Genomic DNA, 56595 nt, shown 5'->3' with positions numbered 1-56595 from the left:
AAAGTGCGCCGTGCGCATGAAAGAAATCGAATAAAACGTCTGGCTCGTGAAAGTTTTCGCTTGAATCAACAACATATTGATATGCTAGATATTGTAGTCATGCCTAAAGTGGGAATAGAGACTATTTCCAATGCTGAGTTACATCAGCAGTTACAAATGGCATGGTTGAAATTACAGCGTCTTGCTAAAAAGCACCATAATATAGCTACTTCTTTACCCAACAATTAGGGTTGACCAATGGTTCGCATTTTGCATTGGCTCATTCGCTTTTATCAAATCGTGATTAGTCCACAATTAGGACCACGTTGTCGTTATATCCCGACCTGTTCTCAATATTCATTAGAAGCAATCCAGATCCATGGGGCTGCTAAGGGAAGTTGGCTCGCTGCTAAGCGCCTATGTCGTTGTCATCCTTGGGGGGGATCTGGTTATGATCCAGTGCCTCAAAAAGCAATTCGTTTTATTTCATTTAAGCAAATAGATTCTCAAACGCTTCATGTTACTGTACCCTTGCGTGAACGTTTTTCGAACCAAAATCACTCTAACCATTTGGGGTAATGAACATGCAACAATGGGCCAGGTTTGCGATCCTCGGGGCCATGCTAGTCACCGCATATTTGCTCATATTGGCTTGGCAAAAAGATTATGGTCATGATAGTAACAAGAAAGTTGAAACGCCAGCTGCTGTTGTTGCTCATGATGTATCTGCCGATCTGCCAAACGCGCAATCAACTGCTGCGAATAGCGATATCCCTCAAGCAAATATAGCTGCGCAACCAAACACAGCTGCACCTGCTGCAGTCACTCAACAGCTCATCTCGGTAGAGACTGACCTTTATCACCTTTGGATCAATCCTAAAGGTGGTGATATTGTACGCATTGAATTATTAACGCATGACAAAAATAAAGACAGTGAACTGCCTTTTGTAATGCTTGAAAGTGATCCACAACGTACTTACGTCGCACAATCTGGCTTAATTGGTTTAAATGGACCAGATGGTAGTCGTGCTGGTCGTCCGAATTTTGAGGTTGAAAAAACCAACTTTAGTCTTGCTGATGTAAAAGTTCAAAAAGATAAAGATGGTAAAGACATTAAAGTTTTAACAGTACCAATGGTCTACAAGACTGCTGATGGTGTTGAAATTATTAAAAGCTACAAGTTCACTCCAGGTACTTACCCTATTAATGTAAGTTATCAGGTTGTTAACCGTAGTACTCAACCTTGGCAGGGTCAAATGTTTGGTCAAATCAAACGTGACAACTCTGAAGACCCAGGTAAGTCGGATCAAGGTATCTTTACGCTAGGCACTTTCTTGGGCGGCGCGTGGGGAACACCTGATGAGCATTACAATAAATTGAAGTTTGATAACTTCAATGAAGAAAAGCTCAATGTAGAAACGCAAAAGGGTTGGGTTGCTGTAGTTCAACACTATTTTGTAAGTGCTTGGATTCCTGGTGATTTTGGTAATAAACCAGTCAAATTGGAATCACGTAAGTCTGCAGATGGCATGAATATTATTGGTTTCACTTCACCAACAATCAATGTGCCGTCGGGTAAAGCGATTACTGTTGATGCGACATTCTATTCAGGTCCTAAAGTTCAATCAGAATTAAAAGATCTAGCTGATGGTTTAAACCAAACTGTTGACTATGGTTGGTTATGGCCAATTGCGAAGCTTTTGTTTATGGGCTTGCAATTCTTCCATAACATCGTGGGCAACTGGGGCTGGTCAATTATTTTATTGACGATCTTGGTTAAATTGATCTTGTGGCCGTTGTCATCGAAAAGCTATCGCTCTATGGCGAAAATGCGCGTGATTGCACCAGAGATGCAACGTATGAAAGAAGAGTTCGGTGAAGACCGTATGCGCTTCTCTCAAGAAATGATGGCACTTTACAAGCGTGAACAAGTTAATCCACTTTCTGGTTGCTTGCCATTATTGCTACAAATGCCGATTTTCTTAGCATTGTATTGGGTATTGATGGAAAGTGTGGAATTACGCCATGCACCATGGATGCTATGGATTCAAGACTTGTCGGCGATGGATCCTTGGTTTATCTTGCCATTACTCATGGGTGTGACGATGTTTGTTCAACAGATGTTGAACCCACAACCTGCTGATCCAATGCAAGCTAAAGTATTCAAAATCATGCCAATTATGTTTACAGTATTTATGCTGTTCTTCCCTGCTGGCTTGGTTTTATACTGGATCGTCAACAACTCGATCACGATTTTACAACAAGGCTTTATTAACAAAAGCGTTGAGCGTGACCGTTTGAAAAAAGAGACAACATCAGCCAATTAGTCCAGACTGAATAGCTGAATAAATCCGCTTAAGATGGTAATCTTAGGCGGATTTTTTTTATTTAAACTTTGAGATGATCATGAGCACTTTTGCGCCCCAAACCACTATCGCTGCGATTGCGACTCCTCCTGGCCGTGGTGGGGTGGGTGTAATTCGTCTGTCTGGAAGTAAAGCGTATGCAATCGCAGAAGCGTTGAGTGAGAAAGCTTTACCCAAAGCACGCATGGCTGGGTTTCGACAGTTCTATGATGCTGAACATCAGGTGATGGATGAAGGCTTATTAATTTGTTTTCCAAATCCCAACTCCTTTACAGGTGAAGATGTTGTCGAAATCCAAGGCCATGGTGGCCCTGTGATTCAAAATGCAATTTTAGCTCGTCTGCTGGAACTCGGTGCTACGGCTGCAAAAGCCGGTGAGTTTTCGATGCGTGCTTTTGAGAATGGAAAAATGGATTTGGTGCAGGCAGAAGCGATTGCCGACTTAATCGATGCCAGCTCACAAGCTGCTGCACGATCTGCAGTACGCTCCCTTCAAGGTGCTTTTTCTCATAAGGTCAATCAGGTCTTGGAAAGGCTGATTCATTTGCGTTTACATGTAGAAGCTGCGATTGATTTTCCAGAAGAAGAAATCGATTTTCTTGCAGATGGTAAAATTTTAGCTTTACTTGAAGAAGTACAGCAATCAGTCACACAAGTACAAACTTCAGCACGACAAGGCCAGCTATTGCGTGAGGGTTTACAGGTCGTGATCGCAGGTAAACCCAATGCAGGTAAATCAAGTTTATTAAATGCCTTGGCAGGTGTGGAACGTGCCATTGTGACAGATATTGCAGGAACGACACGTGATGTCCTCCATGAAAAAATCAGTTTAAATGGTATGCCGATGACTCTGACCGATACGGCAGGCCTACGTGAAACTGGCGATGTGGTTGAACGAGAAGGTATTCGCCGCGCAATTAAAGAAATTGAACAAGCTGATCTGCTGCTCTTGGTCTACGACTTGAGTCAAGGTGAAGATCCTTTGACTTTGGCACAGCGTTATTTTGCTGAGCATATTGATGCTAAACGGTTAATTTTAATTGGTAATAAATGTGATTTAAGTGGGCATGCAGCTGGGCTTAGGGACTATCAGGGCTTTAGGCACAGTCAAGTTTCGGCTCGTCAGCAACAGGGTATTGAAACGCTCATAGAGGCGATTACAGCGCATGCAGGCTTCCAGCCTGAGGAAGACACCTTTATCGCGCGAACACGCCATCTGGATGCAATGAAGCGCACTCAGCATTACTTGGCTGAGGCACACGAGCAGCTCACTGTGTTTCATGCAGGTGAGTTGGTGGCTGAGTCATTGCGTTTGGCACAAAATGCCTTAGGTGAGATCACAGGTGATTTTAGTGCAGATGATTTGCTGGGTAAGATCTTTGGTTCGTTCTGTATTGGAAAGTGATGTAACTCATCCAATCAATTCACCCCTCCTCTTCATCTACTGAAGAAAGCTTAATATTGATGAGAGCTTTAGTTTTTCACTAAAGCTCTTTGTACACTAAGCTCAAACCGTGTATTGGGCTTGCCAAGTGGCTTGATCGATACAACTGAGGTGCTCGATACGGTGTTCATCGACGAGTTCGATGTACTGTAATTCAGTACTGTGGTCATAGCGGAAACCGCATTTTTCTTGAGCGACTTTTGATTGTGAATTGCCATCAAAATAGCCACACCAGAGCATGGTCATTTTTGCGTTTTCAAATGCGTAACGCATAACTTCACGAATTGCCTCAGGGATAAGTCCTTTACCCCAGTGCGGTACTCCAATCCAGTAAGCAAGCTCACCTTCATGTTCTGGTAGGTCAAAATTACTTTTTTCACCGATCAATAAGCCAATACAACCAACGACTTGTCCGGTTTCTTTAAGTTCAACAGCAAAGACGTGGTCTTGTTGAAATACATTTTTGATGATTTCAGCACTTTCTTCTACGCTTTGATGTACTGGCCAACCTGCGATAGGGCCAACTCGTGGGTCTTTGGCATATAAATATAAATCTTCAGCGTCTGTGAGTTGCCAAGGGCGTAAAACAAGACGTTCTGTGGTTAATGTCTGTGACATAAGTTTTGCTCTCATTAAAATGATGATGAAGATCCACTCAAATATGGATCACGACATTGTTGTGGGGAATGTGTGTATTTTAGGGTCACCTTTTGTACTGGAGTGAGAGCAAAAACTCGGTATAATCGGTAATTATTAAAAGAAATTAATATTTATTTTGACCTAAATAGGGAATAATCCGTCAATATGGAAAGTAATATGCGGGCCACCTTGCAGCAGATGTCTCAAGACCATACTGCAATCGTCTTAGGGCAAAGTGATTTTCAGGAGAGTCTAGGTTATCCATTGCCTCTTAGTTATTTGGTGATTTTGATTTGTCATCAGGGGAGTGCCTTGATCAATATCAATATGCAAACATACACAGTGAAAGCACATGATGTGGTGGTGTTATCAGATGATTCATTTGCTTTGGTTTTAAAGAAGTCTAGACAGTTCAAAGTTACATATTGTCTTATTGATCGTAGTTTGGCGGCTGATATTGCTTTTCAGTTACCCCATCAATTGTTTGCGTTTTTACGAGATGTACCACGGTTACGTATCGATCAAGATCATTATGTGTGGTTGGATTTATGGTTACAGCAATGCAATCTTATTGATCAAGAAGCTCATGCATATCGTATGTTGATGTTAAAAAATCACTTACAGAATTTTTTTCTACAAATTACAGCGCATATGCCTACAGCCTTGCAACGTAAGGCCCAACAGTTTAGTCGCCAGGAACAGCTTTGTTGGCGTTTTTGGAAACTCTTACAACAACAGAGTAAACAGCAACGTAGTGTCAGTTATTATGCGGAGCAGTTGGCGATTACACCGTTTTATCTTTCACAAATCTGCAAAACCATCTTTAATGATTCGCCTAAGGATTTGATTTACCGTCAGGTGATTTTAGAAATCAAGGCGCTGCTCAGTACCACTGAACAAAGTATCGAGAGTATTGCTGATCAGATGAATTTTGTTGATCCATCTTATTTAAATCGTTTTTTTAAACGTCAGACAGGTTTGTCTTTAAGTCAATATCGTAAGCAATGCGGGTCCTGACTTTTAGGCAGTAAAGACCCCATAATAAAGTAAATAAAAACTAATAAATCCCAAGATCGCACTGGTCAGTAAATGCTTGGTCATGAGGTAAATAGCGCAGGTGGCCAGTGCTGCGTAGAGATAGGCATTAGTGAGGATTGGTCTAAACTGCTGTGCATCGTAAAAAATCACAGGGATACACATCGCGGTCAGTAAACAAGGGGCTGAGTAGTGCAACATGCGTTGCAGTATATGCGGTAGTTTTAAACGGATCCGAGGTTCAAGAAAGATATATCGGTTACAAAATACAATGATACTCATCGCTAGAATTAATGCCCAACTCATGTATTTTCTCCTTGATAGTGCTCTAGTCCTACAGCACTGAGCATGCCAACAGCTGCTGCAATCAGTAAGCTGGATTCAACGTGCAAGGCTTTGAGCACCAAACTTGCCACGATGGTGCTAAAGATCGCAACAAGGGTCACCAGACTGTTGGTAAGAGCTAAGATCATTGGAATGAAAATCGCCACGATCGAAAAATCCAAACGATAATGCTGAAAGTTCGGAATGATTTGAGCGAACAATACCCCGATTGCACTCGAAGTGATCCAAAAGAGATAAAAACAGAGCCCTGCACCAAAGAGATAGGCTATAGAGCGTTGTTGACTGGTAGCAGCCAATGCAAATTGTTCATCTGTAAGTAAAAATGCTTGAGCTAAACGGATATACCATACTTGATTTGCAATCGATTGACGCAAATTTAGGGCGTAAATGAGGTGCTGTGTAGTGGTCAGATAGACCGTGATGAGTATAGCTAAGGTACTGGCCCCTGCCATAATGAGTCCAAGACTGACCAGCTGTGCTGTTCCTGCAAAGACCAAGATCGACATTGCGAGCGCTTTATCCCAAGGCAGTCCAGCATGTATAGCCATAGAACCTGCTAAAACTCCCCAAGGGATCACGGTGATTGAAAGGGGCAACATTTGAACTGCGCCTTTCATAAATAATTGCTGCTGTTGCATGAGCGATGATATTTAATGAAGAGTCATGCAGTATGGTCAACATGAGAGTCCATTGACTTGTACGATTTTGCTTAAATACAGTTAAACAAATAGAGTGGTTGAATTTTAAAGATGTAGTCCATTGCGATACTGGCTTGGTGTAATACCCATTGCACGCTTAAAGTGACGGTTAAAGTGGCTTTGGTCGGAGAAACCGCAGTAATGTGCTATATGACTCAGTGGCTCGCCAAACTTCAGTTGGCTTCGGGCATGTTGTAAGCGCACTTGAATCAACCAGTTGTGCGGAGTAAGCCCTACATATTTTTTAAATTGGCGTAAAAAATGCCAAGGGCTTAAGCCCACTAATGTGGCTAAGTCTTGTAGTGAAAAATCCTGAGTGTAATGTGCAGCGATATAATCTTTGGCAAGTAGAATATTTTTTTCAGCATCGAGTAAGGGCTGTCTACTGCCAGGATGTCGTGCATGGCGTTGGATTAAATAAGCCAAGGTTGATAAATACAGTGTTTCTTTGAGTAAAAGATCATGATCTTGTTCTATTAAATTGAGCAGTAACGAAAACTGCTGGGCCAAACCTACATCGTGAACAACAGCATGTGGAAACCACGGTGCTGCACCACGTTCGCCGTGCATTCCTTGTGTCAGCTCTGCTAAAACTTCTGGTGTGGGGTAAATAGCACGATAACGCCACCCTGACTCAACAGCAGATGAGCCAGTATGGATTTCATCTGCATTGACTAAGATCAAATCTCCTTTGGGGGCAACGTGGGTTTGACCATTGCGGTTGAAGGCTTGTGCTCCTTCTTCAATAATGCCAATGCAATAGCCTTCATGCACATGTTTAGAGAACTGCATGTGTTGATAACGTGCTTTAAGGAGCTCTAGACCACCAAGCTCTTGCAAATGTTTATAGTCTGCAAATTCAGTTTTTATTGTACTGCCCTCCCATTCCAACTGGGTTTAGTTTAAAAGCAGTTTTACCCTCGTATAGAACAAAATTGCTATATTTAAGCTGAAGGAGTTACAAAATGACGTCTAAATTGTAAGAGTAGCGCCATACACAGTAGACCCATAAATCCGCAGAAGCTCAGCACACCTAAATTAAAACCACCAAGATCAGATAAAAATCCGACCATTGCAATCGGAAGGATACTTCCCCAATACGCGATAAATAAATAGGTGGCAACGACTGCAGCACGATTTTCAATGTCGGTCATGTGATGGATCAGGGAAAATGCGCCCATGAGGCATAGGCCATGTCCCATTCCTGCGGCAAGGACACTGACAAAGAACAATGAACTCCAGTGTAAGGTCAAGCAAAGGGTCAGTAATGCAAAGCTGAGCAATAACATGATGAGCCCATATTGCAAACTACGTTGCATATGCAAACCTTTAGCAAAAATTTGAACGGACACAGAAGCAAGTAAAATACCACTTACAGTCAAGCCACTGACCAAGGGGCCATGCCAAGCAATGATATCTTTGATAAATGATGGAGCGAGTGAAGCAAATAAGCTAAAAGTTGCAAAGGCCGAAAAAGCCGCAAAACTGGCAATATAAAATTTGGCTTTGTATTGAGCTGCGGGGCGCTCTACATGAGGTGCAATGGAAAATTTTTGTTTTTCGATGCTTGGAAGTTTGACGCTAAACAGACTGATAAAACTAAAACATGCAATGATAATAATTGGGATATAAGGAGTAACCAAAGGGTGTGCTGAAAACTGGGCAATCAGACCGCCTGTAATTGGACCAAGGCCGAAGCCCACACCTGTTAAAACGGCACTGAGCTGTGGTGCTTGAGCTTTAAATGAGTCTGGAATGGTATAAATTAAACCCAGCATGGCAGATGTTGTGATCAGACCAGAGGCAATACCAATAATAAATCGCCCAAAAGCTAAGATGTAAGCATTACTGGCCAGCACAGAAGCGATTAAACCGCAAATTGTAAAGAACAGCCCCACCTGTAATGTCCGAATAATTCCAATACTATTACTGGTACGCCCCAAAAATAATAAAGTACTGAGACAACCCAACATATATGCAATAAAAATATAGCTAATATGGCTTGGAAGCAGTTGCCAAAGCTGTTGATAGAGTGGGTATAGCGGACTGGGTAAGGCGGTACCAATTGTCCCCATACAAAGCGCTAGGCTGATCAGAGCAAATGAACGCCATGATTGATTTTTCATAGATGTGTGTGCTTTAAAGTGGGGAACACGCCAATCTGATAAATCTATGAGATCAGCATTGATATGATGCGATACAAATCAGATTAAAATTGAAACTGACGTGGGTCAAGTTAAAAGTGCTCGCCCAGCACACTTGGCGATGATTTAGTTGTAACGTTTAAAAAGTTTAAGAAACTCTTCTAGTTGTTGCTGATCAATCGCATTGGGGTCGGTAATGACGTGATGCTGTAGATGCATTTCAATGAGTTCATTCATGAGACCATTCAATGCGCCTTTAATCGCTGCAACTTGCTGTAGAACGTCAATACAGTGGTGATCTTCTTGCAGTAAAGACTCTTCAACAGCACGCATTTGTCCTTGTAAGCGTTTGACTCGATTTAAGATTTTCTTATCTTGATGTAAATGACCCATAAATGACCACCTCGAATGGAATACTCCCCCTTATAGTATATTTTTGAATTTGATAATATACTCTGGGGGAGTATATTGAGAGTTCTTCATCATGCAACTACAACCGGTCTCACGTCAACATTCACATCAATTTAATCAAGCTAACTTATTAGCACAAAAGAAAATTTTATATGCTGCTCTACTCACTGGCGGCATGATGTTTTTTGAGATCTGGGGCGGTTGGGTCTTTAATTCGATGGCCTTACTTGCCGATGGTTGGCATATGAGTTCACATATGCTTGCTCTTGGTTTGGCTTATGTTGCTTATCGCGCTGCACAGCATTATGCAGATGATCCACGTTTTAACTTTGGTACATGGAAAATAGAGATTCTTGCGGCATATAGCAGTGCAATTTTATTATTATTGGTGGCAGCATCGATGATCTTTCAATCGATAGAGCGATTAATTCATCCTGTGACTATTCATTATCAGGAAGCAATTCCGATCGCGATTGCAGGGCTTTTGGTGAATTTAATCTGTGCTTGGTTGCTAAAAGATCAACATGCTCACCATCACCATCACCATCACCATCACCATCACCATCACCATCACCATGAGCATGGATCAGGCCAACAACATGCTGATTTAAATCAAAAAGCTGCATTTTTACATGTGGTTGCAGACGCAGTAACTTCTGTTCTAGCCATACTGGCTTTATTCGCTGGAAAATATTTTGGTTGGACTTTTCTAGATGCGCTTTTGGGGATTGTTGGTGCAGTTTTGGTTGCAAAATGGTCTTGGGGACTCATTCGAGAAAGTGGTAAGACTTTAATTGATGCTGAAATGGATGAACCGATTGTTTTAGATATCAAGCAAGCAATAGAACTGTATCCATCAGCCTTGAAATTGACTGATTTGCATGTATGGAAAGTTGCACAAGATAAATTTGCTTGTATTTTGGTCGTTGAGTATACAAAACAACGCGTTCATGCTGATGATTTACGTGCTTATTTAGCTGGCTTTTCACGTGTGGTCCATTTATCTATTGAAATTAACCCACCAGCACAGTTCACAATGGTTTCACGTGGATCAAGTAAAGTCATGTTGCAACGTTAATCCCTTATACACCGATGGTTGATTGCGTTTAAAATACCGATCTGATCCAAATCTCTAAGTTGTGAAGATTATGCTGAAAAAAATGATGGCACTTGCACTGTTATTGGGTGTTAATGTATCTGCTTTTGCGAATGTGGAGCTTGTAAAAACACGTCTGGCTCAGCAGTATCCAAATATTAAACTGACCCATATTAAGCCAACAGAGATGTCAGGCTTATACAGTGCAGTTATGGATAATCAGGTGGTGTATATCAATGAGCAGGCACAATATTTGTTTGTAGGGTCGATGATTCGCCTAAAAGATCATCGAAACCTGACTAAGGATATGGTGTTAGAGAATAATCGTATTGATATGAAAAAACTTGCTTTGCAAGATGCAATTAAAACTGTGAAAGGCAATGGTCAACGTCAATTGGTGGTTTTCTCTGATCCGAATTGTCCATATTGCAAAACTTTGGATGCAAACCTCCAGCAACTCAATAATGTCACGATTTATACTTTTTTATATCCACTTAAAGCGCAGTCGATTATTCCATCTAAGCAAGTATGGTGCTCAGCAAACCCTGCTTTAGCTTGGTCAAATCTAATGCAAAAAGGTATACAGCCGAATGCTGCTGCAAACTGTAGTACCCCCATAGAGCGTAACTTGGCTTTGGGTGAGCAGTTGGCTTTGTTTGGAACACCTGCGATTATTTTTGAAAATGGTCATAAAGTTATGGGTGCCTACCCTGCTGCTGAAATTGAAAAACTGTGGCAAAAAATGGGCTTGTAATATATTGAAATTTAAACGAAATAATAAAAACCCAAGCGATTGATAGCTTGGGTTTTTTGACAACATTTGAAGAATTTGACTGGATTTTTTAAGTTAACTTCGTTTTGTGAAGAAGTGATAAAGCAGCAAGATCACAACAGCGCCAACGATAGAAGCAATAAAGCCAGCAGATGAATTTTCTGCATAGATCCCTAAAAAGCGTCCACCATAGGTCGCAATGACTGAGCCTGCAATCCCTAATAAAGTAGTGACAATGAAACCTGCATTATTATTCCCAGGATAAATAGCTCGTGCAATTAGTCCTGCGATAAAGCCCACAACAATAGCAACAATTAGAGTCCACATATGCTTTTTTCCTTTTGTTTATTTGATGACTTTTTTTAAGGCTAACATAGAAAAACAATTAAATATTGCTGTATTTTTCATCGTAAAGGTACTTTAGAGTAAAGATATCTTGTTATTTTTTGTCAATAAATAATATTTAGTCAGCGATAACCCATGCTGTTGCATGGATTATCGCAATGGATCAGGATTACAAACCAATTTCACCAATAAAAGGTAAATGACGATATTTTTGATCGTAATCAAGGCCATATCCAACGATAAAGCGGTCTTCAACTTCAAAACCTAAGAAGCGAACATCTAAGTCAATCTCACGACGTGATGGTTTGCTCACTAAGGTACAGAGTTCAATTGAATTCGGGCCACGCGTTTTTAAAACTTCCAATACCTTGCTGAGGGTATTGCCTGAATCGATGATATCTTCAACAACAAGTACATCTTTACCGCGAATTTCACCATCAAGATCTTTTAAGATTTTAACTTCACCACTAGAGACAGTAGATCTGCCGTAACTAGAAACAGTCATAAAATCAAGTTCATGTGGTTTAGCGATGCAACGGCACAAATCTGCCATAAAAATTACAGAGCCACGAAGTAGACCAATCAATACCAATTCTTTCTCGCTTTGAGCGTAGTGTGCATTGATCAGTTCACCGAGTTGTTTGACTTTTGCCTGAATTTCTTCAGTAGAAATCATTACACTCATTTCAACAGTCATGGAGGGTTACCTAAGATTTTATTTAAATTAATTTTCTGTTGCGAAAAAACAGAACGATGCCACCAATTTTAAAACATATATGACATGGGCGCAGCTTTTTTTGCCGATACAATCACATCATCATGGTTTTTTTGGCTGATCACCGCGCAAGATTAAACTTGCGGCGATGAGACCAACGATGACGAGTATGGTTTTAGTGTGCTTGGTTGCTGCTGCTTTGGGCGTTTTTTTGTTCATAGGCTTTTTGTCCATAAACATAGGTAGATTGAATATTACGATCATCTCCCATAATCATCAGCGCAAATAATGCATCTTCGATATTTTGGGCACGTTGTTGTCTTAGACGTTGTAAAGCCGTTGCTTGTAGATCGAGAACCACAAAGTCTGCTTCCTTACCTACGTTAAAATTACCAAGCTTATCGTCTAAATCGAGTGCTTGAGCTGCACCTAAAGTTGCATGATAGAGCGCTTCAAAGGCAGAAAGTGACTCACCTTGGAGTTGTTGCACTTTATATGCTTGGTCTAGAGTGTTCAACTGACAGAATGCTGTGCCAGCTCCGATATCCGTTCCTAGGCCAACTTTGACATGTTTTTCCCATGTTTTTTTCAATGGAAATAAACCACTGCCTAGAAATAGATTGGAACTCGGACAGTAGGCTATTGCAGAGTGAGTTTCGTGAAGGCATTGCCATTCTTTGTCTTCTAAATGCACACAATGTGCAAAGACTGAACGCTGGCCAGTTAGGCCATGTTGATGATAGACATCCAAGTAATTTTCATGATCTGGGAAGAGTGATTTAACCCAAGCGATTTCATTTTTATTTTCACTTAAATGAGTGTGTACATATACATCTGGGTATTCGGCTTTTAACTGCCCTGCTTTGGCAAGTTGTTCTGCTGTTGATGTGGGTGCAAAACGAGGTGTAATGGCATAGAGGTGACGGCCTTTACCATGCCATTTTTCAATCAAAGCTTTCGAGTCTGCATAAGCACTTTCAGCTGTATCACAAAGTTCATCTGGAGCATGACGATCCATTAAAACTTTACCTGCAATCAGGCGCATGTGATGACGTTCTGCTGCTTCAAATAAGGCATCTACAGATTGTGGGTGAACAGTACAAAATACGAGCGCCGTGGTTGTACCGTTTTTAAGTAGCTCATGAACAAAAAATGCAGCAATTTGATCGGCATAATCCTTATCTTTAAACTGCATTTCAGTTGGAAAAGTATAAGTATTTAGCCACTCTAGTAGCTGTTCACCATAAGCACCGACCATTTCTGTTTGTGGGAAATGGATATGGCAATCAATCAGTCCAGGGATAATCAGTTGCTCAGGATAATGTTCCACGTGAAGTGCAGCAGGAAGATGCTGTTGGCCTTGTTCCCAAGGACCAAACCATTTGATTTTTCCTTGTTCAGTAATCAATAGCCCATCCTCAATAAAGCGGACTTGGCCATGTATATCGGTACTTTTTTCAACTAAAGACTGAATATCAAGAAAACGGCCACGAACGGCACTCGGAGCAATCACTGCTGACATCAATAGACCCACTAAATTATTTTTTCAGCTGATTGTACCTGATTTGTGTGACACTATGCTGGATTTCCTATGCGAGCAGCGGCATCAATATGCATTCAGACTTTTGTGAATTGTTAGCAGGACATTCGGATTTGATGCAGCGTTTGCAGTACGTGCGACATTTAAAGCCTCAGGCCTATTTGGCTGCAGGCGTGATACGTAACTTGGTTTGGAGTGCGTTACATCAACAACCTTATGAGATCTTTGGAACTGAGATTGATGTAGTGTATTTTGATCAGACTGCTGGCACGACATGGCAACACGAACAACAGCAGTTGACTTCGGCTTTGCAACAGGCATTTCCTGAAAACACATGGGATGTGGTCAATCAGGCTTATGTACATCATTGGTATCGCACTGAGCAAGGTCAACCGATTAAAGCTTATGAATCACTTGAACAGGCACTGGCGACTTGGCCTGAGACTGCAACTGCGATCGCGGTTGCATTAGATAACGATCATCAGTTGAAGATCGTTGCACCTTTTGGCCTAGACGATTTGATGCAGTTAAAACTGCGTTGGAATGATACTTTGGTGAGTTATGCGCTATTTTTACAACGTATACACAGTAAAAGGTTTTTAGAAAAATGGCCCAAACTTAAATTCTAGCTTGGGCCGTGTACGAACAAGGTGATCGTTGAGTACAGCAATACAATGTTATACAGACTGTTTTTTATGATAACGAATGGACAGCCATGTTGTGATCGCTAAAACAATAACGATAAAGCCAAGTGAGATCCAAATAGGCATGTGGAACACATCAAGCAATAACATTTTTGCACCGATGAATACTAAGATAATGCCTAAGCCATAAGGAAGATAATGCATCTTTTCAGCAGCACCTGCTAAAAGGAAGAACATTGCACGTAGGCCCAAGATTGCCATTAAGTTTGCAGTTAATACAATGAATGGGTCGCTAGTGACGGCAAAGATTGCTGGAATAGAGTCAACAGCGAAGATCACATCGGAAGCTTCAACTAAGATCAAAACAAGAAACAGTGGCGTAGCCCACAGCACACCGTTTTGACGGACAAAGAATTTATTGCCTTCTAATTTAGGTGTAATCCGCATATGTTTACGTAACCACTTGAGCATACGCATATCTTCGATGTCTTCATCTCCATCTTGGCCTTTGAAAAATTTGATCCCGGTGTAGACCAAGAACGCGCCAAAAATATAAAGAATCCATGAAAACTCTTGTACAAACCATGCACCAATAAAGATAAAAATGGTCCGTAATATAATCGCACCAAGTACGCCATACAGTAAGATTTTGCGTTGTAATACAGGCGGTATAGCAAAAGCTGCAAAAATCATTAACCAGACAAATACGTTATCAATCGCAAGTGATTTTTCAAGTAAATAACCTGCGATATATTCCATTGTTTTTTGATTAGCAATTGCAACGCCGACAGTGTTTTGTAGGTAGAGCCATAGACCTCCTGCAAAGAGCATCGCGACACTAACCCAAGCAATACTCCAGTACGCTGCTGATTTTATAGAAATAGTTTGGTCTTTTTTGTTTTTAAAACCTAAAAAATCGATGCAGAGCATGACTGCAACGATAGTAAAAAATCCAATATATAGCCCGATATTGCCGATTGAATCCATAATGTGATCTCCCACATCCGGCAAATGGTCATAAAAAAACCTTGACCTGTTGCCTGATGTTTTAAACATCTGTGCCAACATGATCAAGGTCTTGCCTACATCAATATTGATTCAAATCAAAATGATGCTCAGATACCGACTCCGTAGAGTGTAATGACGATATTCTGACACATAGTGCATCGAGGATGCGGACTATGCTTGGGTGAGGCTACTCCCCTTGTACGAATAGGGTTTTAGAAATCTAGCATTTCTAAATATGCGCAAAGAATTACATATTTAGGAGTAGAGTGCAAATAAAATTTGGGTTTAAATCAAAAACCAAAGTAGTTATTGAATTAAAAGTCAGATATGAGATATCGATAAGTCATTTAAATTAATGGCTAATATTAAAAAAACTACCATTAAAACACATTGTTACAGTTGTTATTTGCTAAAAATATAACTAAATTAATGTGCAATTTATATTTAAATTTTTTTTGATTATCTAATGTGTTATTTAAAATAAAAATGGTTAATATATTTTTGATATCTTCTTTTGATATCACTCATCAGTTAATAAAAGGTGGATAATATGTTAAATAAATTTGATATTAATAAAATAGTCGCTCTTAAGAATAAGTCTAAGTGCCTCACTATCATGACTATTGGTAATAAATAGTATTTTTATATATAGGTAGATAATTAAAATTATCTACTTATATGAAAACTTAATTTACTTAAAAAAGGATTTTTATGAAATTTATATGTGATCCTAATTTTATACAATCAATGTATTTAAAGGGAAATATAAGGGAAAATGTTCTTTCATCTTTAGAGCATGTTTTATATGTGTGTGAAAATGTACTAGATAAAGACACTCATTATAAAATAAAAGAAATAATTGTTTTGTATAGAAAGATAAATTTTTCGAGTGGATTCTTATTTTTTATAATTAAAGAAATCAGCAATGCTATTGAAAAAAAATTGATGGATAGAATAAGTTATTGTTTTAATCTTATCCCACTTTTGATTTTAGAAAATAGAAAAATTTTTATTGCAAATAGTGAGAATCTATCGCCTGAATTATTTGATTTTTATTCAAATATTAAAGATGATGTTTACAGTTTTTCATGTGTTGATGAGTATATGGAGAGTAACAGTGTAATAGATAAATTAGAAAATTCATTTGAAATAATAAAGAAATATGATGATGAACTTTATAAAGAAATATTTACTATTGTAGATGAATTTTTTATTTTTAAATCTAATACTGTAGAAGGTGATGTTGTTTATTCTGGTAGTGACTTCAATAAACTTGGTACGGTTTTTATAAATTATGAAATATTAAAAAAAGAAAATTATTTTATAGTAGACAAGATTATACATGAATCTGCTCATCAAATCCTTTTATCCATTATGACTGTTGATGAAGTTGTTTTGAATAGTGATAATGAAAGATATCCTTCACCATTACGAAAAGAATTAAGAACAATGAATGGTATCTATCATGCCGCTTTTGTTTTATATAGATTATCTGGATTTTTTTATAAAATAGTAAAGAGCAACGATGAAGATAAAGATGCTTATTTAAATTTAACAAAAAACTTAAGGCAATTTAAAAGTTGTTATAAGGTTATTATGGAAAAAGGAAATTTAACAAATCTCGGGAAAAGTATAATAGATAAATGTAATTTATATGTTGAGGATATATTAAATGAAAATTATAGAAACTCTTGATGAGAAAACTATTAAATTAATGAAATCTTTTAATAATGATATCTTAAGACGACTTGAAGAAGATCTTTATCCTATAGCGCCAGCTTTAGTATCTAGATTAGTGAAAAATATATATCAAGATGCTTATCAACGAGAAGTTTTAACCATCCGAGAACGACATATTGCAACTATTTCTGCTTTAGTTGCTATGGGTGGTGCAGAAAGACAACTATCTTTCCAAAGTTTAGCAGCTTATAAACTTGGTTTTACTAGACAAGATATGGAAGAAATTTTAATACAGAATTCGATTTTTTCTGGCTTTACGAGAGCAATGAATGCAGCCGTTATCATTGATGAAACTTGGAGGAAATTTCAAAGTGGGCGAGATAATGAGGCATAAATTTTTCTATTTGTACCAGCTAGCAGATGTTATTTTTACATCTTCTTGTCGTGCTATTGGGATATTACTCGCTTGGGTAATGATCCAACACTATCAATTAAAAATTGAGCTCGGTTGGTTTATTACGGGGGCATGGTTTTCACAGGTTATTGTTCTCATTTTTATGGGGTGGTTCTCAGATCGTTTTGAGAAAATAACGATTCCGATCGTTTGTTCTTTTTTAAGTTTTATTGGTCTTATTGTACTTGAGCTTAGTGGAAGTATCTCAGCGATTGGCCTAGGAAGTATCTATATTAAAAGCGCTTTACTTTGTATCGCGATTCAACCTATTGGTTCGAGTATAATTCCAAATTTGTTTAGCCATGAAAATATCGAAAAAGCTTTTAGAATAAGAGGATTTGTAAATTCAATTAATACTGTTTTAGGTGCAATGATCTCTGGATTTATTATCAATTATTTCACTACTGAACAAACAATTAAGATTTTGACTGCTACAGTTGGAACAGCTTTTATTCTATTTATGATGGTGAAGACCAAAGAAAATATTTTAGCATCAGGTGATTTTGAGGGGTCATTTGCCTTAAAGGCATTATTAAATAACAAGATTGAGCGCGTTCTGGTTGTTGTTTCTGCCCTATCTAATTTTGTGCTTACTCCAACTTTAATGTATATAACACCTATATTAGTTATCGAAAAATATAAATATACTGCATTTGAAATCGGCATTTCAGAAGCTGTATTTGGTTTAGGGATGCTTATAGGAAGTTTGTTTTTGTGTGGGGCCTTCAATAAAAAATTTGGTATTCGCCTAACTACAATTTTGAGCATATTGAGCGTGGTCTTAGGGCTATTATCAATCTTAATTTTAAACCATATATTTGCTTTATTTCTGGGGCTACTTTTTACAGGAATCGGTGTAGTAATGTACAACATTAATACAACTAAGATCCGCTGCTTAGCAACACCTACTCATTTGAGAAATTCTTTTGAATCTTTGTTTTTAGCAGTTTGTATTATTCCGATTCCAGTGGGAGTTGCTGTATCGACTCTATTGGTTGAATCGGGAAAACTAGATCTTTCATTGGCGCTTTTCTCTTTATTAATATTTTTCTCTGCTATCGTAATTTGGCAATTAAAAGACTTTGTCATTTTGACAAATCTTGATGATCAAGAAATTGAAAACTATTATGTAAAACTATACCCCGATGCTTATCCCAATAAGGCTTAGCTTGTTCAATTTATTACAATATATTGTCTGCCAAATTACTCAAACACGGCGTTGCAGGTGTGTGAGGTAATAAGCCAACACCGTTCCTAAGATGGCGATGCTTGCTGCGATCCAACCCATATATTTAAGTCCAAGATCATGCGCGATGCTTGCACCCAGTAATGCCCCTCCCCCGATCCCGACATTATAAAGTGCAGAGAAGATAGCCATAGCGACATCAGTAGCATCCGAAGATAGGTCTAATATCTTAGCGCGTAATGCTAAACTGAGGCTGATCATGGTCATCCCCCAAAATAGTCCAAGCCCTGTGAAAGCATAAATATTTAGGCTAAGTGGTAAAAACAACAGCAGAGAAAGAGCAAGACTCAAACAGCAGACTGGAATCACCAAATGTGGGAAGCGCGGTGCAAGTAAGCCAAATAAGTACGAACCTAAGAAGCCCGCAGCACCATAGATAAATAAAAACTGTGTCGTTTGTGCTGAGCTAAACTGTGCAATATGCAAACTAAAGGGCTCAATATAGCTGTATACCGTGAATTGTGCTGTCACCATGAGGACAGTCAATGCAAAGGCAACCAACAGTGCAGGACGCTGTAGAAACAGTTTGAGGCTATGTAAATTGCCACTGTTTTGGCTCGGCAGTTTAGGTAGTGTTTTAGCAAGTATCAGACAAACAATGGCTGCACAGAGCCCAATGATGGCAAAGCTGTTTCGCCAACCTGAGTACTCACCAATAATCCGTCCTAATGGGATCCCCAAGACCATCGCCATAGCAGTTCCTGTCGACAAGAGACCTAAAGCTTGGAATTGCTTGCCCGCAGGTGCTACACGTACAGCCAGTGATGCTGTAATTGACCAAAATAAAGCATGTGCCAAAGCAATAGCGACACGACTGACAAGTAAAATTTCAAAATTCCAAGCGATATACGATAATGCATGTCCTAAAATAAATAAGCCAAATAGAGCGAATAATAAAAACCGTCGTTCAATGTTTTTGGTCCATAGCATGATGGGCAGTGACATTGAAGCGACAACCCAAGCATAGACCGTGATCATCAGCCCAACATGAGTGCTTGCTAAATTAAAGCTACGGCCAATATCGCTCAGTAATGCGACAGGAACAAATTCGGTCGTATTCACAATAAATGCCGCACAAGCTAAGGCTATGACTGCCAGCCATTGTTGCGTGGTCTGTTGCTGATGGGGTTCGCTGCTCATGAAAAAATTCGACTTGGGAGTACGGATTGAGTGTAGTGAGTATGATGATAACTGTTAAGGTCTTTATATTGATTTAAAAATGCTTTTTAGCAATATATGATATTTTTTAAAAGCTTGTTAGAGTGTGATGAAGACGTTATAAAAAGGTAATCATAAATATGCAATTTCAACATGAAGATCACGCCGAATATGGTCTATTTTTTCTTAATAATTCTGAAGGGCAACGCATCGCAGAGATTCGTTATCAATGGGCTGAACCCCATCGTATTATTGCAGATCATACTTGGGTCGATGATAGCTTGCGTGGTCAAGGTGTAGCACGAAAGTTACTTGATGCGCTGGTTGAATTTGCGCGTGAAAAACAACTTAAAATTACCGCGACATGTTCTTATGTAGTGACAATGTTCCAAAGAGATCAAAGCCTAGCTGATGTGATCGCTTAAGTTCTTAGCAATGTCCTCTCCCCCATTTTTTTGTTTGGGGAGAGGAACATTGTGTATTTAGGCTTTTGCTTGTAATGCTTGCACCAATTTTTGATGTAAACCACCAAATCCGCCATTGGACATAATTACGACAGCATCGCCTGCTTGAGCTTGGTTGACGATGGTATCGATGATCTCATCAAGTTTACGTGCAATGCATGCAGAGTTTGCTGCGGCATCAACCACAGGTTGTAAGTCCCAGTCTAGGCCTTCAGGTTGATACCAAATGACTTGGTCAGCTAAACGTGCAGAATGTGCAAGTTCAGCTTTGTGACTTCCCATACGCATCGTATTTGAGCGTGGTTCGATCACGGCCCAAAGCTTACGTTGTTGTAGGCGTTTACGAGCACCATCTAAAGTGGTGTCGATTGCTGTGGGGTGATGGGCAAAGTCGTCATAAACTTCGATTCCTGCAATTGTGCCAAGCAATTCCATACGACGTTTGACACCACCAAAATTAGATAAGGCGGTACAAGCATCTGCAATTGAAACACCTACATGTTCAGCTGCAGCAATGGTTGCCAGTGCATTGGCGACACTGTGTTGACCAGTCATACTCCACTGTACTTCACCTTGTACTGTGCCATTGTGCAAGACTTTGAAGTGCGTACCATCAATAGCAATAAGTTCTGCACTAAGCTGAGCGTTGTCATCTTGCCCAATACTAGTACGCATTACAGGAGTCCAACAGCCCATGGCCAGCACTTCATCAATATGTGTTTCAGTGATTGGTGCAATAATGCGGCCTTGACTAGGAATAGTACGTACCAAATGGTGGAATTGTTTTTGAATCGCTGCGAGATCATCAAAGATGTCAGCATGGTCAAATTCAAGATTGTTTAAGATGGCAGTTTTGGGGTGGTAATGTACGAATTTAGAGCGTTTATCGAAGAATGCAGAATCGTACTCGTCGGCCTCCACAACAAAATACTGACCCGCCCCTAAGCGCGCACTTTGACTAAAGCCAAGTGGTACACCACCAATCAAGAAGCCTGGTTCAAGCCCTGCTTGATCCAGTACCCAAGCCAACATCGTTGTTGTGGTGGTTTTACCATGTGTACCTGCTACACCAAGGACATGTTTACCTTGTAATACATGATCTGCTAAAAATTGTGGACCAGAAGTATAAGCCAGACCTTGATCAAGTAAATATTCAACGGCATCAATACCACGTTTCATGGCATTACCAACAATCACTAAATCTGGATGTGGTTGTAAATGGCTACGGTCATAGCCTTGCATGAGAGTGATGCCTGCATTTTCCAGTTGTGTGGACATCGGTGGGTAGACGTTTTCATCTGATCCAGTCACGGTATGGCCAAGATCACGTGCCAATAACGCTAATGATCCCATAAAGGTGCCACAAATACCTAAGATATGCAGATGCATACTTCACACTCCACTACTTTTATAGACACAGCACTTTTTTTTTGTGATGTTGTCGTATTTAATTGAAATTGCAGCAACGATAGCAAGGCTACTGCTGAAAAGAAAGCTGTTCTTGTATGTAGTAAAAGAAAAATTTAACTTCACTCTGGCTAAACTGGATTTTAAGGAAAACTTGATGCCCTATGCATTTGTTTTGTTAATTATCGCCAATTGTTTTATGACTTTGGCTTGGTATGGGCACCTAAAATATTTGCAAGCAGCGCCACTGTGGCAAGTTATTTTAATCAGTTGGGGCATCGCATTTTTTGAATATTTATTTATGATTCCTGCCACAAGAATGCTTTCACATCAGGGCTGGGCCATGGGACAAATGAAAATTACCCAAGAGGTATTTACCCTCTTGGTTTTTGTACCTTTTATGATTTATATGTTTAAGCAGCCTTTTAAACTTGATTATTTATGGGCTGGTTTGTGTTTATTGGGCTGCGTGTACTTTGTGTTTCGAAGTCAATAATCGATTGATCAACACGACGAGGTGGGTTTAGCTTTTAAGGGCAATTTTAGCTTTGCTGCGTTCAACTAAGGCTGATTCATCAAAATCATTCGGATGAAAGTCATAGCGGAAAAAATCGATAAATCTAGGTGTGAAAATTCGATAACTATCAAAGCCAAACTTCAAAAACTTTGCCCAAGAACGCACATTGAGTAGTTGCTTATCTCTTTTGATCAAGACCAGTTGTGAAATGTGCGTGAGTAAGGTGATGATGACTAAGGAAAGACTAAATAGAGCGACTCGCGGGATATAAGCATCAAGTTTGTTGCCGTAGAGTTCCTGATAAAGATCGTAAGCGACAGCTTTGTGTTCTGTTTCTTCAATACTGTGCCAAAGCCATAGATTGCGGATCGTTTCATCTGTCATGAGTTGATTGACATCTTTCATCATGTAGGCGACAAGTACTGCTGTGTAATGTTCTACACCTACAGTGAGTAACAAGTTCCATTTGTCAGGAAAGATTTTCTCGATGGCTTTAAGGGTAATCCCTGTAATTTTTTCGAGTGATTCAGGATTTAAACCATGTTGTTGTGAGGATTGGTGAAAGGCATGGTGCTCTTTTGAGTGCATGGATTCTTGACCAATAAATGCACCGATATCTTTGTCTAGTTGTTGATTATGTTGTACTTGACTACGAAGTTTACGCACACTACGAACAAAATAGGCTTCACCCTCAGGAAATAAAGTCGAAAGCGCGGTAAAAAAGTGAGTGTAAATGGGATCATTGGCGCACCAATATTTAGGTAAATGAGTAAACTGATAATCCATGCGGCGTACAGGAAAAGATGCGGATGTTCTTGAATAGTTGTTTTGCTGTGACATTAACGATCTCCTTGTTGATTCTAAAAAGGAACTAACAAGGCTAATTTAGTTGAAAAAAAAATAAGATCAATAAAACGACAGCTAAATATAAAGAGTTGTCCTCTAAAGACGAGGTTTTGTCCCTTAGGTCAGGGATATGGAACAGAACAAGAATGAGAAGTAGAGCGAGAAAGATGAGAATGCTTAGAGAACAACAATCTGTTCTCTAAGGCATATATTCATGTATCAGTCGTTTAGACCAAGGACATCCTTCATGTCATATTTAGCAGCAGGTTTAGCAGCCACCCAAGCTGCAGCTCGGACTGCACCTGAAGCAAAGTTCATACGGTTGGTCGCTTTATGTGTGACTTCAACGCGCTCCCCTTCACCAATGAACATGACCGTGTGCTCACCTACGATGTCACCACCACGGATGGTTTCAAAGCCGATTGTTTCGCGCTCACGTGGTCCTGTATGACCTTCACGACCGTAAACAGCAACTTTCTTTAGATCACGACCTAGGGTATCTGCAATTGCTTCACCCATCATCAGTGCTGTACCTGATGGAGCATCAACTTTATGACGATGGTGTGCTTCAATAATTTCGATATCTACAGTATCTGCAAAAACTTTAGCAGCGAGTTCTAAAAGTTTAATAGAAACGTTGACACCCACAGAGTAGTTTGCCGCATAGACAACGGGGATGTGCTGTGCTGTTTGATCAAGCTGTTGTTTTTGTTCATCAGACATACCTGTTGTCCCAATGACAATCGCAACACCAGCATCTTGGCACAGTTTTAAATGTAGCTCAGTGGCAGCTGGCGTACTAAAGTCAATTACAGCATCACATTGATCCAATACTGCTTTTAAGTCACTGGTTACTTGCACCCCGAGACGGCCAATGCCAGCCAACTCACCTGCATCAGTGCCAATCAATGAGCTTTCAGAACGTACAATTGCAGCAGCAAGTTGATAGCCAGCCTGATGCACTGCTTGAATAAGTATACGTCCCATGCGACCGCTTGCGCCCAAAATGGCAATACGTGGAGTCCCCGACATAATAGTTCCTTCGTCTCGATTTCAATCTAGGCTTACTATAACAAAACTTCGCCACTTGGCGAGTAATCTCAAGAGAATTTAAAGGCTTAGTCATGATCAAAAAAGGCCGTTTATATGAACGGCCTCAGTTGATGATGATTGTGTTGAGCGCATTGCTAAAAGAGAGACAACGCTAAAATACCTTTCTAATTTCAACACTAGGGTCATAGCGATCTAATCGCTTGGAAAGGATATGCAGTTTGCGAGTGGGTACTGCTGGGAACAAATGGTGTTCTACATGTAAGAACATATTATAAGTCATGAGTCTTTTTAATTCATGGCGTAGTGTTCGTGCCATATATACATGATCTTCTGTATCGTGATGGACGGTCCAGACTGCGAAGAATGCAGTCATACACTGTCCAACTAACATGACCAAGGCATGATATTTTAACCATGTGATATCTAAAACAGCAAAAATCAGTATCAGCACTATGGCATTGCCAATCAACTCTGCAATGATCCATCTTTTTTGCGTTTTACTTGCAACTTCTAGGGCTTTTTTATGCAGAAGAATTGGAAAGATTGGACCAAATAAAAAGGCTTGCCACCAAGACATTTGGGCACTTTTTGCTTCGATATCTTCTTCGGTCATGCAGTATTGATGATGACGTAAATGGTTAATTTGTACGGCATGCATTGAACCCAGCATGAGCATGCTCAATAGAAACATAAAATAATGTGTGAGTTTTTTATTTATGCCTAAAGCAAAGTGAAAAGCATTATGTACCTGTCGAAGCCCAGTCAGAAAGAACATAAATGAGCAAAACAATGCAAGTAAATACCAAGATTTATAGGCAAAGAAACAGGAAGTAATTAACCAAGGTGACGAAATCAATAATTCTGAAATACGATCCCATGTATTTAATTGGAGTAAGTCTCGCCACTCAACCTGTTGTAATATTTGATGATGAGTATTCATTGTTTAAAAAATATAATTATGATTAACTTCAAAATATATCGTCTGTACTGATTTTACTCAATATTAAGATACATCTATTTAAATTAATTATTTTTATAAACATAGCCACTAAAAAAATCAGGCCACTAAATGAGTGGCCTGATTCGATGATCTAAAACATGTTGTCGTAATTAATCGAACAAACGGTCAAAGAACGATTTCTTCTTTGGTGAAGATTTTTGGTCATCACCATCTAAAGTTTCTTGAAGCTCTTTGAGTAACTCACGTTGACGTGCAGTTAAGTTCACAGGTGTTTCAACAACAACACGGCAGAGTAAATCACCCTGCATGCTTGAACGTACAGGTTTTACCCCTTTACCGCGTAAACGGAACATTTTACTGGTTTGGGTGCCTTCAGGGATTTTGAGGCTAACACGACCTTCGAGTGTTGGAATTTCGATTTCTTTACCTAGCGCTGCATCCGCAATGCTTACAGGTACATCCATATAAAGATCAGCACCGTCACGTTGGAAGATTTCGTGTTCACGTACAACAACTTCAACGTAGAGGTCACCTGCTTGACCATCACGAATCGCTTCACCTTTGCCTGTTAGACGAACGCGATCGCCGTTGTCAACACCGGCAGGAATAGTCACTTCAAGTGTTTGTTGGCGGTCAGAAACACCAGAGCCATGACATTTGTTACATGGGTTCTTAATGATCTTACCTTGACCACGACATGTGCTACAGGTTTGCTGTACAGAGAAGAAACCTTGTTGCATGCGCACTTGGCCTGCACCATGACAGGTTTTACATGTTTCAACATCATTTGGATTTTTTGAACCTTTACCGTCACAGCTATCGCAAGGTGCTGGTGCAGTAAAGCTGATGGTCTTCTTAACGCCCTTAACAGCTTCCTCAAGGGTAAGCTCCATGACATAGCGTAAATCAGAACCACGTTGTTGACGTTGCTGGCCACGGCCACCACCGCCAAAAGCGCCACCAAAAATATCGCCAAATTGGCTAAAGATATCTTCGGCACTAAAACCACCGCCATGACCACCGAAGCCACCTGCGCCACCACCTTCAAACGCACTATGTCCCATACGGTCATACATACTGCGCTTTTCAGCGTCTGACAGAACCTCATAAGCTGAAGCTGCTTCTTTAAATTTTTCTTCAGCTTCGGCATTGTCTGGGTTACGGTCAGGGTGATACTTCATTGCCAACTTACGGTAGGCTTTTTTAATTTCATCATCACTAGCGGTTTTTGATACGCCCAAAACCTCATAATAATCACGTTTAGCCATAATTGGCGGTGCTCCACAGAATCTGATTGTAATTTACTGCGAACTTAAGTGGGGGTTGGGCTGTTGTTTTACAAGCGAAGCGGCTTAAAAAAACTCAAAATACTGCTTTCTTCTTCATATAGCGGTTAAATCCTTTAAACCAGGCATTTAATAAATATAACCAAGCAATAGAACTGAAAATTACGCCCAGCACAGTACAGGCCTTAACCCAAAGGAAACTGTCCCAAGGAAAAAAGGCCAATGGAATAAACCAGAGTGCAGCAAACATGGCTAATAATGAATACAGTACTGCATTGCGCATCACCCAAAAAGCATGTGCTTGGATCCAAACCTCTGCATGATCAACTTTAGCAACTTGACGTGCAAGGAAGTATGAAATAACAACACTTACAATGGTGAACAATGCAAGAAAAAGGAAAACATAAGCCAAGGTCATATAACGACGATGTTGTTCTAAACTATCTTGCCCCATGGGTATTTTTTTACCTCTATACATTGCAGGCTATCATAAAGCCGCAATGATATTTCAAATGTTATTATCAGTTGAATAGCTATCGCTATATTATTGAAAATTTCAATCTTTAGCACGACTTTTTCATAAAAAAAGATATGTATTGATCATGTGTTTCATAACTTTTATAGAAGAAATCACATAACGATGGTTAAAAGAGCATAAAACATCATTTAACTTGGGTTAGACTCATGAGTATTGTGCATTATTTTTGTAGTGCTCGCTTCATATTTGTTCAATATTTCATTTGATAAGTACAGGATCATATTTTGGATAATAAGATAAGTCTAAGTGCTGGACGTCCGAAAGACAGTGAAAAGCGCAAACGAATTTTAGCAGCTGCCAAAACTGTTTTTCTTAAATCGGGTTATCATGGCTCGAGTATGAATGAAATTGCAAAAACCGCGGGCGTGACTAAATTAACGGTCTATAATCATTTTCAAGATAAAGAAAAGTTATTTACTTGTGCAATCGCACAGGCATGTGAACAGTCAATCCAAGCACAGCGATTTTTATTAGACACCAACAGTGATTTCCATCAGTGTTTTTATCAAGCCTGTCAGCTGACATTATCGGTACTGTATCTACCTGGTTCGATTAAACTTGAGCATTTGTTAATTGAATTGGCTGCTGAAAAAAGCCCTCTGGTTAAGCAGTTTTTCAACGCATCTCATTGCCGTATGCGGTTGTTATGGGAAGATTTCTTTCAGTCTGCCGCCACATTAGAATTTTTATCTGATGCCGATTATCAACAACAGGCGACATTAATTTTGTCATTGTTATTGGGTTTACGTCATTATGAGGTATTGTTGGGGATGCGTGATCTACCTACTGCATTAGAAAAGCTGCAAATTATTGAAAACAGTATGCAAATATTCCTATTGAAATATCCAGTTAAAAAGTTAGAGTGTTAAACGATCTAAAAAACATCAAATAAGTGATCAAAAGAGGGATTTAATGTAAACAGTCATACTTTTGTGTGGCATAACTAGGAATGTCGCGTTTGTTAGACAACACAAGAAAGGAGATAAGATATGGTTCAACAAATTGATGCACCGTTACGTGATGATGTGCGGTTACTGGGCAATCTTTTAGGCGAAACGTTAAAAGAACATGCTGGACAAGATTTGTTTAACCAAATTGAACAAATTCGCGCTTTAGCCAAAGGGGCTCGTGACGGAAATATCGAGGCAGAAAAACAGCTGGAACAACTTTTTCTGAGTCTAGAAGATGATGAAATTCTACCTTTGACCCGAGCATTCTCTCACTTTCTAAACTTTGCCAATATTGCTGAGCAATATCATGTGGTGCGTAACCGTCGCCAAGCTGAGTCTGATGATTCGATGTTGTCGCCAAACGCGTTAGAACCACTTTTTGAAAAATTTAAACAGAAAAAAATTTCGAGTACCGAGTTATACCAACAAATTTGCCAACTCAATATCGAACTGGTTTTAACCGCACACCCTACAGAAGTGAGTCGTCGTACTTTAATCCAGAAATATGACGGGATTAATGATTGTTTATCGACTTTTGATCAACAAAAACTTACGCCAAAACAAAGAAAAAGAGTACTTGATGAACTCAAGCAGTTAATTAGTTCTGCTTGGCAAACCGACGAGATTCGCCAACACCGCCCAACACCGGTCGATGAAGCTAAATGGGGTTTCACCACGATCGAACAAAGCTTATGGCATGCTGTACCACAGTTTATTCGTGGTTTGGATGAATTGACTCAGCAACACTGCGACAAGTCCCTTCCTCTTGAAATTGCACCGATTCGTTTTGCTTCATGGATGGGTGGAGACCGTGATGGTAACCCGAATGTGACACATCAAGTGACTCAAGAGGTACTTTGGCTGTCACGTTGGAAAGCTGCTGATCTGTATTTACGTGATATTGAAGATTTACGTTGGGAACTTTCAGTACAAAGTTGCTCTGAAGAGTTAAAAACAGCTTTAGGTTATGATCACCCTGAACCTTACCGTGAATATTTACGTGCTACACGACAACGCCTACGTTTGACCTGTGATTGGTTAGCACATCAGTTACAAGGCAAGTTCTCTGAACTTGATCCAAGTCAGGTGATTCACCATAAAAATGAGCTATTAGAACCATTGTTGCTGTGCTATCGCTCATTGATGGACTGTAATCTGGCTGAAATTGCCAATGGCCGCCTGCTTGACTTTATTTATCGCGTGAATTGTTTTGGGATTGAGTTATTACGTTTGGATATCCGTCAAGAATCGGGGCGTCATCGTCAAGCGATTTCTGCGATTACCGAATATCTTGGTCTGGGCAATTTTGAAACTTGGACAGAGTCTGCTAAACAAAATTTCTTATTGCAAGAACTACAAAGTAAGCGACCGCTACTGCCAAAACATCTCAAAGAATCACCGCAAAGTTTAATTGAGCATCCTGATGTACAAGAGGTATTTTCGACTATGCTGACTTTGGCTAAACAGCCACAATCTGCATTAGGTGCTTATATTATTTCGATGGCCGAATACCCAAGTGATGTATTGTCTGTCCTGCTATTGCAAAAAGAAGCTGGCATTCAACATCCATTACGCATCGTACCTTTATTTGAAACGTTAAAAGACCTAGATGGTGCAGCGGACACCATGCAGACTTTGTTCAATATGCATTGGTATAAACAGCATATCCAAGGTAAGCATGAGGTGATGATTGGCTATTCAGACTCAGCCAAAGATGCAGGCTTTATGTCGGCCAACTGGGCGCAGTATCGTGCCCAAGAACAATTAACTGCTATTGCTAAGCAGCATGCGGTTCAATTGACCTTGTTCCATGGCCGTGGTGGTTCAATTAGTCGAGGTGGAGCACCAACTCAACAGGCTCTGTTCTCTCAGCCCCCGGGTTCGATCTCAGGCTCGATTCGTGTGACTGAACAAGGTGAGATGATTCGCTTTAAATTTGGTTTACAACAGATTGCTCAGCAAAACCTCGAAATTTATGCTGCTGCAACTTTAGAGGCAACATTACTGCCACCACCTGAGCCTAAGCAAGCATGGCGCGATTTGATGGATCGTATGACTGAACATTCGGTACAGGTGTACCGTGGTACGGTTCGTGAAAACCCTCACTTTGTACAGTACTTACGTACAGTAACCCCTGAGCTTGAATTACAGATGTTGCCATTAGGTTCACGCCCAGCTAAGCGTAAAGTCAGTGGTGGGATTGAATCATTGCGTGCGATTCCATGGGTGTTTGCATGGACTCAGATTCGTTTGATGCTACCTGCATGGTTAGGTACGGGTGCGGCATTGAATCAGGTGATGCAACAAGGTGAAAAATCAGCTTTGGACGAAATGCTGGCAGAGTGGCCATATTTCCAAACATTGATTGATATGTTGGAAATGGTGTTGTCTAAATCAGATCGTCATATTGCGCTGTATTATGAAGCCCACTTGACGGACGATGAAAACCTTAAAGCACTTGGCGTTGAACTTCGCCAGCGTTTACAAGATGCCGTAAATACATTATTGGCAGTCAAAGGTGAATCTAAGTTACTCAGCAGTAATGATGTACTTGATCAGGCCATGAAAGTCCGTAAGCCGTATTTGTTACCACTACATTTACTGCAAGCTGAATTAATGAAGCGTCGCCGTGAATACTTGGCCAATCGACAAGTTGAAAACACGCCTGTCGATCATGCCTTAATGGTCAGTATTGCGGGTATTGCTGCGGGTTTACGCAATACGGGCTAATTGAACATCTTTAGTTTTCTGGAGTGCCTTGCCAACGTCTTTGTTGCAGGCGCTCTCCTTCAACCTCTCGTTTATTGCGTGCTGAATGATACAATTTGGTGCCATTGAGTTCTGGTGGCAAGTAAGTTTGCTGTACGAAGTGCTCAGGGAAGTCATGTGGGTAGAGGTAATCTACGCCATAGCCCTGTTGTTTCATTAACTTGGTGGGTGCATTGCGCAGATGTAAGGGAACAGCTAAGTTGGCCGTTTTTTCAGCCAAAGCTAAGGCTTTGTTGATCGCCAAATATGTACTATTACTTTTGGCACTGGTCGCTAGATAAACTGCTGTTTGCCCCAAAATAATTCGTGCTTCAGGCATACCTACCGCTTGTACCGAACGGAAACACTCCCCTGCTAAAAGTAACGCATTGGGATTTGAGTTACCAATATCCTCTGAGGCGGCAATCAGCATACGCCGTGCAATAAAAACAGGATCTTCCCCACCTTTAAGCATCCGTGCCATCCAATATAAGGTTGCATCTGGATCACTACCACGAATTGATTTGATGAAGGCCGACACTAGGTCATAGTGCTGCTCACCTGATTTGTCATAACGTGCAATATTTTGTTGAGCAACTTTGACCACAGCAGCATTGTCGATAACGTTTTCTGTATCTTCTACAAAAGTACTGGCGATCAAATCAAGCAAATTGAGTGCCTTACGGGCATCCCCTGCTGAGAACTGGATCAATGCTTCATACTCATCAATACGAATATGTCGTTGCATTAAAAATTGATCTTGTTTTAAAGCACGTTGCAATAAATCTTGAATAGCCTGTTGATCTAAGGCATTTAAGGTATAAACCTGACAGCGTGAGAGTAAAGCGCTATTGACCTCAAACGATGGGTTTTCTGTTGTCGCACCAACTAAAGTAATTTTGCCTTTCTCAACTGCACTGAGTAAAGCATCTTGCTGAGACTTATTAAAACGATGGATCTCGTCAATAAAGACAACAGGGACAATTAAATCACCACTTTCTGCGATGATTTCTCTGAGCTCTTTTACACCCGTATTTAAGGCAGATAGGCTTAAAAATGGGCGATCTACAGCTTGTGCAAGTAGCAGTGCAATGGTGGTCTTACCCACACCAGGTGGACCCCAAAAAATAATCGAAGGAAGATGCCCTTGATCAATCATTTGACGTAATGGTGCGTGTTCACCCAGAAGATGCTCTTGTCCAATGATTTCACTTAAGTCACGAGGACGGATGCGTTCTGGTAAAGGTGTGGTTTCAGACATAGGCGTTATTCGTTATGACATGTACTTGGTTTTAAGACTTATAGTAGCGTATTTCAACGATAGACAAGCAATTATTATTGCTTTGATCCTGTATGGTGGAAGCACCTTAGCGTACCCAACGTACGATATATTCATCAATTTCTTCTTGGTTGATGTCTTGTTCAGAAATACAGCGCCCTGCAACAGATTTTTTAGCACGAATCACACTTTGTCTTGAGCCTGTATTGAGATAATGCCAAGAAGGTAGGTTCTTGCCTTCATTCAAACGTCGATAAGCACAGCTATTGGGCAGCCAAGTAATGCCTTGTAAGCGTTCAGGCGTAAGTCGAATACAGTCGGGCACATGTGCTGCACGATGTGCATAGTCACCACACTGTGCAGTTGTACAGTCAAGAAGTTTACAGGCCACCTTGGTATAAGCGATCTCTAAAGTATCTGGATCTTCTAGTTTGACCAAGCAGCATAAACCACAGCCATCACATAGGGCTTCCCATTCCAAAGTATTCATTTGGTCTAGTGTGTAGTTCTTCCAAAACTGTGGTCTTAAAGTGTTGCTCATAAGCTCTGTATAAAGTTAAACAACAATGCGCTGTAGTATAACAGTCACAAGCAAATATAGTGCGGGCTTTAGTTATTTAAGACTGTATTCTAATGAAGGGAATTAATTACTCTAGCAACGATTATGTTGTTACATATTTTTTTAACAAAAGCATACAGCACTATTTTGCTCATTTTATATACTGATATTTATAATAAAGAATCATGGAGTACAAATATGTTGAGATGGTCAATTATTTTTGCTGTGCTGGCATTAATTGCGAGCTTACTGGGTTTTTCAGGCGTTGCTCAAATGTCTAAAGACTTTGCTGTCATATTATTGATCGTTGCACTGATCTTAGCCATTATAGGTTTTGTTGCAGGGCGCCGTGGTTAAGTCCCATAAGCAAGTTTATGTACAAAAAAGCTGCTTTATATAAAGCAGCTTTTTTAATGCTTAAATCATTATATTAGTTTGCACGAATCCAAGTTTGGTTACGACCTAAAGCAGAAATACCGATATAACCACGTAAGTTGAGTTTATTACCCGCTAACTCACCTTTAAGCTTGTAAGTTTTACCATTTTTAGGGTCCATAATTGTACCGTTATCATAGCTTGTACCACCAACGTTTTTCAGGTTTTGAACGATAGTGACACCTTTAAGTGATTTGTTTTTATATGGGCCTTCACATTGAGTACAAGCATTGGCTTCACTTGCAACTAAAATCGTTTGGATCGTTGCAGTTAGCGTGCCATTTTTCTGTTCAGTAAATTTTACCAAAGCTTTAGGTTGTTTGGTTTCATCATCAATCGTTTTCCAAAGCGTACCATTTAAAGGATCTGCTGCATGGCCAAGTACAGCTGCGGAGAATAAACCTAATGCAAGAACAATTTTTTTCATTTTGTGATTTCCCTAGTCATTTATCGAAAAATATAGTATCAAAAACTCAGGCTGAATTAGCAATTATTCAGTGTGACTAATTAGTTTAAAATACATCCAAATAAAACACATTTAGATGCCCTTTTTTCTTACACTTTAGAGCAGTGTATCTTGGACCGAATTAAATATGAAGATAAATTCTGCGCTCAAGCAATATTTAACAGAGATGACTTTAAAAAGTTGTATTCGTTGGCCTAGTCAAAAAAAATTATCACCACAGTTATTACGTTTTTCACTAGAACAAATGGCTAAGGTTTTTCCTGTTGCTGAGCATATTGAAATACGCCAATTAAAAATTGCGAATGTACATGTTGAAGAGATTCGTCCTCAAGCACGAAGTACACAGTTAATTTTTCATATTCATGGTGGTGCTTTTTTCCTTGGCTCGACTAATACCCATCGTGCTTTTATGTCGCAAATTGCAGTAAGAACACAGATGCAGGTTTTACACCTAGATTATCCACTTGCACCAGAGCACCCACATCCTGTTGCTTTGGAGAGTATCTATTCAGTTTATTGCCAGTTATTAGAACAAGGAATACAGGCCAAAGATATTATTGTGTCGGGTGATTCTTGCGGTGCAAATTTGGCATTAGCATTAGCACTGAAGCTTAAACAAATTAACCCGAAAAATTTGCCAAGTGGCCTGATGTTATTATCTCCACTGTTAGATTTGAGTTTAACGAGTGAATCACTTCGTTATAACCAGCAGCACGATGCATTATTATCTCTACAAGCCTTAGAGACTGGTATTTCATATTATGTCCCGCAAAACGCTGACCCTGCTGCTCCTGAGTACTCTCCATTGTACGCAGATGATTTCACAGGTTTACCCCCTGTTTTGGTACAAGTGGGATCTAAAGAAATATTATTAGATGATGCGCAGCGGTTTCGCGATAAAGCACGCAGTGCTGGAGTGGAGGTGGATTTTAAGTTGTATACGGGAATGTGGCACAACTTCCAAATGTTTTCTACATGGTTTGAAGAAGCCCGGATTGCCTTATCGGATTTGGCTTATTTTGCACATCAACTTGATCAAGATTAAGGTTCTGCCTGAGTGCGATAAGGTTCATCTATCGCAACAAAGCAGTGTTCTTGACGTGCTTCATTCATCCAAATTTGAGTTGCTTCTAAATTGAGAATACGATCAACATAGGCTTGATTTTTTGAAGAAATTGGCAGGTCATAGCTCAGAAATCGCATGATTACAGGCGCATAAAATGCATCAGCAATACTCCATGCTGCGCCGCAGAGAAAACCATCTGCATGAGGACGTTCTGCCCAAATGTCTTGAATGCGCTTGACGTCTTCGCGTAAGGCTGGATGCGATTTCCAGAGCTGTTGACCGATATGACTTAGATCGGCTTCGATATTCATTGGACAAAGTTGACGCAATTGAGTGAAGCGACTATGCATTTCAGCACAAATAGATCGCGCACGTGCACGTTGGTCACGCTGCGCTGGCCATAAGGCTAAGTCAGGAAAAAGTTCTGCCAAATATTCACATATCGCTAAGCTATCAGAGATGACCAGATCGTGGTGGCGAAGTATCGGCACTGTTGCAGTAGGATGAATGGCACGAGCATATTGCTTAAATGCACCATCGGCAGAAAAATCATCAAATTGAATCCAATGCTCATTAAATTCAATATTAAAAACTTTAAGAACCATCCAAGGGCGCAATGACCAAGTTGAATAGTTTTTGTTGCCAATGTACAAATCCAGTGCCATAACGTTCCTGTGTCGATGATGCTCGATCAGCTGTACTACATTTGGTCACATCCAGAATCTGTAAACTATTTGAGTTTACAGATCAGGCTGCTTGTTAAAAATTAGAATAAATAGGCGAAACCTAAACCTGCTGTGTAATTACTACGGTCCGTACTCCCCAAATCTATCCCAATACTTGCATCTATTTGCGCTCGTTCGTTGAGACTATAAATTAATCCTGAAGCAAGGCTGTAATCATATTTGCTGCTTTCTTTTTTACGATAGACGAATTCAGAAAAGCCGCTGAGTTTGTTTGTCAATTTATAGCCAATCGTCGGTACAGCCGTGACAGACCAATCGCCGTTTTGTACGGCATAGTACATACTCATCCCAGTGCTTAGCGTGTCGTTATATTGGTAGTCTAAAGATGAGCCAACCGTATAGATATCATCATGTTCAGTAAATTCATCATTGCCAGTAGCAATTTGTGCTTCAGCCAAAAGTGCCATAGAAAGCTTATTGTCTTGTAGATCAATTGCTTTCTTTATACCAATACTGACATCACCCAAACCAGAGTCTTCGTGATTTTGACCTTTATACGATGTTTTACGCCAGTGTGGACCTTGCCAACCTAAGCGCAATTCGGTGCTGTCATTGATACCTGTACGTAGCAAGATATCGCTGTTTAAAGTAACGGTACGCTGCTTAGCACCATCAACGTAGTTTTCAGCATAGTGTGCAGCAGGTAAGCTTTGTTCCCATGCAAGCTTACCTGCTGGAGTAATACCTGTACCAAAGCCAGTACCAGGACGGTCAAAGGAGAACTCAGCAGCAAAACTCTGGCCACTAAACAATAACCCCAAGATAACTAGATTTTTTTGCAATAAATTCATATCGATAACTCTAAATTAATTTAGTTCTTTGCTGGTCTTGGCACCATGGCTACGCAGTAACTCTAGCGTGTGTTTTTCTTCTGCTAAGGCCTGATTCCAATCAATTTGCTCAAAATCACAATCGAAGAATAGTTCGCTAATTGAACTCAAAATGGTATTCCCTTCCTCGTCTTTGTTGTTTGGATCTACTTGTAGATCCAGTAAACGTTGAACTGCTGGTGCACATGCTGCACTGGCTGCATCCCAAAGAGGGCCATAACATTCTTCAGCATCCCAAAGATGGAAGTTCGCTTTAGCCGCAATTAATGCTTCTAAAATATCGAGGTGTACTTGTAAGCGATTTTGCTTTTCTTGTTCACTTAAAGGCTGTCCAGCTTCATAGGATTCACAAATGTCTTCCCACCATTTAAACAAACCATCAGACCATACAGAAACGGCAGGCCCTTTTTCAAAATCAATAAAATTTGGATCTAAACCTTCAGCAAGCAGGTGTTTGACCTGTTGCAGCTCTAAATCTTCAATTGCTTGTAAAAAGACCTGTTGTTGTGCTGTTAACATTTCAGCCACCCTCTTCGATTTGAACGGATATTATGCCGAATTATTTGTAGTTTTTACATTTTATCTTTGCGGCTCAGTATTATTCTCTTTAGTCGATCAGTCAAACGAGCGGATTAAAGTTTAGCCACCTAATAAAAAAACGCAGCGATTAAGCTGCGTTTTCATATGTTATTGCGTCTAAATGGGTGAAGCCAATTAGGCCTCATCAACCACTTCAAACTGTCCACCACGCGGGTTTTCATTTTTTTCAAACGCATGTTTTAAACCACGTTTTACACGATCAATTGCGCCATGTAATGCGGTATCAATATTATGTGCTTTATGGGTAACAACCACTGGTTTGAGCCCTGCAGCTTTTGCTTCAATCATACAGCGAATATCATCTTCACCGCCTTTATCACCATTTTCATCACTCATATGTACTGAAAATTGGGTGATGCGCTCGCTATGACGTTGAAACTCTTGGTTCAACTCTTCACGTATATACGTAATTAATCGTTCGCTATTTTGGATATTCTTATCTGTACGGATCTCAATGTTCATAAACGCTCATCCTCACATTCTTATATAGTCAAAGAGGGCAAAAACACCGGCACATAACGTGTATATGACGATCGTTAGCTCACACAAAACAAACAGATAATCAATGATTTGCATGCACGATGAGAGATAAAATCAACGTGCCTAACTTGATCTCTGTGTACTATTTCAATATCGGCCGAACAGCAAAAATATGCAAGTAAATTTTTAAAAGAAAATCAAATTATGCACATTATTGTGCACATATCGTACATATTTCATTCAAAGTGTGCTTTATACAGTGAGTTATTACGCGATAGATCTTATAGAAACACTAAATTTATTTTTTACTTGTGAAGTTATCCGTCATTATTGTCTTTTTTTTTGTCAAAGATTCTGTATTCTTAGCGCCATCTTTTGGGGGACTGATCAAAATGCAGATGAAACAACTTTCAGCGCTATGTTTATTGGCAACAGTAACGGCAACAACTCAGGCTGCACCTGTATGGCAAGACTTTAGTATCACTGGTCTTTATGGTGAAAACTATGCCGTTGTAGATAAGCAACAAACAACGGTTACATTTGAATATGCTGCAAAAGTAAAATATGCAGATGTATTCTTTTTTGCCGATCACTTACGTGGTGGCGATCATCATAGTTTTACTTATTTTGAATTGTCTCCTCGCCTAAGTTTGGGAGAAGTTTCTGGCAAGAAACTCAGCGCTGGCCCAATCAAAGATGTTTTAATTGCGACCACTTGGGAAAGTAATAGCGACGGTGATCAGAGTTTCGATAACTTTCTCTATGGTGTTGGATTTGATTTAGATGTTCCATATTTTAATTACTTTACCCTAAATTTTTATCATGCTAACAATGACAAACAAGCCAATGATTACCAGTTGACTTGGACCTATGCCTTACCGTTTAAAGTCTCTAATGAAGATTTCTTGGTAGATGGGTTCCTCGATTGGTCTACAGCTGAAAAAGATCATGCCAGCGAACTCAACTGGACTACACAGTATAAATGGAATGTCGGTAAACATATTTCTCCAGATACACGTTTATATTTAGGTGTTGAATATTCAATTTGGAATAACAAATTTGGTATCAAAGGCCAAGATGAAAATAATGTTAGCGCCTTGTTGAAATACCATTTCTAAGCAGAACAGAATCATTTAATCTGAGTGTCAAGCAAGTTATATCTTGCTTGACATTTTTTTTGGAGTTCACCCAATGCAATTTAATTTAAGACCTGCAACAGTTGATGATTTGGCGCAAATTATGGCGATCTTCAATGAGGAAATTTTGCATGGTACAGCAAATTGGCGTGACGAAGCGCGTAGCTTAGAACAAATGCAACAGTGGTTTGAACAGCTTCAACAGCAGCAGTTCCCGCTGATTGTCGCTGAAGTGGTCGGGACACATCATATTGCAGGTTATGCTGACTATGACACTTTTCGAGAGATTAGGGGATATAAGCAAACAGTTGAACATTCTGTTTTTATTGATCCTGCCTATGCAAGACAAGGATTGGGTAAAAAATTAATGCAAGCACTGATTGATATCGCGAAATCACAAAATATGCATATCATGGTTGCTGCAATTGATGCTGAAAATCACGCTTCAATTCGGTTACACCAAGCCTTAGGTTTTGTACAGACGGGCCTAATGCCACAAGTTGGACAAAAGTTTGGTCAGTGGCGTGATCTTGCGCTACTACAGCTGAATCTTGATGAGTAGTTTAAAATGATCCCTCATTGTTGAGTTTGATCAGCATTGCTATGCTCTAACTTACAGTGAGTAGTTCATCAAAATATGAGTTTTAGTGTCTGTAACTTAATGATTTGGTGAACTTTTTTAATTTAATTGCTTTAGTGAAAATTATAACACATTGATAAATAATTATTTTTAAACATGGCATGTTTTTTGAATAACTCTAACAACGAATAAGGAGATATTCGTTGTAACAATAGAGTATTCATGGAGAAAAATATGCAAAAAATTGCGCTGATGATTGTAGGCTTGTGTTGTTCAAATTTCGCAGTTGCTGGTCTAGATATGGACCGAGTTAAAGTTCGTTTGGGTGTGACTCAAATTGAGCCGAAAGACAATCCTGGTGATCTATATGATGGTACAAGAACACATATATCAAATAGCTATGCGGGCACAGTTTCCAACTTATATTTTTTAACACCTCATGTAGCCTTAGATTTGTTGGTTGGAACAGCACCTAAACATGATATTTATGGCAATGGGGAAAAAATAGGTACCACCCGTTATTTACCACCAACGCTCAGTGTGCAATATAACTTTAATCCAGAAGGACGCTTCAATCCCTATATTGGCGCGGGGGTGAACTATACTTATTATTTAAATGAAAAACTATTTAGTGGTGACAAACTCGATATTACCAATTCATTTGGTTTTGCAGCGACCTTAGGCATGGACTACAACATCAATAAAAATTGGAGTATAGGTGCTGAAATGCGTTATATCGATGTCAATTCCGATCTAAAGATCAATGGTACAACTGTCGGGAATGGAGATGTAAATCCAACGCTATATACGCTTAACGTTGGTTATCGTTTTTAACGACTTAGATTTACGACAGCGCAATATAAAAAAGCGACTTGTATCAAGTCGCTTTTTCATTTGTCTGAAGCAAAATTTTAAATGAGCGCTGGCTAAGCGATATCCGCTAGATTACCCTTTTGCTCTAGCCATTGTTTACGATCACCTGAGCGCTTTTTCGCTAATAACTTGTCTAATAGGCCTGCTGTAAAGTGGCTATCATCTAAGTCTAATTGCACTAAGCGACGTGTGTTAGGATCCATGGTCGTTTCACGCAGTTGTCCTGCGTTCATTTCTCCTAATCCTTTAAATCGGGTAATTTGTGGGGTTTTGGTCTTGGTTTTTTTCAAGATGGCTTCGAGTTCATCTTCATCAAGTGCATAGTGAACATCTTTACCGTCATCGATACGGAATAAAGGTGGCATCGCGACGAATAAATGTCCTTCTTCAACTAAACTTGTGAAATGTTTAACGAAGAGCGCACAGAGTAAAGTTGCAATATGTAGACCATCGGAGTCAGCATCCGCCAAGATACAGATTTTGCCATAACGGAGTTCCGATAAATCATCACTGCCTGGGTCTACACCAATCGCAATCGCAATATCATGGACTTCCTGTGAACCTAAGACCTCGTCTGAGGATACTTCCCATGTGTTTAAGATCTTACCTCGAATTGGCATAATCGCTTGAAAGTTCTTATCGCGGGCCTGTTTGGCAGAGCCTCCAGCGGAGTCACCTTCAACAATAAATAGTTCAGAATCTTCACGGGTTAGTCCAGAACAATCGGCCAGTTTTCCTGGTAAGGCAGGCCCTGAAACAATTTTCTTACGTTCAACTTTTTTCGCTGCTTTTAAGCGGCGTCCTGCTTTGTTGATCGCCATTTCAGCCAGTTGCATGGCCACTTCAGAGTTCTGGTTTAACCAGAGTGAAAAAGCATCTTTGGCAATATTGAGTACCACATTAGAAGCTTCACGACTCGATAAGCGTTCTTTGGTTTGTCCTGAAAACTGTGGCTCTTGGAATTTGAGCGACAAGATATAATTGACCCCATCCCATACATCTTCTGCCGAGAGTTTTAGGTTACGCGGAAGCAAATTGCGCAGTTCACAAAATTCACGCATTGCTTCGGTTACACCAGAACGTAAGCCGTTGACATGGGTTCCGCCTTGCGCTGTAGGAATTAAGTTGACGTAGCTTTCTTGGATTTGTTCACCACCTTCTACATTCCAACAAATCGCAAACTCAGCACTGGCACGTTCGGCCTGTCCTGTGCTGACAAATGCTGGCTCAGGCAAGATCTCACGGTCTTGAAGTTCATCCATTAAGTAATCGACGAGACCGTTTTCAAACTGCCATTCGATTTTTTCGTTGTTGATTTGATCGACATAACAAATTTGTAGGCCTGCCGCCAATACCGCTTTGGCTTTTAGGTTATGTTTTAACGCTTTTAGTGCAAATTTTGGTGAGTCAAAATATTTTTCTTCTGGCCAAAAATGGACTCGTGTACCTGTTGCACGTTTGGGTGCTTTACCTTCTAAAACTTCAAGTGGCCCTACAGGTTCACCGTAGGCAAATGCCATTTTATACAAATTACCTAGACGTTGAACTTCAACTTCAACACGTGTGGATAAAGCGTTAACGACAGAAATACCTACCCCGTGTAGACCGCCTGAAAATTGGTAGTTATCTGTACTGAATTTACCCCCTGCATGCAGTTTGGTCATAATGATTTCAATACCACTTTGACCGTATTCAGGGTGAATGTCGACAGGCATACCTCGGCCATTATCTTCAACAGCTAATGAGCCGTCTTGATAAACCGTGACAGTAATTTTGTTTGCATGCCCTGCTAATGCTTCATCTACAGCATTATCAATCACTTCTTGAGCCAAGTGATTTGGGCGGGTTGTATCTGTGTACATACCTGGACGACGACGTACAGGATCTAAACCAGATAAAACTTCAAGTGATTGGGCCGTATATTGGGACACGTTTTGGGGATTCCTATTTTTTTATTGAGTAAGTTAAAAACTCAAGCAACATGGGTAATTTTTCTGCAAAATCCGGCATCGCATGCTCACCCCGAGCATCAATGCTCAGCAAAGATGAATATGGAGCTTGAGTATAATACGCTTGTGCTACGCGATAATCCAAAATTTCATCGCCTTGCTGAAGCAAAACTAAAATTTTCGCTGCATTTTCCACCTTGCTGATGGCCATTTGCTCAAGATCATCAAGTTGTTGTTGATCAATACTCCAGTTGGCATGGACTGGATAAGGCAATTGATTGGCATAGAGCTTTGCAAATAATAGCCATGGTTGCACAGCTGGGTTGATTAGCACAGCAGGTATATCATATTTTGCGACAAGTAGTGTCGCATAAAAGCCTCCAAGACTACTCCCCACAATGGCAACATGATCTAGACTTTCAATCAGTTGACCCAGTTTCTCCATTACAGCTTTAGGTGGGCAATTGAGATCAGGGAGATGTACATGGTATTTTTTTATTGTTTTACAATGGTCATCTAATTGTTGCCCTTTTACTGATAAAGCACTACTTTTAAAACCATGCAGGTAGATAATATTCATAGGCATGTTTCTGTTATCCCATTAACGGTGCATATTTATATTCATGATTATCACAGATTATTTTAATGTATATTTCAACAAATGCCGTGAGACAAAAGTGATTTTAGTCTGAACACAGGATCAGTAGTTGGATGTTTAGGATGAGCATTATTTTACTGATGACACAAAAATTTATACATAGATTATTGTGGAAGTCAAAAGTGAATTATATTTAAAAAAGGATTCGAATGAAAAATGCCAAGTTTAACCCCACTTCATGAAACCTATTGTAAATGGGATCGCTCCCCACCGAGTCAAGCTGATGTATTAGAAGGTTTGGCACAACTTGTGAGTACCCGTTTAAGTCAAGTTGTACAAGATTTGATTCAAAGCATGCAACGCGAAGTTTTACTAAGTGTATTTGGTGTAAGCAAGCAAAAAGCTATAAAAATTCAAAAAATAGCATTCATTGATAAAGCATACCAACTGGGTTATGGCGTATTACAACAGTATGGCGTGCAACTACTTGCACCAGGTTTAAGACAATTAATTGCCTTATTCCCAGACCTGCATCAAAAACCTTTAACACCTAGGTTACATTTCTTAGTCGGTGTACTGAACGGAATTTTAGGTGATTACCTCCTTGAACAGCACAATCCTTTGGGATTACCAGCAGTGTTGTATGACCATTATGGTGAATTACAACAAGGTGACTTAACTGGGCGAGTGGTTATTTTTGTGCATGGTTTATGTATGAATCATTGTGATTGGAATGCACACAATTTTGCAGGCATTGGAGAAAAGTTACTGGCGCAGCGTGACAATAACACCATGCTTTATTTAAATTACAACACTGGACGGCGTATTTCAGCCAATGGCCGTAGCTTAGCGAATGTTTTAAATGATCTAATCAAGCGTAATCCGCGTATTACGAGCATTGATTTAATTGGACACAGTATGGGCGGGCTGGTACTTCGTAGTGCCTTGTTCTATGGCAAACAAAGTATCCATGCTTGGGTTTATATGGTGGAAAATTTAGTCTGTTTAGGCTCGCCACATCATGGTGCTGTATTGGAACGTTTCGGTTTCAGGTTGCAAGAACGGTTTCGGCATTTTCCAATGACCAAACTGATCAGTCAAATTGTCAATATTCGTAGCAATGGGATCTTAGACCTGCGCTATGGCAGTGTGCGTGATGATGACTGGGAGCATAATGATATTCGGATTGGTGAACTCGATGATAACCGTAAGCCAGCGCCGTTACCCTCTCATATCAATACCTTTCTGGTTGCAGGTACGATCGAAGCTGAACACAAACAACAACGTTCACTTAAAATCATTGGTGACTATTTGGTGAGTGTGAAAAGTGCTTTAGGTGAGCATCCAAACCCTAGATTTCAATTAAAGTTGCCAGAGTCACACAAGGCTGTTTTTTATGGTTTGAATCATTTTGAGATTCAGCATCATGCCAGCGTCGCTGAACAAATTGCCAAGTGGTTTTATCCTCATCGCGATGAAATAGCGCAAGAAAAAATACATAACTATTTGATTAAGCTTGAAAGTATGCAGGGGATCGTTGAAACCTAAATGAGTAGCACCATACTCATTTGGCTTGCAGCAGCTGTACAGGATCAGCTGCTGCCATAATCAAAGGCATATCAGGAAGTTATTTCTTATTTTTATTAGGATAGAAGCGGAATAACTGCCAAATACTGATGATACTCAGGAAGATAAAGAACACGCCTGACCATACTGGTAAGGAGAGCCCAAACAGACTCCAGTCCACTACAGCACATTCACCAGAACCTGATAAGACTTGTTGTAATACTGTCTTCATTGGAAATGCTTCGAGTAAATAATTCAGCCCTGGCCCACAAGTGGGTACTTGATCAGCAGGCAGATTTTGCATCCACACGTGGCGCATTGCTACACCCGCAGACCACAATATACAAATGGTACCTAGACCCGCATATAAGCGTTTAACAAAAACCTGTCTAGGATTGTGCAAAAAGGCGATCAGTGAAAAGAACCCTAATCCGATTAAACCGACACGCTGAAACACACACAGTGGGCAGGGCTCAAAACCTTTCACGTGTTCCAAATACAGAGCAAATGCCATACCAATGACACTTGCAAGAAATAAAAAACCACTGACAACGCGATATTGACGCCATTGCATATTGAAGCCTCTTAAATATTATCTAAATTTTTCAAGATATGTCTCAAATTGAATATGATGATCTTGTTCAAGTTGGTGTTGTTGTTGCAAAGAAGACTGAGCAAGTTGATCAAAATAAGTGATTATTTCAGGATTTAAAGTATGTTGTTGGTAACTGTCTTGATGTAAATGAGCAAGATGGCTGCCAAAAGCCCACGTCCCCCCATATTTTAGGGTGTCTTGAATCACTTGAGAGGATGGTGTGTTATCAACATCATCAACGCGACTTTGCATTAATTGCAATGCAGAACTATAGAGTTGTTGTTGTGACATTTGGTCAAATAATGCGGCAACAGGCTGCATGGCTTGTAGGTGCTGTGTTGCCCAGTCTGCCAAGCTATATTCTTGTTCACCCTCAATAATCGTCGCATTAGGTGCACGGCCACGGTTGACCACTTCTGCATGATTTCGATCAATTTGAGCTTGTTCAGTTTCCCATAATTCTGGGCTGTCTTTGAGTAAACAATACAACGCCAGAACTTCTAAGAATGCTGCGGTCTGCTCATCGATCCCAATAGGAGTGTAAGGGTTGACATCTACTGCACGTAATTCTACATACGCAATCCCACGATTAGCTAAGGCTTGAGATGGGGTTTCATCTCCCTGAGGAACTTGTTTTGGTCGAACTAAACTGTAGTATTCGTTTTCAATCTGTAGAACGTGATCATTAATTTGTAGTGCTTCACCTTGAGCATCGTTAAGACCAAGACGGCTAAACTCTGGATAAGGGCTGTGTACAGCCTTTTGTAACTCCTCAACATAGGCCTCTAGGCTGTTGTAATGAATACCTAATTGTTTTTGTGCAGAGTTTTGATAACCAAAACGGCCCATACGTAGTGCCGTAGCATAAGGTGCAAATAAAGTACCTCGAACCAGAGGCAATAAATGATGTTCGCGTCCAGTCATAAAACATTTGCACACCGATGGACTAGAGCCAATAAGGTAAGCAACCAGTGGTGTAAAGCGAATAAAGTTACGAATCAATCCCAAGTAACGATGACTACGATAGTCCTGTGGGCTCATTGCCTTATATACATCGTCTGTCTCGTACTGTTGCAGTTCAGCAAATAGCTCTTCTGGGAAGGAAACGTTGTAATGTACCCCAGAAATCGTTTGCATGCGACGTCCATAACGAACCCCTAACCCACGGCGATACAGCGTTTTAAAACGACCGATATTTGATGAGCCGTACTCAGCTAGACGAATTTTATCTTCTTCATCGTCGAGCATACATGGCATGGAGAGTGGCCACAGCTTCTCACCTTCATCGAGGTGTTGGTTCACCACTGAATGAATATTATGTAAATATGTGAGTGCTTCTGAGATACTCGAAAGTGGTGGGGTAATAAACTCCATGAGAGCTTCTGAATAGTCCGTCGTGATATGTGGATGGGTCAGTGCCGATCCTAAAGCAATTGGATGATCGCTTTGTGACAGATAACCGTTACTTTGCATCCTTAAGCTTTCTCGTTCAATTCCGCGTAACATTCCCATTAAGTGTGATGCTTCGATCCAAGTTGGGAAATTAAAGTTTGGAATAGAATCGGGTTGACTCATATCGATGGCTCTCTGTTCTATCATATGAAATGAAATAAAAATTGTACTGCTGACAGTATACTTGGAATCTTTGGCCGAAACTGCATAGCAAAAAGCAAGCGACAGCAATTTAGTGGATAGCTTTACAATTATTTATCATAAGGTGAGGTTCAAGACATCAAAAAAATTATATGCTTAACAAAAATAACCCTGAGTAACTAAGATTATGATAACGGCAAAAGACATTTTAGATTTTTGGTTTAACCCTGAGAATAAAGCTTTTTGGTTTGCTAAAAGTGATGATTTTGATGAAAAATTACGATTAAATTTTCAAGATATTTTTATGCAAGCGTGTAAAGCAGAATTGTGGTCATGGCGCAGTACTGCTGAAGGTCGCTTAGCTGAAGTGATTATTTTGGACCAGTTTTCTCGTAATCTATATCGTGATGATCCACGAGCTTTTGCCCAAGATCCTATGGCGTTGGTACTGAGCCAAGAAGCGATTGAACTTGGTATGGATCAACAATTGGCCCCAGAATGGCGTTCTTTTTTATATATGCCGTTTATGCATAGTGAATCTGCGCTCATTCATGAACAAGCCCTTACGCTGTTTGAGAAACTGGGTAACCCTGTCAATTTAGATTTTGAAATTAGACATAAAGTCATTATTGACCGCTTTGGTCGTTATCCACACCGTAATCAAGTGTTGTCACGGACCTCAACTGCTGAAGAATTAGAGTTTTTACGACAACCCAATAGTCATTTTTAATTGAATAAGTGATGATCCCCTGTAATGTCTAGGGGGCAGTCACGAGGATGCTAGAAATGAAAAAAATTTATATTGGTTTACTGTTATTGGCGATGGGAGGCTTAAATGCGTGTAGTTCAATCCCATCTAAGCCATTAACCTTCGATCAGTTGGGCCAATTTGAAGCTTATCAGCTGAATACGCAGAGTTTTCGTGTCAGCTTTAAAACGGACCGCAATTTAAGCTATGGCACAGCAGAAGAGATTGCACTGTTAAAGTCTGCTCAAACAGCTGTAAAACATGGCTTTGCATTTTTTAAAGTTTTAGATGATCCGAGTAATCGTGCGCAGAAAGCACCGCGTCAAGCAGTTGTTTATCCTGCACCGATGTATAACCCGTATCCATATGGGTATTATCGTGGTCGCCATGCGCCATTTTATGACCCATTTTTCTATAACCAACCTCAAGTGGTACAAATTGAGCCAACAGAAGTGTCATATAGTATTGAGTGCTTTAAAACTAAAGCATCAGCACCAAGTGATGCTTTTGAAGCACGACTGATTTTGCAATCCTTAGGGCAAAAATATGGTCTTAGCCCAACCGGTGATGTGCTCCCTGTAGAAACTCCAGCACCTAAAGCAAAATAACTGGTTGATGATCAGCGATTAGAGTAGGTTATTGTATTGATGTTTGAGGAATTTTAATGTCAGCTACCCCGAGCCCAAGTTCAAGTCTGCAAAGCAGCCGTTTTTATGCCAATATCGCATTGGTGATTGCTGCACTGACTTGGCTGTTTTTGTTAGTGATGGCCAAGGTTTTCCCTGAACAGAGTTGGTGGATCTATATCTTCGTGTTGTCTGCAGAGGCAGGAATGGTAGGTGGTTTGGCAGATTGGTATGCAGTGACTGTGCTGTTTCGCAATCCCTTTGGCCAAATCCCTATTCCTAAATTCTTAAAAGATCATACAGAGATTATTCCACGCAATAAGGCGCGTATTGCTGAGTCAATGGGGCGCTTTGTACAAGAAAATTTTTTATCCCCGCAAATCGTGGAAAAAAGCCTACTCAGTACTGACTTAAGTATGGTCATGGGAAAATGGCTGACCAATCCACAAAACAATGCTCAAGTCACCGAAATGGTTCAACAAGTCGTACCCAAGGTGTTTGAGTTTGTTGGGCAAGAGCAGATTGCTAACTTTATTCAAAACAATAGCGTACAGTGGCTGCGTCATACGCAAATCAATCAGCTCAGTAGTCAAATGTTACGGGCAGTACTGGAAAATGATTTCCATCAAGATGTACTGCAACGTGGTTTAGATCTGGTGCATCAATGGATGATCAACCATCCTGAAAAAGCGCAAGAACTGACGCGTAAGCTATTAAAAGAGCTTGGGGTTTGGAAGTTTGCAAAAGGCATGAGCTGGCTTGGAATTGATGTGCAGCAGCGCACAGTAGATAGCTTGTTGGAAAAAGTGGAATCGATGCTGGCTGATCCAGATCATGCGTATTGTCAACAGGTTGAAGAGATTGCACAGCAACTGATGTTGCAATTGGCTGATTCTGAGAGTGCAGCGAGTATTCAACTCAACCAAACTAAAAATGCCTTACTAGATAGTGATGCGGTGCTTAATTTTATTCGCGGCGCTATCGTGATTTTATGTGATGTCATCAAGCAAGATCTGCAAAAACCAGACTCAGGAATAGCAGAGAATTTACGTTCAGCGATTCAACAGATTGGTGAAAACCTCATGGAGAATCAAGCAGTACGAGACTTATTGAATGCACGTATGACTGGATTGGCGATTCAGTTAAGTGATCAATACAGTGAAAAAGTTATTTTATTTATCAGCGAGCGTATTCATGAATGGGATTCGACTGAAATGATTAATAAAATTGAAAATGAGGTGGGTGGTGATCTGCATATGATCCGCGTCAATGGCGTTGTGGTGGGTGCATTTATTGGTCTGACTTTGGGGATTCTTCGGGCGCTATTTGATTGGTTAATTTAAGCTGATGACTTATGTTCTTCAGTCGTAATAATTAGCTCAGCGCTATACTTCTGTAGCAGAACATCATAAAATCGTCTTTATTCCTCTGCCAGTCACGTACTGGCAATGACTTATTATACGTCGCTCTACTCGCATGTTATTGCTTAACAAGCCGTCTGAAGAGCTTTCTTTATCTTTTTCAATATCAGTCAATTAGAGCACACTAGAACAGGTTGTTGCTCTCAATACGTGTCGCTGATGATTGATCATATGACGTTAGATAGAACTTACTGGACCTGAAAACAAATATGCCACCTCGTCACAGCCTAATTGATCAACCACAATTTGGAAAAACCTTTTTATTATTTTTACTGCCTTTAATTGCCACCAATATTTTGCAAAATTTGTCAGGCACCATTAACGCTATTTTCGTTGGGAAAATGATGGGTGTTGAGGCAATTGCTGCAATTTCTGTATTTTTCCCCATTATATTTTTTCTGTTGGCTTTTGTGATCGGACTTTCAGCAGGAACTATGGTCTTGATTGGTCAAGCTTGGGGAGCACAGGACTTAAATAAGGTTCGTTCAATTGTGGGTTCTACCCTGTTTTTAACTTTAGTGGGTGGTACGGTGATTGCTGTACTTGGCGGGATGTTTGCTCATCCGCTACTTTTGTTATTGGGCGTGGATCCAGCGATTATGCATATGACCTTGCCCTACGTGCAATGGATGTTGTTTAGTAGTCCAATATTGTTTGTATATATCATCCTAACTTCGATTTTACGTGGTGTTGGTGACAGTGTGACACCATTGATCGCACTGGGTTTAACCAGTGTTTTGGGTTTATTAATTACTCCTGCCTTGATCGATGGTTATGGCTTTTTACCGCGTTTAGGCATTATTTCACCTGCAATTGCCAGTATCATTGGTTATTTAGCCGTGCTGGTTTTCTTATATTATTATCTACGTAAGAAGAAACACCCATTACAACTCGATCGCGAATTGATTAAACAAATACGCTATCACCCTGAAAATACGGCCATGATATTAAAACTAGGCGTGCCGACAGGGATTCAAATGGTGACCAATGCTGCTGCAGGTTTAGTGGTGATTGGTTTGGTTAACCAACATGGTGCACATGCTACAGCGGCTTATGGTGCCGTCAATCAGGTCTTGAACTATATCCAGTTCCCTGCGATTTCGATTTCTATTGCTGCATCGATCTTTGCGGCTCAAGCGATTGGTGCAGGTAAAGCTCAGCTACTGAGTAAAGTGACTAAAACAGCATTAAAGATGAACTTGATATTTACAGGAACTTTGGTCATTTTGGCTTATTTGTTCTCTAAATATCTCATGGCATTATTTATTACTGACCCTGACGTGATGGAATTGGGCCAGAGCTTATTGTTTATTGTGCTGTGGTCATATTTATTTTTTGGTGCCGCTGCAATTTTTGCTGCGATTATGCGAAGCAGTGGTACGGTAACTGTACCTATGCTGATTAATATTGGTGCAATTGCTTTGATTGAATTACCTTGCGCTTATGGCTTTAGCAGTGTTTGGGGATTGACTGGGATTTGGTATGCCTATGCCCTCGCTTTCTTTATGCTCTGTGTCATGCAAGGTTTGTATTATCAGTTCTTCTGGAAAAAGAAAACGGTCAAAATCTTGATCTAAAAAAAATCCCCCTTAACGCAATGTTCAAGGGGGATTTTTTTAAGGTGCTTAGAGTTTTTTACCTAGCCCCATCATGATCTTGGTGATTTTTTGGTAGCCTGTTGGAAGGACGCGTTGCATTAAATCAATCGCTTTGGCATCTGAACCGATTAAGAGGCGGCGCTTATCTTTTTGTACGGCATCTAAAATTTGTTGTGCAGCCTCTTCAGGTGGTGTACGAAGCAACTTATCAAATGACGCGATAGATTTTTCAGGGTTCATGCCTAAACTGCCTAAACTTTGGTTTGAACGTGCAGTTTTGGCAATATTGGTACGAATACCTCCTGGGTGTACACAAAGTGCACTCACACCGCATTGTTGCATATCAAGTTCTTGGCGTAGAGACTCGGTGAAACCACGTACAGCAAATTTTGTAGCGTTATAAGCAGATTGACTCGGTTGAGCAGTTAATCCAAATAGACTGGAAATATTGATGATATGACCTGACTTGGTTTGTTTGATATAAGGTAAAAATTCTTTTGTACCATAGACCACACCCCAGAAGTTGATATTCACAATCCACTCTAGCTCTTCGTAGCTTGCACCTTCTACGGTAGATGCTAGCGCTACACCAGCATTGTTAAAGATCATGTTCACTGAACCATGATCCTGCACAGTTTCTTCTGCCCACTCACGTACAGCGTCACGATCTGCAACGTTAAGTCGTTTGGTGGTGACACGAATCGTATAGGGTTTTAAGAGTTCAACTGTAGCTGCTAAGCCTTGTTCATTGATATCACTCAAAGAAAGATGACAGCCCTGTTTTGCGAGCAATACCGCCAGTTGTTGGCCGATGCCTGAACCAGCACCAGTAATTGCAGCTACTTTATTGTCAAAATTTTTCATTGTTCATCCTTATTTATTTGAAAGCTGTGCACTGTCATGGTGGTCATGTGCAATGTGTTAAAATTCACTATAAATTTGACAATATGTATTGTCAAATACTAAATGTGACGGATATGATCATGAATGTTTTTCATACGTAGGTTTCATGGTTGAACCTTGTTAGAATGCTCTACACATCGACTATAGGAAGTTCTTCTGACAATGACTCAGGATCATTCATTAAAGTTACAGGACTCTGCACCAGCGAGTTCTGTAAACAAAGAGCGCCAATTTAAGGGCTTATCTTTGGCTGAAAGAAAAAGAGTTCGTCGTGAAAAACTCATTGAAGCGGGTATTGAAGTGTATGGGAAACAAGGCTTTTTCTCAGTAACAGTGAAAGATATCTGTAATGAAGCAAAGCTGACTGAACGTTATTTTTATGAATCTTTTAAGAAAAGTGAACACTTGTTCCAAAGCATCTTTTTACAACTGATTGAAAAATTAGAAACAACAGTGATGCAGGCAATTTTTGCTGCCGCTCCTGATTCACGTTTGATGGTTCGTTCTGGTTTAACAGCATTATTTGAATTACTCAAAAATGATCCACGTATGGCACGAATTATTTATGTAGATGCGATGTTGGTACAAGAACTCCATAACCAGGCCACGATTCAAGAGTCGATGGGACGTTTTGACCGTATGATTCAATCTTTTGTACTGTTATTGCTTCCTGATTTACAAAAAAGTTCAGGAGAAATTTCACTGGTTGCAACAGGCTTAAATGGTTATGTAACACAAGTTGCTATACGCTGGGTAATGGGTGGATTTAAACAGTCACAAGAAGACATTATTGCAGCATGTGAGGTTGTTTTTGAGGCACTCATTGCCAAATTTATGCATTAAGTCATGTGACTTTTGATTAATAGACAGAAAACACCAAACTTGCATTATTGTGATGGAGTCACCGTTTTGTCATATTTTTCACCATGTTTTGTCACAAATAATTGCAAAAATAACTGTATACATCAGTTTTGCAATGATACTGTCATAATTAATCTTTGTAATAAGCCTGTCATAAACAATCAAACGGGTCACCGTTCGTACATACATAGGATATTGCGTTGTGAAAGATGACTACATTCTAATCGTCGATGACGAACTTCCAATTCGCGAGATGATCCATACGTCTTTGGATATGGCGGGTTTTCAGTGTTTACAAGCAGAAGATGCGAAACAAGCACATCAAATGGTTGTTGATCAACGACCAGCACTGATTCTTTTAGACTGGATGATGCCAGGTGGTGTAAGTGGTGTCGATTTTTGTCGCCGTCTAAAACGCGATGAAAACCTGTCTGAAATCCCAGTCATTATGTTGACAGCTCGTGGTGAAGAGGACCATAAAGTTCAGGGTCTCGATGCTGGGGCTGATGACTATATGACCAAACCATTTTCGACACGAGAATTGGTTTCACGCATTAAAGCAGTTTTACGCCGTGCTAATGCACTCAGCGGAGAGAAAACGATTGATGCCAATGGCTTGATTTTAGATCCAGTCAGCCAACGCGTCAGTTTTGGGCAAAATATTTTAGAAATGGGCCCAACAGAGTATCGTTTATTGGCTTTCTTCATGACACATCCAGAACGTGCTTACACACGTGCCCAGTTGTTGGATCAGGTGTGGGGTGGGAACGTCTATATTGAAGATCGTACGATTGATGTACATATTCGTCGTCTACGTAAGGTGTTAGAGCCTTATGGTGTAGACCGTTTTGTACAAACTGTACGTGGTACAGGCTATCGTTTCTCTACACGAGCTGATGTTGCTCTAGGTTAAGACTAATTTTATGTATGAACCTTATCCCGTACCCGACCTTGCTCGTGATCATAAAAAGTTCCGCTATAGCAGTCTGTGGAACTTTGCTAAACAAGATTTAAAACTTCTCTTTTTTTTCTTGTTGATTGGTGGTTTAGTCGGTTATGGCATGGGATATTTGGCCAGCTGTTTATTGGCGGCCTTTGCATTTTTCTTATTTTTACAGCTCCGTTCATTGTATTTAGTCAATGAATGGATTTCTAATCGCCCCTACGATGTTCCTCCAAACTTAAACGGTATTTGGGGGGCATTATTGTTCAATGTTTACCGCTCTCAGCGCCAAGAACGTGTGGTACAGGCTGATATGGTGGGTTTGATTGATCGTGCACAATCATCGCTGGTGGCACTTGCTGAAGCGGTGGTCTTGACTGATGAGTTGAATCAAATCGAATGGGCTAACCCTGCAGCAGAGAAGTTATTGGGTATTCAATATCTTGATCGCGGGCGTAATTTACTGTCAATTTTAAGACAACCCCGTTTTATTGAATATTTTAACGATATTGATAAATCACCTGATGGCATCAAAATTAAATCATCGATCAATGATGAGCATTATGTGCAAATCAAACTGACACCTTTTGGCAGTGATAGCCACTTGCTCGTTGCTTATGATGTGACACGTATGCAAAACCTTGAACAGATGCGCAAAGATTTTGTTGATAATATTTCACATGAATTACGCACCCCATTAACGGTGTTGAGTGGTTATGTGGAAACATTTATTGATCAGGAAGATATCAATCCGCGTTGGAAACGTGCTTTTGAACAAATGCAGTCACAGACTCGACGTATGAATGCATTAGTGAACGATTTATTGCTGTTATCTCGTTTGGAAAATGACAAACAAATAGCTAAAAATCAAATCATTGATATGCCAAGTCTAATGAACCAACTTTTTGATGATGCACAGGCTTATAACGTTGATTATGGCCACACCTTAAATCTGAACATCGATAGTCATTATGATTTGATTGGTTCAGACATGGAAATTGCTAGTGCATTTAGTAACTTGATTACCAATGCAATCAAGTATACCCCACGGGGTGGAATCATCAGCATCGGCTGGTATGACGATCAAGACCATGGTTATTTTATGGTTGAAGATAACGGTATAGGGATTGATCCAAAACATTTACCACGCTTAACTGAGCGCTTTTATCGTGTAGACAGTGCACGAAGTCGTCAGAGTGGTGGAACAGGCTTGGGCCTTGCTATCGTTAAACATGTACTGATGCAGCATGGTGCCCACCTTGAAGTGGATTCTATTGAAAATAAAGGCTCTACCTTTAAAGCGGTATTTCCTAAACAACATCTTTATTGTGTAGATCATGCTGATTAGCATGAATTTCACGATTGAAAGCAAAAAGCCTTGCATTGATGCAAGGCTTTTATCTATGGGCTGTCCTGTTTAGACTTATGCCTGCACAGTACCTAGACGCTCGCCCATGGCCGTTAAGTCATTGGCCTTAAACTGCGCATCCCATTGCATTTTATCTTTTTCAAATAATACAATCGCTGTAGATCCCAAGTAAAAACGACCAAGCTCATCGCCTTTCCCTAAAGCCAATTGGTGATGATTCAGCTCGAGACAACCAGAAGGTTTTACTTTTCCTGTCGCGACAGTTTCAATACCCGCAACGATCATAGCACCCACTAAAACAACGGCCATACGACCAATTTCAGTATCAAATAAACATACCATACGCTCATTACGTGCAAACAGACCTGGTACCGTTTCAGCTGTAGTCTGGTTGACAGAAAACAACTCACCAGGAATATATAGGGTCTCAGTTAATGTACCTGAAAATGGCATATGTACGCGGTGATAATCACGTGGAGAAAGATAAACCGTAGCAAATTGGCCTTCTTTAAAAACGGCTGCAAGCTGTGGATCGCCAATCAGTTTTTCAACTGAATAGTGTTGACCCTTCGCCTGAAAAATTTCACCTGATTCAATCTTACCGAGTTGTGAAATCGCACCATCAGCAGGACAGACAATGCTATCTGCTGCAGGGTCAACTGCACGGACACCTTGTTTGAGTGAGCGAGTGAAAAATTCATTAAATGATTTATATTTCAAAGCATCGGTTTGCTCAGCAATGCTCAGATCAATTTTATATTTTGCTTTAAAAGCCTGAATTGCGGCATTTTTAACAATAAAGTTTTCACTTGCTGCAACCTTACCGACTAAGCGGCTGAGTTTGTGTTGAGGTACTACACGTTGCGCTTGAATAAACAATTGTTTTTTTAGGTTTTCGATAGTCAAAATGGATGCTCTCCGCTCACAATTGGGCTGTTGGGATGATTACCCCACTCACTCCACGCACCATCGTAGGCCAAGACTTGCCATCCCAGTAATCGACAAATGACGTAGGCTAAAGAAGAACGATGATGAGATTGGCAATAGACTACGATGGGTTGATCAGCACGCAGTCCGATTTGCTCTAAGCGTTGTTGAGTGCGCTGTAAAGTATGTAATTTTAAATGATTTTCACGATTAAGTGCAGTACTCCACTCAAAATGATATGCACCTGGGATATGACCACCGCGACGTGCGGCTAAGCGTTGACCTGTGTATTCTTCTTTGCTGCGACAATCCCAGAGTTGAATCTCTTGGTGTTCAAGCTTTTGCAGCAGTTCAGGGTATTCAATACGATAGAGATAGTTCGATGTTTCTGGTACGGTCAATAAGTGACTGACCGGTTCGAGTTTGACTGTTTGCGACTCAGTGGCGAAGCCTGCGGCCAACCAAGCATGTATCCCACCGTTAAGTAAGCTGGTGCGTTCAAATCCAAGACTGTGTAATGTCCAGATTAAACGACTCGCCCAAGCACCACCTTCATCATCATAGACGACGACATGATGATCTTGTGAGATATTGAGGTGGCTAATGAGTTGTTGTAATGCGGTTTCATCAGGCAGTAGTCCCGTTGCATAGTCATCTTGTTGCACCAACATATTGGGCTTAACATGAATCGCATTGGGTAGATGCAGCTGTGCATATACAGATGCTCGACTGAGATCCACTATACGTAACATTGGGTGATTGAGCTGGGCCACAAGTTGCTCAGCCTCAATGAGTAAAGCAAAATCCAAATCAGTGCTCATGACTTACCATTTATAATTTAATTTTGATAGGCGCAAATTTTAACACAGTCTTGCAGCTTGGCATTTTGGTGACTATGCATTTTTTATTGTTAATTAGTGAAAAAAAGCACGGCATAACGAGGTTATGACCGTGCGAGAAGCATCAGATGATTTACAGTTATTGCTGAGCTGGTTCTTCAGCAATATCAAAAATTTGACGCAAATAAGCCAAGAAAGTGTCATTGTCTGTCATGGTTTTACCTGGACTATCTGATATTTTTGCTACCGATTGACCATTACATTCAACCAGTTTGAGCACAATATTAAGCGGAGTAAGTCCCATATCATTGGTCAAATTGGTACCGATCCCAAAGCTGACTTTAAAGCGATCTTTGAAATATTGATGTAGATCCCAAGCTTTGGTGATATCAAGACCATCACTAAAGGTCAGCATCTTGGTTTTAGTGTCAATTTTGAGTTTCTTATAATGTTGATAAGCCTTGTCACCCCATTCATAAGGGTCACCACTGTCATGGCGTAAGCCATCAAATAACTTCGC

Annotated in this window: 60 protein-coding genes (2 of these 60 running past the window's edge); 28 read left to right on the top strand and 32 right to left on the bottom strand. The window is 40.1% G+C overall.

Translation table 11 applies throughout. The features are described from left to right. From rnpA to mnmE, 4 genes are all read left to right on the top strand, one after another. A protein-coding gene (gene rnpA, locus Aru01_RS04410; RefSeq protein ID WP_016654497.1) for a ribonuclease P protein component crosses the window boundary here: on the top strand, positions 1 to 228 show its 3' portion. The gene continues 165 nt to the left of window position 1, outside the view; the window shows 228 of its 393 coding nt (coding positions 166-393); its start codon lies beyond the left edge, outside the window; it ends in the stop codon at positions 226 to 228. 9 nt (positions 229 to 237) lie between these two features. Continuing rightward, positions 238 to 558, top strand: a complete 321-nt coding sequence (yidD, locus tag Aru01_RS04405) for a membrane protein insertion efficiency factor YidD (RefSeq protein WP_016654498.1) — start codon at positions 238 to 240, stop codon at positions 556 to 558. A gap of 5 nt (positions 559 to 563) precedes the next feature. Further along, positions 564 to 2306, top strand: coding sequence for a membrane protein insertase YidC (yidC, locus tag Aru01_RS04400; RefSeq protein ID WP_040330954.1), 1743 nt, complete (start codon positions 564 to 566; stop codon positions 2304 to 2306). 79 nt (positions 2307 to 2385) lie between these two features. Continuing rightward, positions 2386 to 3750 carry a tRNA uridine-5-carboxymethylaminomethyl(34) synthesis GTPase MnmE gene (gene mnmE, locus Aru01_RS04395; protein ID WP_016654500.1) on the top strand — a complete coding sequence of 455 codons (1365 nt, stop codon included), beginning with the start codon at positions 2386 to 2388 and terminating at the stop codon, positions 3748 to 3750. A gap of 102 nt (positions 3751 to 3852) precedes the next feature. Here mnmE and Aru01_RS04390 read toward each other — a convergent pair whose 3' ends face one another. Further along, positions 3853 to 4407, bottom strand: a complete 555-nt coding sequence (locus Aru01_RS04390) for a GNAT family N-acetyltransferase (RefSeq protein ID WP_016654501.1) — start codon at positions 4405 to 4407, stop codon at positions 3853 to 3855. A 198-nt stretch (positions 4408 to 4605) separates the two neighbouring features. Between Aru01_RS04390 and Aru01_RS04385 the strand changes: the two genes are divergently transcribed. Continuing rightward, a complete protein-coding gene (locus Aru01_RS04385) occupies positions 4606 to 5445 on the top strand; it encodes a helix-turn-helix domain-containing protein (RefSeq protein WP_016654502.1) in 840 nt (279 codons plus the stop codon). A gap of 3 nt (positions 5446 to 5448) precedes the next feature. Here Aru01_RS04385 and Aru01_RS04380 read toward each other — a convergent pair whose 3' ends face one another. The 5 genes from Aru01_RS04380 to Aru01_RS04360 all read right to left on the bottom strand — a co-directional run bounded on the left by Aru01_RS04380 (position 5449) and on the right by Aru01_RS04360 (position 9043). After that, positions 5449 to 5769 carry an AzlD domain-containing protein gene (locus Aru01_RS04380; RefSeq protein WP_016654503.1) on the bottom strand — a complete coding sequence of 107 codons (321 nt, stop codon included), beginning with the start codon at positions 5767 to 5769 and terminating at the stop codon, positions 5449 to 5451. Continuing rightward, positions 5766 to 6446: an AzlC family ABC transporter permease gene (locus Aru01_RS04375; RefSeq protein WP_016654504.1), complete on the bottom strand. Its 681-nt coding sequence runs from the start codon at positions 6444 to 6446 to the stop codon at positions 5766 to 5768. The genes Aru01_RS04380 and Aru01_RS04375 overlap by 4 nt, the downstream gene beginning before the upstream one ends. Before the next feature lie 105 nt (positions 6447 to 6551). After that, positions 6552 to 7376 carry an AraC family transcriptional regulator gene (locus Aru01_RS04370; RefSeq protein WP_040330986.1) on the bottom strand — a complete coding sequence of 275 codons (825 nt, stop codon included), beginning with the start codon at positions 7374 to 7376 and terminating at the stop codon, positions 6552 to 6554. Positions 7377 to 7450: 74 nt separating this feature from the next. Continuing rightward, the gene (locus Aru01_RS04365) at positions 7451 to 8632 is read right to left on the bottom strand and encodes an MFS transporter (RefSeq protein ID WP_016654506.1); all 1182 of its coding nucleotides are present in this window, start codon (positions 8630 to 8632) and stop codon (positions 7451 to 7453) included. Positions 8633 to 8776: 144 nt separating this feature from the next. Then, complete coding sequence (locus Aru01_RS04360) at positions 8777 to 9043, bottom strand: metal/formaldehyde-sensitive transcriptional repressor (RefSeq protein WP_016654507.1); 267 nt, start codon at positions 9041 to 9043, stop codon at positions 8777 to 8779. Positions 9044 to 9134: 91 nt separating this feature from the next. On the opposite strand from Aru01_RS04360, the gene dmeF reads away from it, so the two are divergent. Continuing rightward, the gene (gene dmeF / locus Aru01_RS04355; RefSeq protein WP_016654508.1) at positions 9135 to 10139 is read left to right on the top strand and encodes a CDF family Co(II)/Ni(II) efflux transporter DmeF; all 1005 of its coding nucleotides are present in this window, start codon (positions 9135 to 9137) and stop codon (positions 10137 to 10139) included. A 70-nt stretch (positions 10140 to 10209) separates the two neighbouring features. Continuing rightward, positions 10210 to 10911 carry a DsbC family protein gene (locus Aru01_RS04350; protein WP_016654509.1) on the top strand — a complete coding sequence of 234 codons (702 nt, stop codon included), beginning with the start codon at positions 10210 to 10212 and terminating at the stop codon, positions 10909 to 10911. Positions 10912 to 11004: 93 nt separating this feature from the next. Here Aru01_RS04350 and Aru01_RS04345 read toward each other — a convergent pair whose 3' ends face one another. The 3 genes from Aru01_RS04345 to guaD all read right to left on the bottom strand — a co-directional run bounded on the left by Aru01_RS04345 (position 11005) and on the right by guaD (position 13511). Beyond that, the gene (locus tag Aru01_RS04345; RefSeq protein WP_016654510.1) at positions 11005 to 11256 is read right to left on the bottom strand and encodes a GlsB/YeaQ/YmgE family stress response membrane protein; all 252 of its coding nucleotides are present in this window, start codon (positions 11254 to 11256) and stop codon (positions 11005 to 11007) included. A 187-nt stretch (positions 11257 to 11443) separates the two neighbouring features. Next, positions 11444 to 11971, bottom strand: a complete 528-nt coding sequence (gene hpt / locus Aru01_RS04340; protein WP_016654511.1) for a hypoxanthine phosphoribosyltransferase — start codon at positions 11969 to 11971, stop codon at positions 11444 to 11446. A gap of 193 nt (positions 11972 to 12164) precedes the next feature. Then, positions 12165 to 13511, bottom strand: a complete 1347-nt coding sequence (gene guaD / locus Aru01_RS04335) for a guanine deaminase (protein WP_016654512.1) — start codon at positions 13509 to 13511, stop codon at positions 12165 to 12167. Positions 13512 to 13600: 89 nt separating this feature from the next. Here guaD and Aru01_RS04330 point away from each other — a divergent pair, with 89 nt between their 5' ends. Then, on the top strand, positions 13601 to 14158 hold the full coding sequence (locus tag Aru01_RS04330; RefSeq protein WP_016654513.1) for a nucleotidyltransferase family protein: 558 nt from the start codon (positions 13601 to 13603) through the stop codon (positions 14156 to 14158). Positions 14159 to 14206: 48 nt separating this feature from the next. Here Aru01_RS04330 and Aru01_RS04325 read toward each other — a convergent pair whose 3' ends face one another. After that, positions 14207 to 15160 carry a TerC family protein gene (locus Aru01_RS04325; protein WP_016654514.1) on the bottom strand — a complete coding sequence of 318 codons (954 nt, stop codon included), beginning with the start codon at positions 15158 to 15160 and terminating at the stop codon, positions 14207 to 14209. 732 nt (positions 15161 to 15892) lie between these two features. Between Aru01_RS04325 and Aru01_RS04320 the strand changes: the two genes are divergently transcribed. From Aru01_RS04320 to Aru01_RS04310, 3 genes are read left to right on the top strand one after another with little or no spacing between them, the layout of a single operon-like run. After that, on the top strand, positions 15893 to 16876 hold the full coding sequence (locus Aru01_RS04320) for an aKG-HExxH-type peptide beta-hydroxylase (protein ID WP_016654515.1): 984 nt from the start codon (positions 15893 to 15895) through the stop codon (positions 16874 to 16876). Then, positions 16854 to 17255, top strand: a complete 402-nt coding sequence (locus Aru01_RS04315) for a carboxymuconolactone decarboxylase family protein (protein ID WP_016654516.1) — start codon at positions 16854 to 16856, stop codon at positions 17253 to 17255. The genes Aru01_RS04320 and Aru01_RS04315 overlap by 23 nt, the downstream gene beginning before the upstream one ends. Further along, positions 17191 to 18483, top strand: a complete 1293-nt coding sequence (locus tag Aru01_RS04310; RefSeq protein ID WP_081407213.1) for an MFS transporter — start codon at positions 17191 to 17193, stop codon at positions 18481 to 18483. The genes Aru01_RS04315 and Aru01_RS04310 overlap by 65 nt, the downstream gene beginning before the upstream one ends. A gap of 39 nt (positions 18484 to 18522) precedes the next feature. On the opposite strand, the gene Aru01_RS04305 is transcribed toward Aru01_RS04310, so the two are convergent. Beyond that, positions 18523 to 19701, bottom strand: coding sequence for a sugar transporter (locus Aru01_RS04305; RefSeq protein ID WP_016654518.1), 1179 nt, complete (start codon positions 19699 to 19701; stop codon positions 18523 to 18525). A gap of 158 nt (positions 19702 to 19859) precedes the next feature. Here Aru01_RS04305 and Aru01_RS04300 point away from each other — a divergent pair, with 158 nt between their 5' ends. Next, the gene (locus tag Aru01_RS04300; protein WP_016654519.1) at positions 19860 to 20144 is read left to right on the top strand and encodes a GNAT family N-acetyltransferase; all 285 of its coding nucleotides are present in this window, start codon (positions 19860 to 19862) and stop codon (positions 20142 to 20144) included. A gap of 57 nt (positions 20145 to 20201) precedes the next feature. Here the strand turns inward: Aru01_RS04300 and mpl are convergent, their stop codons facing one another. Next, positions 20202 to 21572: a UDP-N-acetylmuramate:L-alanyl-gamma-D-glutamyl-meso-diaminopimelate ligase gene (mpl, locus tag Aru01_RS04295; protein WP_016654520.1), complete on the bottom strand. Its 1371-nt coding sequence runs from the start codon at positions 21570 to 21572 to the stop codon at positions 20202 to 20204. 175 nt (positions 21573 to 21747) lie between these two features. Here mpl and Aru01_RS04290 point away from each other — a divergent pair, with 175 nt between their 5' ends. After that, on the top strand, positions 21748 to 22086 hold the full coding sequence (locus Aru01_RS04290) for a DMT family protein (RefSeq protein ID WP_016654521.1): 339 nt from the start codon (positions 21748 to 21750) through the stop codon (positions 22084 to 22086). Between the two features lie 27 nt (positions 22087 to 22113). On the opposite strand, the gene Aru01_RS04285 is transcribed toward Aru01_RS04290, so the two are convergent. The 5 genes from Aru01_RS04285 to Aru01_RS04265 form a co-directional block, all read right to left on the bottom strand. After that, complete coding sequence (locus tag Aru01_RS04285) at positions 22114 to 22947, bottom strand: metal-dependent hydrolase (protein WP_016654522.1); 834 nt, start codon at positions 22945 to 22947, stop codon at positions 22114 to 22116. 225 nt (positions 22948 to 23172) lie between these two features. Continuing rightward, complete coding sequence (dapB, locus tag Aru01_RS04280) at positions 23173 to 23985, bottom strand: 4-hydroxy-tetrahydrodipicolinate reductase (protein WP_016654523.1); 813 nt, start codon at positions 23983 to 23985, stop codon at positions 23173 to 23175. Positions 23986 to 24157: 172 nt separating this feature from the next. Continuing rightward, positions 24158 to 24946, bottom strand: a complete 789-nt coding sequence (locus tag Aru01_RS04275) for a fatty acid desaturase family protein (RefSeq protein WP_016654524.1) — start codon at positions 24944 to 24946, stop codon at positions 24158 to 24160. Between the two features lie 170 nt (positions 24947 to 25116). Continuing rightward, entirely contained in the window at positions 25117 to 26235 is a 1119-nt protein-coding gene (gene dnaJ, locus Aru01_RS04270; RefSeq protein ID WP_016654525.1) for a molecular chaperone DnaJ, read from the bottom strand. A 94-nt stretch (positions 26236 to 26329) separates the two neighbouring features. Then, on the bottom strand, positions 26330 to 26707 hold the full coding sequence (locus Aru01_RS04265) for a hypothetical protein (protein ID WP_016654526.1): 378 nt from the start codon (positions 26705 to 26707) through the stop codon (positions 26330 to 26332). 320 nt (positions 26708 to 27027) lie between these two features. Between Aru01_RS04265 and Aru01_RS04260 the strand changes: the two genes are divergently transcribed. After that, entirely contained in the window at positions 27028 to 27660 is a 633-nt protein-coding gene (locus tag Aru01_RS04260; protein ID WP_040330988.1) for a TetR/AcrR family transcriptional regulator, read from the top strand. Positions 27661 to 27780: 120 nt separating this feature from the next. After that, entirely contained in the window at positions 27781 to 30471 is a 2691-nt protein-coding gene (gene ppc / locus Aru01_RS04255) for a phosphoenolpyruvate carboxylase (protein ID WP_016654528.1), read from the top strand. A gap of 10 nt (positions 30472 to 30481) precedes the next feature. On the opposite strand, the gene Aru01_RS04250 is transcribed toward ppc, so the two are convergent. Both Aru01_RS04250 and Aru01_RS04245 read right to left on the bottom strand, forming a co-directional pair. After that, entirely contained in the window at positions 30482 to 31750 is a 1269-nt protein-coding gene (locus Aru01_RS04250) for a replication-associated recombination protein A (RefSeq protein WP_016654529.1), read from the bottom strand. 106 nt (positions 31751 to 31856) lie between these two features. Beyond that, entirely contained in the window at positions 31857 to 32309 is a 453-nt protein-coding gene (locus Aru01_RS04245) for a YcgN family cysteine cluster protein (RefSeq protein WP_016654530.1), read from the bottom strand. Between the two features lie 216 nt (positions 32310 to 32525). Between Aru01_RS04245 and Aru01_RS04240 the strand changes: the two genes are divergently transcribed. Then, a complete protein-coding gene (locus Aru01_RS04240) occupies positions 32526 to 32684 on the top strand; it encodes a DUF1328 domain-containing protein (protein WP_040330989.1) in 159 nt (52 codons plus the stop codon). Positions 32685 to 32757: 73 nt separating this feature from the next. Here Aru01_RS04240 and Aru01_RS04235 read toward each other — a convergent pair whose 3' ends face one another. After that, positions 32758 to 33189 carry a DUF2147 domain-containing protein gene (locus Aru01_RS04235; protein WP_016654532.1) on the bottom strand — a complete coding sequence of 144 codons (432 nt, stop codon included), beginning with the start codon at positions 33187 to 33189 and terminating at the stop codon, positions 32758 to 32760. A 166-nt stretch (positions 33190 to 33355) separates the two neighbouring features. On the opposite strand from Aru01_RS04235, the gene Aru01_RS04230 reads away from it, so the two are divergent. After that, a complete protein-coding gene (locus tag Aru01_RS04230; RefSeq protein WP_016654533.1) occupies positions 33356 to 34273 on the top strand; it encodes an alpha/beta hydrolase in 918 nt (305 codons plus the stop codon). On the opposite strand, the gene Aru01_RS04225 is transcribed toward Aru01_RS04230, so the two are convergent. The 4 genes from Aru01_RS04225 to Aru01_RS04210 all read right to left on the bottom strand — a co-directional run bounded on the left by Aru01_RS04225 (position 34270) and on the right by Aru01_RS04210 (position 36932). Continuing rightward, positions 34270 to 34959 (bottom strand): glutathione S-transferase, encoded by a 690-nt coding sequence (locus Aru01_RS04225; protein WP_016654534.1) that lies wholly within the window; start codon positions 34957 to 34959, stop codon positions 34270 to 34272. The two genes, Aru01_RS04230 and Aru01_RS04225, sit on opposite strands and share 4 nt — an antisense overlap. 101 nt (positions 34960 to 35060) lie before the next feature. Beyond that, positions 35061 to 35831 carry a transporter gene (locus tag Aru01_RS04220; protein WP_016654535.1) on the bottom strand — a complete coding sequence of 257 codons (771 nt, stop codon included), beginning with the start codon at positions 35829 to 35831 and terminating at the stop codon, positions 35061 to 35063. 15 nt (positions 35832 to 35846) lie between these two features. Then, complete coding sequence (locus tag Aru01_RS04215) at positions 35847 to 36389, bottom strand: ankyrin repeat domain-containing protein (protein ID WP_016654536.1); 543 nt, start codon at positions 36387 to 36389, stop codon at positions 35847 to 35849. A 195-nt stretch (positions 36390 to 36584) separates the two neighbouring features. After that, on the bottom strand, positions 36585 to 36932 hold the full coding sequence (locus Aru01_RS04210) for an HPF/RaiA family ribosome-associated protein (RefSeq protein ID WP_016654537.1): 348 nt from the start codon (positions 36930 to 36932) through the stop codon (positions 36585 to 36587). 410 nt (positions 36933 to 37342) lie between these two features. Between Aru01_RS04210 and Aru01_RS04205 the strand changes: the two genes are divergently transcribed. The 3 genes from Aru01_RS04205 (at position 37343) to Aru01_RS04195 (ending at position 39500) form a co-directional block, all read left to right on the top strand. Next, positions 37343 to 38068, top strand: coding sequence for an outer membrane protein OmpK (locus tag Aru01_RS04205; RefSeq protein WP_016654538.1), 726 nt, complete (start codon positions 37343 to 37345; stop codon positions 38066 to 38068). Positions 38069 to 38141: 73 nt separating this feature from the next. Beyond that, the gene (locus Aru01_RS04200) at positions 38142 to 38648 is read left to right on the top strand and encodes a GNAT family N-acetyltransferase (protein ID WP_016654539.1); all 507 of its coding nucleotides are present in this window, start codon (positions 38142 to 38144) and stop codon (positions 38646 to 38648) included. A 252-nt stretch (positions 38649 to 38900) separates the two neighbouring features. Next, positions 38901 to 39500, top strand: a complete 600-nt coding sequence (locus Aru01_RS04195) for an OmpW/AlkL family protein (RefSeq protein WP_016654540.1) — start codon at positions 38901 to 38903, stop codon at positions 39498 to 39500. A 92-nt stretch (positions 39501 to 39592) separates the two neighbouring features. Here the strand turns inward: Aru01_RS04195 and parE are convergent, their stop codons facing one another. Both parE and Aru01_RS04185 read right to left on the bottom strand, forming a co-directional pair. Continuing rightward, entirely contained in the window at positions 39593 to 41470 is a 1878-nt protein-coding gene (gene parE / locus Aru01_RS04190) for a DNA topoisomerase IV subunit B (RefSeq protein WP_016654541.1), read from the bottom strand. A 13-nt stretch (positions 41471 to 41483) separates the two neighbouring features. Continuing rightward, on the bottom strand, positions 41484 to 42068 hold the full coding sequence (locus tag Aru01_RS04185; protein ID WP_040330991.1) for a YqiA/YcfP family alpha/beta fold hydrolase: 585 nt from the start codon (positions 42066 to 42068) through the stop codon (positions 41484 to 41486). Positions 42069 to 42302: 234 nt separating this feature from the next. Between Aru01_RS04185 and Aru01_RS04180 the strand changes: the two genes are divergently transcribed. Beyond that, on the top strand, positions 42303 to 43634 hold the full coding sequence (locus Aru01_RS04180; RefSeq protein ID WP_016654543.1) for a PGAP1-like alpha/beta domain-containing protein: 1332 nt from the start codon (positions 42303 to 42305) through the stop codon (positions 43632 to 43634). A 79-nt stretch (positions 43635 to 43713) separates the two neighbouring features. Here Aru01_RS04180 and Aru01_RS04175 read toward each other — a convergent pair whose 3' ends face one another. Both Aru01_RS04175 and gshA read right to left on the bottom strand, forming a co-directional pair. Further along, positions 43714 to 44226, bottom strand: a complete 513-nt coding sequence (locus tag Aru01_RS04175; RefSeq protein ID WP_016654544.1) for a disulfide bond formation protein B — start codon at positions 44224 to 44226, stop codon at positions 43714 to 43716. Positions 44227 to 44244: 18 nt separating this feature from the next. After that, a complete protein-coding gene (gene gshA / locus Aru01_RS04170) occupies positions 44245 to 45822 on the bottom strand; it encodes a glutamate--cysteine ligase (RefSeq protein ID WP_016654545.1) in 1578 nt (525 codons plus the stop codon). 208 nt (positions 45823 to 46030) lie between these two features. Here gshA and Aru01_RS04165 point away from each other — a divergent pair, with 208 nt between their 5' ends. The 4 genes from Aru01_RS04165 to Aru01_RS04150 all read left to right on the top strand — a co-directional run bounded on the left by Aru01_RS04165 (position 46031) and on the right by Aru01_RS04150 (position 50212). Further along, the gene (locus Aru01_RS04165) at positions 46031 to 46570 is read left to right on the top strand and encodes a DUF924 family protein (RefSeq protein ID WP_155757918.1); all 540 of its coding nucleotides are present in this window, start codon (positions 46031 to 46033) and stop codon (positions 46568 to 46570) included. A 56-nt stretch (positions 46571 to 46626) separates the two neighbouring features. Further along, complete coding sequence (locus tag Aru01_RS04160; protein ID WP_016654547.1) at positions 46627 to 47196, top strand: CC0125/CC1285 family lipoprotein; 570 nt, start codon at positions 46627 to 46629, stop codon at positions 47194 to 47196. Positions 47197 to 47252: 56 nt separating this feature from the next. Beyond that, the gene (locus Aru01_RS04155; protein ID WP_016654548.1) at positions 47253 to 48557 is read left to right on the top strand and encodes a DUF445 domain-containing protein; all 1305 of its coding nucleotides are present in this window, start codon (positions 47253 to 47255) and stop codon (positions 48555 to 48557) included. A gap of 287 nt (positions 48558 to 48844) precedes the next feature. Beyond that, positions 48845 to 50212: an MATE family efflux transporter gene (locus Aru01_RS04150; RefSeq protein ID WP_016654549.1), complete on the top strand. Its 1368-nt coding sequence runs from the start codon at positions 48845 to 48847 to the stop codon at positions 50210 to 50212. A gap of 48 nt (positions 50213 to 50260) precedes the next feature. Here the strand turns inward: Aru01_RS04150 and Aru01_RS04145 are convergent, their stop codons facing one another. Beyond that, positions 50261 to 51097, bottom strand: coding sequence for an SDR family NAD(P)-dependent oxidoreductase (locus Aru01_RS04145; RefSeq protein WP_016654550.1), 837 nt, complete (start codon positions 51095 to 51097; stop codon positions 50261 to 50263). 201 nt (positions 51098 to 51298) lie between these two features. Between Aru01_RS04145 and Aru01_RS04140 the strand changes: the two genes are divergently transcribed. The 3 genes from Aru01_RS04140 to phoR all read left to right on the top strand — a co-directional run bounded on the left by Aru01_RS04140 (position 51299) and on the right by phoR (position 54288). Beyond that, positions 51299 to 51979, top strand: coding sequence for a TetR/AcrR family transcriptional regulator (locus Aru01_RS04140; RefSeq protein WP_016654551.1), 681 nt, complete (start codon positions 51299 to 51301; stop codon positions 51977 to 51979). A 220-nt stretch (positions 51980 to 52199) separates the two neighbouring features. Next, positions 52200 to 52910: a phosphate regulon transcriptional regulator PhoB gene (gene phoB, locus Aru01_RS04135; protein WP_016654552.1), complete on the top strand. Its 711-nt coding sequence runs from the start codon at positions 52200 to 52202 to the stop codon at positions 52908 to 52910. Positions 52911 to 52920: 10 nt separating this feature from the next. Beyond that, entirely contained in the window at positions 52921 to 54288 is a 1368-nt protein-coding gene (gene phoR, locus Aru01_RS04130; protein WP_016654553.1) for a phosphate regulon sensor histidine kinase PhoR, read from the top strand. 75 nt (positions 54289 to 54363) lie between these two features. Here the strand turns inward: phoR and asd are convergent, their stop codons facing one another. From asd to pncB, 3 genes are all read right to left on the bottom strand, one after another. Further along, entirely contained in the window at positions 54364 to 55218 is an 855-nt protein-coding gene (gene asd, locus Aru01_RS04125) for an archaetidylserine decarboxylase (protein ID WP_040330956.1), read from the bottom strand. Then, positions 55212 to 56057 carry a sulfurtransferase gene (locus Aru01_RS04120; RefSeq protein WP_016654555.1) on the bottom strand — a complete coding sequence of 282 codons (846 nt, stop codon included), beginning with the start codon at positions 56055 to 56057 and terminating at the stop codon, positions 55212 to 55214. Before Aru01_RS04120 ends, asd begins: the two co-directional genes overlap by 7 nt. A gap of 157 nt (positions 56058 to 56214) precedes the next feature. After that, positions 56215 to 56595, bottom strand: the 3' end of a protein-coding gene (pncB, locus tag Aru01_RS04115; protein WP_016654556.1) for a nicotinate phosphoribosyltransferase. The gene runs 834 nt beyond the window's last position; the window shows 381 of its 1215 coding nt (coding positions 835-1215); its start codon lies beyond the right edge, outside the window; it ends in the stop codon at positions 56215 to 56217.

The sequence above is a fragment of the Acinetobacter rudis genome (assembly GCF_000829675.1).
GTDB lineage: Bacteria > Pseudomonadota > Gammaproteobacteria > Pseudomonadales > Moraxellaceae > Acinetobacter > Acinetobacter rudis.
Note: the sequence above shows the minus strand (reverse complement) of the source record. Positions and strands in the feature narration are given on the sequence as shown.

Bases quoted from the DNA above. Each gene is read 5' to 3' on its own strand.
- yidD (WP_016654498.1), top strand. From the start codon at position 238: ATGGTTCGCATTTTGCATTGGCTCATTCGCTTTTATCAAATCGTGATT.
- yidC (WP_040330954.1), top strand. From the start codon at position 564: ATGCAACAATGGGCCAGGTTTGCGATCCTCGGGGCCATGCTAGTCACC.
- mnmE (WP_016654500.1), top strand. From the start codon at position 2,386: ATGAGCACTTTTGCGCCCCAAACCACTATCGCTGCGATTGCGACTCCT.
- Aru01_RS04390 (WP_016654501.1), bottom strand. From the start codon at position 4,407: ATGTCACAGACATTAACCACAGAACGTCTTGTTTTACGCCCTTGGCAA.
- Aru01_RS04385 (WP_016654502.1), top strand. From the start codon at position 4,606: ATGCGGGCCACCTTGCAGCAGATGTCTCAAGACCATACTGCAATCGTC.
- Aru01_RS04380 (WP_016654503.1), bottom strand. From the start codon at position 5,769: ATGAGTTGGGCATTAATTCTAGCGATGAGTATCATTGTATTTTGTAAC.
- Aru01_RS04375 (WP_016654504.1), bottom strand. From the start codon at position 6,446: ATGCAACAGCAGCAATTATTTATGAAAGGCGCAGTTCAAATGTTGCCC.
- Aru01_RS04365 (WP_016654506.1), bottom strand. From the start codon at position 8,632: ATGAAAAATCAATCATGGCGTTCATTTGCTCTGATCAGCCTAGCGCTT.
- Aru01_RS04360 (WP_016654507.1), bottom strand. From the start codon at position 9,043: ATGGGTCATTTACATCAAGATAAGAAAATCTTAAATCGAGTCAAACGC.
- dmeF (WP_016654508.1), top strand. From the start codon at position 9,135: ATGCAACTACAACCGGTCTCACGTCAACATTCACATCAATTTAATCAA.
- Aru01_RS04350 (WP_016654509.1), top strand. From the start codon at position 10,210: ATGCTGAAAAAAATGATGGCACTTGCACTGTTATTGGGTGTTAATGTA.
- Aru01_RS04345 (WP_016654510.1), bottom strand. From the start codon at position 11,256: ATGTGGACTCTAATTGTTGCTATTGTTGTGGGCTTTATCGCAGGACTA.
- hpt (WP_016654511.1), bottom strand. From the start codon at position 11,971: ATGACTGTTGAAATGAGTGTAATGATTTCTACTGAAGAAATTCAGGCA.
- guaD (WP_016654512.1), bottom strand. From the start codon at position 13,511: ATGTCAGCAGTGATTGCTCCGAGTGCCGTTCGTGGCCGTTTTCTTGAT.
- Aru01_RS04330 (WP_016654513.1), top strand. From the start codon at position 13,601: ATGCATTCAGACTTTTGTGAATTGTTAGCAGGACATTCGGATTTGATG.
- Aru01_RS04325 (WP_016654514.1), bottom strand. From the start codon at position 15,160: ATGGATTCAATCGGCAATATCGGGCTATATATTGGATTTTTTACTATC.
- Aru01_RS04320 (WP_016654515.1), top strand. From the start codon at position 15,893: ATGAAATTTATATGTGATCCTAATTTTATACAATCAATGTATTTAAAG.
- Aru01_RS04315 (WP_016654516.1), top strand. From the start codon at position 16,854: ATGAAAATTATAGAAACTCTTGATGAGAAAACTATTAAATTAATGAAA.
- Aru01_RS04310 (WP_081407213.1), top strand. From the start codon at position 17,191: ATGCAGCCGTTATCATTGATGAAACTTGGAGGAAATTTCAAAGTGGGC.
- Aru01_RS04305 (WP_016654518.1), bottom strand. From the start codon at position 19,701: ATGAGCAGCGAACCCCATCAGCAACAGACCACGCAACAATGGCTGGCA.
- Aru01_RS04300 (WP_016654519.1), top strand. From the start codon at position 19,860: ATGCAATTTCAACATGAAGATCACGCCGAATATGGTCTATTTTTTCTT.
- mpl (WP_016654520.1), bottom strand. From the start codon at position 21,572: ATGCATCTGCATATCTTAGGTATTTGTGGCACCTTTATGGGATCATTA.
- Aru01_RS04290 (WP_016654521.1), top strand. From the start codon at position 21,748: ATGCCCTATGCATTTGTTTTGTTAATTATCGCCAATTGTTTTATGACT.
- Aru01_RS04285 (WP_016654522.1), bottom strand. From the start codon at position 22,947: ATGTCACAGCAAAACAACTATTCAAGAACATCCGCATCTTTTCCTGTA.
- dapB (WP_016654523.1), bottom strand. From the start codon at position 23,985: ATGTCGGGGACTCCACGTATTGCCATTTTGGGCGCAAGCGGTCGCATG.
- Aru01_RS04275 (WP_016654524.1), bottom strand. From the start codon at position 24,946: ATGAATACTCATCATCAAATATTACAACAGGTTGAGTGGCGAGACTTA.
- dnaJ (WP_016654525.1), bottom strand. From the start codon at position 26,235: ATGGCTAAACGTGATTATTATGAGGTTTTGGGCGTATCAAAAACCGCT.
- Aru01_RS04265 (WP_016654526.1), bottom strand. From the start codon at position 26,707: ATGGGGCAAGATAGTTTAGAACAACATCGTCGTTATATGACCTTGGCT.
- ppc (WP_016654528.1), top strand. From the start codon at position 27,781: ATGGTTCAACAAATTGATGCACCGTTACGTGATGATGTGCGGTTACTG.
- Aru01_RS04250 (WP_016654529.1), bottom strand. From the start codon at position 31,750: ATGTCTGAAACCACACCTTTACCAGAACGCATCCGTCCTCGTGACTTA.
- Aru01_RS04245 (WP_016654530.1), bottom strand. From the start codon at position 32,309: ATGAGCAACACTTTAAGACCACAGTTTTGGAAGAACTACACACTAGAC.
- Aru01_RS04240 (WP_040330989.1), top strand. From the start codon at position 32,526: ATGTTGAGATGGTCAATTATTTTTGCTGTGCTGGCATTAATTGCGAGC.
- Aru01_RS04235 (WP_016654532.1), bottom strand. From the start codon at position 33,189: ATGAAAAAAATTGTTCTTGCATTAGGTTTATTCTCCGCAGCTGTACTT.
- Aru01_RS04230 (WP_016654533.1), top strand. From the start codon at position 33,356: ATGAAGATAAATTCTGCGCTCAAGCAATATTTAACAGAGATGACTTTA.
- Aru01_RS04225 (WP_016654534.1), bottom strand. From the start codon at position 34,959: ATGGCACTGGATTTGTACATTGGCAACAAAAACTATTCAACTTGGTCA.
- Aru01_RS04220 (WP_016654535.1), bottom strand. From the start codon at position 35,831: ATGAATTTATTGCAAAAAAATCTAGTTATCTTGGGGTTATTGTTTAGT.
- Aru01_RS04215 (WP_016654536.1), bottom strand. From the start codon at position 36,389: ATGTTAACAGCACAACAACAGGTCTTTTTACAAGCAATTGAAGATTTA.
- Aru01_RS04210 (WP_016654537.1), bottom strand. From the start codon at position 36,932: ATGAACATTGAGATCCGTACAGATAAGAATATCCAAAATAGCGAACGA.
- Aru01_RS04205 (WP_016654538.1), top strand. From the start codon at position 37,343: ATGCAGATGAAACAACTTTCAGCGCTATGTTTATTGGCAACAGTAACG.
- Aru01_RS04200 (WP_016654539.1), top strand. From the start codon at position 38,142: ATGCAATTTAATTTAAGACCTGCAACAGTTGATGATTTGGCGCAAATT.
- Aru01_RS04195 (WP_016654540.1), top strand. From the start codon at position 38,901: ATGCAAAAAATTGCGCTGATGATTGTAGGCTTGTGTTGTTCAAATTTC.
- Aru01_RS04185 (WP_040330991.1), bottom strand. From the start codon at position 42,068: ATGAATATTATCTACCTGCATGGTTTTAAAAGTAGTGCTTTATCAGTA.
- Aru01_RS04180 (WP_016654543.1), top strand. From the start codon at position 42,303: ATGCCAAGTTTAACCCCACTTCATGAAACCTATTGTAAATGGGATCGC.
- Aru01_RS04175 (WP_016654544.1), bottom strand. From the start codon at position 44,226: ATGCAATGGCGTCAATATCGCGTTGTCAGTGGTTTTTTATTTCTTGCA.
- gshA (WP_016654545.1), bottom strand. From the start codon at position 45,822: ATGAGTCAACCCGATTCTATTCCAAACTTTAATTTCCCAACTTGGATC.
- Aru01_RS04160 (WP_016654547.1), top strand. From the start codon at position 46,627: ATGAAAAAAATTTATATTGGTTTACTGTTATTGGCGATGGGAGGCTTA.
- Aru01_RS04155 (WP_016654548.1), top strand. From the start codon at position 47,253: ATGTCAGCTACCCCGAGCCCAAGTTCAAGTCTGCAAAGCAGCCGTTTT.
- Aru01_RS04150 (WP_016654549.1), top strand. From the start codon at position 48,845: ATGCCACCTCGTCACAGCCTAATTGATCAACCACAATTTGGAAAAACC.
- Aru01_RS04145 (WP_016654550.1), bottom strand. From the start codon at position 51,097: ATGAAAAATTTTGACAATAAAGTAGCTGCAATTACTGGTGCTGGTTCA.
- Aru01_RS04140 (WP_016654551.1), top strand. From the start codon at position 51,299: ATGACTCAGGATCATTCATTAAAGTTACAGGACTCTGCACCAGCGAGT.
- phoR (WP_016654553.1), top strand. From the start codon at position 52,921: ATGTATGAACCTTATCCCGTACCCGACCTTGCTCGTGATCATAAAAAG.
- Aru01_RS04120 (WP_016654555.1), bottom strand. From the start codon at position 56,057: ATGAGCACTGATTTGGATTTTGCTTTACTCATTGAGGCTGAGCAACTT.